Source organism: Mesorhizobium sp. GW821-FHT04C10 (assembly GCF_059420305.1).
Map to the genome: position 1 here is coordinate 3,890,444 of NZ_JBWKTL010000001.1, position 56,263 is coordinate 3,946,706.

Genomic DNA, 56,263 nt, shown 5'->3' on the forward strand with positions numbered 1-56,263 from the left:
CGGTAGATGTCGAGCGTCTCCTGGTAGGAAATGGTCAGCGCCGGTGCGTAGCTGCCGAAAAGCGGCGACAGGCAGCCGGCGATCGCCGCGTCGCCGGCTTCGTCGCAAGCTTGCCTGGCCAGTTCGATGCCGCGCTTCTGCAGCGGCTTGAACAGCTCCTCGGCGCCCTCGCGCGCCAGGCGTTCGGGTGTCGCCGAATAGGTGTTGATGGTGATCACGCGGGCGCCGGCGCGGATGAATTCGGCGTGCAGGTCGCGCACCAGATCGGGTTCGTCGATCAGCACCCTGGCCGACCACAGCGGCGTCGGCTCGGATTTGCTGCGCCGGACCAGTTCCTGGCCCATGCCGCCGTCTGTGAGGATGACCGCCTTCATGCGCGCAGTCTTTCGTTCCTGGGATCCCAGAGCGGTTCATCCTTCTGCACGACCGCCTTGAAACGGTCGCCGAAGATTTCGACCTCGACCGATGTGCCGGGCTCGGTCAAATCCACGCGCAACATGCCGAGCGCGATGGACTTGTCGATGCGATGGCCCCAGCCGCCCGACGTGGTCTCGCCGACGATCTGTCCGCCGTGCCACAGCGTCGACATGTAGGGCGCGTCGCAATCGCCGGGGTTCTCGACGACCAGGGTGACGAAACGCTTCTTCACGCCTTGCTGCTTCTCGTTCTGCAGTGCGGCCTTGCCACGGAAGTCGGGCTTTTCCCATTTAACGAAGCGCTCGAGCCCACCTTGCAGGATGGAATAGTCGGTCGAGAGATCGCCCTTCCAGGTGCGGTAGCCCTTTTCCAGCCTGAGCGAATCCAGCGCATACATGCCGAACGGTCTCAGGCCATGCTGTTGTCCTGCCGCACAGACAGCGTCGAAGATTGCTGATGTGTCGTCGACCCTGGTGTGGATTTCCCAGCCGAGTTCTCCAGCGAAGGAGACGCGCACCAGCTTCGCCCAGCGGCCGGCGATCTTCGTTTCCTGATGCGTCAGCCACGGCAACGTAAGGTCGGCGTCGCAGACTTCGGCGAGGATTTTCCGCGAATTGGGGCCGGCCAGGATCTGAGTGGAGAATTCCTCGGTCCGGTCGATCAGCTTGAATGGCGCGTCCTTGGGCATGCGCGATTTCAGCCATTCGAAATCATGCCATTGCGCGACCGCGGCGGTGATCAGCGTCATCACATTCTCGTCGTGGCGCACGACGGACATTTCTGTGACGATGCGGCCCTTGTCGTCGGCGAAATAGACGAGGCCGATGCGGCCGGGTTTCGGCACCAGTCCGGTGACCTGCAAGTTCAGCCAGTCGGCGGCGCCGGGACCTTCGAGGTTGAAGCGCGAGAAGCCGGGCAGGTCGAGAATGCCGGCTGCGTCACGCACCGCCAGGCACTCTTCGCGAACGCGATGCTGCCAGGGCCCGTCGCGGCGGAAGGTCAGCGTGGCTTCCTCGGAAATGTCGTCGCCGTCTTTCGCATACCAGGTGGCGCGTTCCCAGCCATTATAGGCATCGAAGCGGCCGCCGAGCGCCTTGGTGCGGTCGTGGATCGGCGACAGTTTTCTGTCGCGCCCTTCAGGCCAGGCATGGCGCGGGAACTGGATGGCGTATTCATTGCCGTAGATTTCGAGGCCCTTGGCGACACAGTAGTCCGGCGCCGAGGCAAAGGACGTGAAGCGGCGTGGGTCGCAGGACCACATGTCCCATTCGGTCTGGCCTTGCGTGACCCATTCGGCCAGCACCTTGCCGGCGCCGCCGCCTTGCGCAATGCCGAAGGTGAAGACGCAGGCCTCGAAGGCGTTGGGCACGCCGGGCATCGGGCCGATCAGCGGGTTGCCGTCCGGCGCATAGGGGATCGGCCCGTTGATGACCTTGGACAGGCCGGCGGTGCCCAGGATCGGCACGCGGGCGACGGCGTCGGCCAGATAATGTTCCAGCCGGTCGAGATCGTCGGGGAAGAGCTGGAAGGAGAAATCGTCCGGCATCGGATCGTTGGGGGTGGCCCAATGCGCGCGGCAATTGCGCTCATAGGGGCCGAGATTCATGCCGGCCTTCTCCTGGCGCAGATAGTAGGACGTATCGACGTCGCGCAGCAGCGGCAGCTTCTTGCCCTGTTCCTTCGACCATGCCGCCAGTTCGGGGATTTCCTCGAAGAGGATATACTGATGGCTCATCACCATCATCGGCACCTCGCGGCCGAACATTTTGCCCACTTCGGCGGCGCGGTAGCCGGCGGCGTTGACGACGATCTCGCAGCGGATCTCGCCTTGCGGCGTCGCGACCACCCATTCGTCCTTCTCACGGCGCACGCCGGTGACCGGGCAGAAGCGGATGATTTTCGCACCCATGTCGCGCGCGCCCTTGGCCAACGCCTGGGTCAATTGCGCCGGGTCGATGTCGCCGTCGCTCGGGTCGTAGAGCGCGCCTTCCAGATCGTGCGTCTCGATGAAGGGGTAACGGCGCTTGATCTCGTCGACACCGACCACGTCGATGTCCATGCCCTGGTAGCGGCCCATGCCCTTGGCGCGCTGGAACTCCTGCATGCGCTCCTTGGAGTGGGCGAGGCGCAGGGAACCGGTGACGTGATAGTTCATGGGATAGTCGACAGTGTCGGCCAGGCCCCGGTAAAGCTCGGTCGAATAGCGCTGCATGTTCATCAGTGACCATGACGAGGAGAAGGTCGGTACGTTGCCGGCGGCATGCCAGGTCGAGCCTGATGTCAGCTCGTTCTTCTCCAGCAGCACGCAATCGGTCCAACCCGCTTTGGCGAGATGATAGAGCGAGGAGGTGCCGACAACGCCACCTCCGATGATCACCACGCGCGCCGTACTCGGCAAACCCGCCATGTTCTTCTCCCAAGCTGAAGCGCGTTGCGCTTCCATTTTTGTTGTGATGCATGTCGTTATCCCAAAACCGCGGCACACTTTTGGGCGACATGCATTCAATAGACGGGTGGCGAAACCACCCAGATGATCACCGCGGGCTCGGTGCCTGGATTGCGCCAGCGATAGGGCTTGCCTTCGAAGCGGAAGGAATCGCCTTCGCCGAGCCGGTGCCAGACGCCCGCGATCTCGATTTCGAAAATACCCGAGGCGATATAGCCGGCTTCCTCGGTCGGCCGCAGCTGCTCGGTCTTCATCTCCGCGCCTGCCGCGAAGATCGAGCGCACCATCTCGAAGCTGCCCCCGAGATCGGGCGACAGGAGTTCTTCAACCAGGCCGGTCTCGCTTGTGCCAAGCGTGCGGCGTCTGCCGGCGCGCACCACCACGCCGCGTTCACTCTCGACAGGCACGTCGTGGCTGAAGAACAGGCTGATCGGCACGCCGAACAGTTCAGCGAAGGCCCTGAGATCGCTCAGCGACGGCGTCGACAGGCCGCGCTCGACCTGGCTGACCCAGCCGACCGAGCGGCCAAGCTTCAGCGCGATTTCGGCGAGCGTCAGCCCGCGTGCGCGACGCAGCGCCCTGATGTCGCCGGCCAGAACGCGTTCGTCAGGTCCCTGCAATGTTCGTGCGGTAGTGGAGGACAAAACGCTCTCTTCGTGAAAATTTCATTCCTAATTTCATGAGAAATCAAGCTCATGAAAAAATCAAGTGGATTTTCACCAATGCTCAAGATTTGCTTGCAGGATTTTGGTGGTTCATGCAAAGGCTCCGCCGCGAGCGGCGAGTGGGGACGTCCGATCGAAAAAAAGGCTAAGGGACGGCCCATGCTGGAAAAGAAGGCTCGAGTCGCGGGTGATGCCGAGATCGTCGACGAGGCGATCATGTCGCGCCGTTCTGTGCGCGCATTCCTGCCCGACATGATCGACGACGACACCATCCGGGACATTCTGGCGGTTGCGGCGCGCGCGCCGTCCGGCACAAACATGCAGCCGTGGAAGGTCTACGTCACCAAGGGCGAGACCAAGCAACAGATATCGGATGCCATCCTGAATTCCGGTATCCGCGCCGAAAAGGCCGACTGGGACGAGTATCGCTACTATCCCACCCAGTTCTTCGAGCCGTATCTTACCCGCCGCCGCGCGAACGGTTTCGGCCTCTATGGCGCGCTTGGCATCGGTCGGCGCGAGGTCGACAAGATGCGCGCCCAGCATGACCGCAACTTCGTCTTCTTCGACGCGCCGGTCGGCATGATCTTCACCATCGATCGCCGGCTCAACCAGGGCTCGTGGATCGACTACGGCATGTTCCTGCAGAACATCATGGTCGCGGCGCGGGGCCGGGGCCTGCACACGTGCCCGCAAGCCGCATTCGCGCCCTATCACCGGCAGATCCGGCCGGTGCTTAACATTCCCGACGAGGAGATCGTCGTTTGCGGCATGGCGCTTGGTTACGAAGACACCTCCAAGCCGGAAAACGCCTTCCGTACCGACCGCGTGCCGCTGGAAGAGTGGGTGACGTTCAGCGAATAGAAATCGGTTGCGTTTGTTTTCTATACGCCCGGTAATTTCGCCGCTTGTTGCGATAGAGTAACTCCGTTGCTTTTCCCAAAGCATGGCGCAAAATTGTTGCTGCCAAACCGTTGCCATCTCGACTGATCAGCAAGGCGAATCATATGAGTAATGTCGAATTTCAGACATTGCCATTTGGGCACTCTACGCACATATCAAGGCGTCCAGGTGGGCAAGGGTTTTCTATTTCTCAAAGGCCTACGTGCTGCAGAAGAAAGAGGAATCGTAGTGGCATCCAAGTTTGTACTGCTCGAAAGCGAACTCGAAAAGCAGGCAGGGCTTGTCGCTGGACGCATGGCTGGTCGAACTGCAGACGGGGCAATGGATATTGGCGGCAATATCGTCGGTGGGCTAATCGGTGACCGAATTAGAGAATGGAGGACGCGAAACCTAGTTAGCTCTCTTTCGCGAACTGCCGATTTTCTCCGCGCAAAAGGCATCCCGCTCGATAAAACGAAGACACTTCCAATGGGGGAAGCTTATGCGATGTTTGAAGAGGCATCGAAGCAGGATGATCCAACAGTACAAGAAATGTGGTCGGCTTTATTGGCCAACGCGATGGACGCTAACAGCGGAGTGAGGATCGAGCCGGCGTTCGTTGCCACTCTTGGTGTTATTGGAGGTGCCGAGGCACGCTTGTTGAAATTTGTGCGGGACTTCCAGAGAAGCCGAATGCAGTCTTTCAAGACATTGCCGAAATCGTCATCAAAGGTATTCAATCTGAGTAAAGAAGAGGTCGATGAAGATGCCCGTGCTCAGAAACTTTGGCGCGCGAAACAGGATGATTTCAACCAATATGCCACTCAGTTGTTCGATGGCTTAGCAATGGCATTTCATGACGGGGAATTGCAATCATCTCTCTCACTTCTTGTGAAAGAACGTTGCCTTTGTATCCCAGCGCCCAACTTTTCGTCGATAAGACTCACCAGTCATTCAGAAATATTCGAATTTGGTCGAATGCAAGTTCTAGACGAGTCAAAAATGGAAGATGCTCTAAACGAAATATCTTCTGCAATCGACGAACATAGTGGCTATCCTGATGCATTACCACCTCTTCTTGAGAGGAATTTTTTACGGATCAAAGATAGCACTCATATGATACAGAGTAATTACGATTTGACATCCTATGGCGAACGTCTTCTCAATGCCTGTGAACCTACAGCTTAACGCTAGGATGCCAGCGCGGTTGGCTATTCCGTGTTCATCTGCATGCCGTGCCCACTGACATGGGCGCCGTCCTGCGGCGTCAGCTTGAGGTAGGCGAGCAGCGCGCAGAGCGTGATGACGCCTTCGATCGCGAACAGGATCCGGAAATCATTGGTCACGGCAGGGCCGCCGCCGGCCAGGAACGACAGCATCGCCGCCGCAAGGCCGACGCTGATGGCCACCGCCAGCTGCCAGAGGATGTAATAGAGGGCGCTGAAGCGGGCGAGCTGTTCGGGGGCGATGTCGGAATAGGCGAGGTTTCCGGTCGAGGCCCACTGGATGGAGCGGAAGACGCCGAAAACAAAGATGTAGCCAAGCACGATCCAGACCGGCGTCGTCGCCTGCATCAAGGCGAAGCCCGCGACCATCACTGCCACAACAGGTGTGTTGAAGACCAGTACGCGGCGAAACCCGAACCGGTTGAGAACGCGTGGCATGAAGAAACGCATGACCACCGAGCCGAGCGCGGCAACGAAGGTCAGCGATCCCGCCTGCACCGCGCTCATGCCGAAGCCGAGCTGGAACATCAGCGGCAGCAGGAAGGCGACCGAACTGAGCCCGATCGTGTCAAGGCCGCCGCCGGTGAGGAACGAGATGCGGAAGGTGCGGATGCGCAGCAGCTTGAGGTCGAGCAGGGGATTGGCCACGCGCAGGCAGTAGAGCGAGGCAATCGACAGGATGACGATCGCCAGCGCCAGTTCACCGGCAATCATGCCGCCGGCGGCATCCTTGGCGGCAAGGGAGTCCATGCCGAAGACAAGCAGGATCATGCCGCTGCCGACCAGCAGGAAGCCTGGAAAATCGAAGCGCGTGCGCACCGGCTTGGTCACTGTCGGGAACAGTGAGGCGGCAAGGATTGCCGCCGCCAGCGCGAACGGCACATTGATGAAGAAGATCCAGCGCCAGGAAATGTAGGTGGTCAGCGCGCCGCCGACGAGCGGCCCGACCAGCGGACCGGTCTGGCTGGCCACCGAGATGTACATGTTGATCTTCAGCGTCCGGTTGCGCGGAAAGCTCGACAGGATGACGACCTGGCCGAGCGTGCCCATCAGCGCGCCGCCAAATCCCTGCAGCGCGCGGGCACCGACCAGTGTCCAGATGTCGTTCGACAGGCCGCAGAGTGCCGACGAGGTGGCGAACACCAGCAAGGCAAAGCAATAGACGTTGCGCAGGCCGAAGCGGTCGGCCGCCCAGCCGCCGAGCGGCATCGAGATGATCAGGCTGGCGACATAGACGGTGATCAAGAGGCCAAGCTGGCTGGGCGGGCGGGCGAGGCTTTCACCGATGCCGGGCAGCGCCGTCACCACGACATTCTGGTCGAGGCTGGTCATGAACACGCCGCAAGCGACCGTCAGCGGCAGCAGAAGCAAGGCTCTGGCCGACACCTCGGCGCGATCCGTGGCGCCGGCGGATATTTCTGCGGTCATGGGGATGTTCGAACCAAACGAATGCGCCGACTCTCAAGACGGGATTTTGTATCCCTTGGACCGTTTGGGCGGCCACGTGATTCCATCATGGGCGCCCGCGGCAGGATTCTCTAGCGGCAGAACCGGCCGGCATTGAGGCCAGAAGCAACGGGGAGGCCAGAAGCAACGGAGGCCAGAAGCAACGGGGGCCAGGAGCAACGGGCGAGCGGCCATACGTCGCCGCCACCTATTGTACTTCGTAGCCGACTTCCTCGCTGGCATGGCAAAGCGCCTTCCAGAACGAACGCGCGAAGGAGCGGAAGACATAGATGTCGAACTGGTCGGCGCCGGTGCGCTGGATCTGGGCGAAGACGTCGTGATGGGTGGTCGAGCGGCCCGTGCCGATGGGGAAGGCCGGCAGCGCGAAGTCGATGGCGAAGAATTTCGCCAGAACCCACTCTGCTTTCGGTCCGGCGATGCGGATGGCGGTGCGGCCATGCGACAGGTCCGTCACCGTGCCGATGGCCGGCGTCACCGCCTTGGCAAAGGAAGCGGCCAACCCTTCGGCTTCGTCGGCCACGGTGAATTTTCCCGGTGCGAAGCCGAACACCGATTTCGCGCCCTCGCTCAGGCCACCGCCGGCGCCGTCGGGCAACGCCAGCCCGGTGACGGTGCGGATGGCCGCGATCAACTTCTTCTCCTCTCCCGGCCAGGCGGCGAGCTGCACGATCGAGCCCGGCCGCGTTTCGGTCAGGAGGATCTCGACGCCATGTTCGAAATTACCGTGCGAGCCGACATGAAACTCCGGCTCGAGGGGGGATTGACGCTCAACCATGCATGCGGGTCCCTTCCGGATCGTAGAAATGGTTGGAGACGATCTCGACCGGCCCGAAGCGGTTGCGCAAGGGATCGGAGACGTGGGCACGCGTGCCGTGCCGCGCCTTGCCGCCCTCGACCAGCGCCAGCGCGATGTGCTTGCCGAGCGCAGGCGAATAGCAGCAGGCGGTGATGTGGCCGATCGAGCCGTGTGGATTGGCCTCGTCCAACGCCTCGACAATGTGCGCGCCGCCATTGAGCGGCCGGTTGTCCAGTGCGATCAGGCCGACCAGCTCCAGGCGATCGGACGCGATTAAGCCTTCGCGGTCCATCATGGCCGAGCCGATGAACGGCTTCTTCTTCGACAGCATCCAGTCGAGATGCAGGTCGCGCGCCGTGGTGCGGCCGTCGATCTCGGCGCCGGTGACATGGCCTTTCTCGATGCGCATCGTGCCCAGCGCCTCGAGCCCGTAGGTGACCAGCCCGAACGGCTTGCCGGCTTCGATCAGCGCTTCCCAGACATGCGTGCCATGGCCGGCACCACAATAGACCTCGAAGGCCATCTCACCGGAGAAGGAAAGTCGGCAAATCATCACCGGAACGCCTGCTATTTCGCCGCGCACGATGCCCATGAAGGGCAGGGTCGCATTGTCGACGGCGGTGCCGGTGACGCAAGCTGCCAGGATCTGCCTGGCCTTCGGTCCGCCGATCGCGGCACCCGCCCATTCGTCGGTCACCGAGGTGACATGGACTTTCAGCTCCGGCCAGATCACGTCGAGGAAATATTCCAGATGCTGCATCACCTTGCCGGCATTGGCCGTCGTGGTGGTCATCAGGAAATCCTGTTCGCCGAGCCGCCAGGTGGTGCCGTCGTCGAAGGCAAAGCCGTCCTCGCGCAGCATCAGCCCGTAGCGCGCCTTGCCGACGGCGAGCGTCGAAAACATGTTGGTGTAGACGCGGTCGAGGAAGGCGGCGGCGTCGGGGCCCTGCACGGCGATCTTGCCCAGCGTCGAGACATCGACGATGCCGGCGCTTTCGCGCGTCGCCCTGGCCTCGCGCACATAGGCCTGCTCGACCGTTTCGCCTGAAAGCCCGTAGATCATCGGCCGGTACCAGAGGCCGGCGGAGTACATGGTCGCGCCGTTGTCGAGGTGCCAGTCATGCATCGGCGTCAGCCGCTCAGGCTTCAGGTCGCCGAATCGCTCGGCCGCAAGCGAGCCGATCGAAACCGGCGCGAAGGGCGGCCGGAAACGTGTCGTGCCGACTTCCGGGATCGGCTTGCCCAGCGCCTCGGCCATGATGGCAAGGCCGGGAATGTTGGAGCTCTTGCCCTGGTCGGTCGCCATGCCAAGCGTGGTGTAGCGCTTCAGGTGCTCGACCGAGACGAAGCCTTCGCGGTGAGCCAGCCTTACATCCTCAGCCGTCACGTCATGCTGGAAGTCGACGAAGCTCTTGCCCTTGGCCCTGATCTCGAAGACGGGCGCCGGATCGGGGTCGCCGGCCACGGCTTCCACAGTGGGCAATGCCGCGGGCGTGCCTGTTCCACCCGCGGCGGCAAGACCGGCGGCGCGGCCTTCGGCGATCGCCTCGACCGTCGAAAAACTGCCGGTGAAGGCGCCGGCCCCGACCCATTTCTGTGTCGGCTTTGGCGGCAGGAAGGCTTGCCGCGCGGCATTCCATTCCGCTTTGGCGCCGGCCTGGCTGGCCAGATGGATGGTCGGCGACCAGCCCCCCGACATCAGCAGGCAGTCGGCATGGATGCTTCGCTCATCACCGGTGAGCGCCCCGGTGACCATGTCGAAACGCTGAACCTTGAAGCCGGAAAGCGCCTTGCCGCCCTCGGTGGCGACGACGGCGTGACCGGCAAAGATCTCGGCTTCGGCTTCGGTGGCCAGCTTGCGCATCTCGGGCGAAAGCTCGGACCGGACGTCGACGATGGCGACGATTGCCGCCCCCGCCTTCTTCAGGGAGATGGCCGCGCGATAGGCGCTGTCATTGTTGGTGAACAGCGCGATTCGCTCGCCCGGCAGCACGCCAAACTCGTTCGCGTAGCGCTCGGCGGCATGGGCCAGCATCACGCCCGGCCTGTCATTGCCCGGGAAGACCAGCGGCCTTTCGAAGGCGCCGGTTGCCAGCACCACGGATTTGGCACGGATTGCCCAATAACGATGGCGCGGCTCGCCCTTGGCGGGCTGTTCCTTGTGGTCGCTGACCCGCTCGAGCGCGGCAAGCGTGTTGCTGTCGTAGTAGCCCCAGACCGTGGTACGCGGCAAAAGGCGGACATTGTCGCGGCCTTCGAGCTGAGTGACGGTGCGGCGGGCCCAATCGGCGGCCGGCGCGCCATCGATGGTTTCCTCGGACCAGTTGGTCGAGCCGCCGAAACGCGGCTCGAGATCGGCCAGCATGACGCGTGCCCCCTGATCGGCGGCGGCCTTGGCGGCCATCAGGCCGGCGGGACCGGAGCCGACCACCAGCACGTCGCAAAAGGCGTTCATGCGCTCATAGCGGGCTGGATCCTTCGCCGAACCGGCGCTGCCGAGACCGGCGGCACGGCGGATGAAATGCTCGCAGAACATCCAGAAACGCGTGCCCTTGAGCGGACCAATCACCGGCCCCATGAAGGTCTTGTAGTAGAAGCCGGCGGACAGGATCTTGCCGCCGAGCTGGTTGACGGCATTGACGTCCCAGGCCAGCGACGGGAAGCGGTTCTGGCTGATCGCCACAAGCCCGTCGTGGATCTCGACCATGGTCGCCGGGATGTTGGGTTCGCGCACCTCGCCCTTCAGCACCGTCACCAGCGCGTTGGGTTCCTCCACACCAGCAGTCAGCAGGCCGCGCGGACGGTGGTACTTGAACGAGCGTCCGAAAAGCGTGACGCCCTTGGCCAGCAGCGCGGACGCCAGCGTGTCGCCGGCATGGCCGGTGTAGGCGACGCCGTCGAAGGTGAAACGGATCGTCTTCAGCCGGTCGACGCGGCCGCCAGTGTCGGTGCGGCGCGGGCTCATGCCTTGTCCTCCGCCTTGCGGCGCGCGGTCGAGACATGGTCGCCGCGCACGAAGGCGACGCTCGAAATCTCATGCGTCAGTGTGTTGCGCACGACCCGCAGATGCGCGCGGCAGCCTCCGGAATGCTGCCAGATCTCATTGTGGTCGCCGGCCGGGTTCAGCCGGTCGTAGACATAGGCATTCCATGCCTCGAAATTCTGCGAGGCTGGGTCGGGACGCTCACGGTTGCCGTCACCCTGATAGGTGAACTCGATGACGTCGCGCGGGCCGCAATAGGGGCAGGTGATGAGCACAGGATGTTTCCTAATGGAGCCGCGGGTTCGCACCCTGGCCCTTGTCGTCGATGACGAGGCCGCGGTGGAAGCGGTCGAGGGTGAACGGCGCGTTGAAATCGTGCGGCTCATCCTTGGCGATGGTCCAGGCGAAGGTCCAGCCGGAAGCCGGCGTCGCCTTGAAGCCGCCATAGCACCAGCCGCAGTTGAGATACATGCCGGGCAGGGGGCCGGTGGTGATGATCGGCGAGCCATCCATCGACATGTCGCATACGCCGCCCCAGGAGCGCAGCATGCGTACACGCGCAAGGCCCGGGAACAGCGCCAGCATCTCGCTCATCACCTCGTCGACGATGGGCAGGTTGCCGCGCTGGGCGTAGCTGTTGTAGCCGTCGATGTCGCCGCCATAAACAAGGCCGCCCTTGTCGGACTGCGACATGTAGAAATGGCCCATGCCGAAGGTCACCACGGTGTCGATGAAGGGTTTCAGCGATTCGGTCACGAAGGCCTGCAGCACATGGCTTTCGATCGGCATCGTCTCGATGCCGGCCAACTGCATGACGCGTCCGGTGCTGCCGGCCACCGCGACCGCCACTTTCCTGGCGCGGATATCGCCGCGTGACGTGGTGACGCCGGTGACGCGGTCGCCATCGCGCAGGAAGCCGGTGACTTCGCAATTCTCGATGATGTCGACGCCGCGCCGGTCGGCGCCGCGGGCATAGCCCCAGGCCACCGCGTCGTGGCGGGCGGTGCCGGCGCGCCGCTGCATCAGGCCGCCGACCACTGGAAATCGTGCATCGCTGGAAATGTCGAGCGCCGGGATCAGGCGCTTGATTTCGGCAGGCGTCATCAGTTCGGCGTCGACGCCGAGATGGCGCATGGCGTTGCCGCGCCTTGCATAGTCGTCGAACTGGCCAGGCGTGTGCGCCAGGTTCAGGCAGCCGCGCTGCGAGAACATGACGTTGTAGTTGAGCTCGTGCGACAGGCCCTCCCACAGCTTCATCGAATGTTCGTAGAAGCGGGTGTTGGCGGGCAGCAGGTAGTTCGAGCGCACGGCCGTGGTGTTGCGGCCGACATTGCCGGAGCCGAGCCAGCCCTTTTCGAGCACGGCGACATTGGTGATGCCATGTTCCTTGGCCAGATAGTAGGCGGTCGCGAGCCCGTGGCCGCCGCCACCGATGATGATGACATCATAGGAAGCCTTCGGGTCGGGCTTGCGCCAGGCCGGCTTCCAGTCCTTGTTTCCCTTGAGCGCGTTCGCGAGCAGCGAAAAGGCCGAGTACTCTGCCATCATTGTCATCCGGTTCGGGCGATGCGGCAGACTATAGAGCAGGCTGTATCCGCAAAGCCAATATTGCGCCATTGCCTTTCGACTGACCGACGCTCGGATCGCGATCCGAACGCGATCGGATGCGACGGCTTGCCCCAAGATATGGCCGTCTTTATCAAGGACAGGCTTTTGAATGCCTTTGCCGCCCGTGAGTCGCCAATACATCATGCTTTTGAGATTGCTCCGCCTCATTCTGATCCTCGCGCTGGTTATTTCGGCGCCGCCTTCGTTCGAGGCGATGGCGCAGGCGCTTGGTCAGGGCTCCGCCGGATTGATCACCGATCAACAGAAGGTCATCCAGGGCCTGACGGCCAAGACCGACGATCTCGAGAAGAAAATACAGCAGGACAGTGACGACGATTCCTCGCTCGTGGACATACGCCTGCAACTGGAGGATTTGTCGCGGGCGGCATTGACCAGTGCGCTGGCGTTCCGTCCGCGGCTGACCGATATCAACAATCGCATCGACGTGCTGGGCCCGCCGCCGGCCGCGGGCCAGCCGCAGGAGCCCGACATCGTGACCGGCGAGCGCCAGGCACTGGCGTCGGAAAAGGCCGAGATCAACGCGGTCGTCGCCAGCGCGCAGAACCTGTCGATCCGTATCAGCGGGCTGATCGACAAGATCGGCAATATGCGCAGCGAGCTGTTCCGCAACCTTTTGACCAAGCGCTACGTCCTGTCGGACGCACTGAGCCCGCAGGTGTTTTCCGACGCCCAGGACGAATACGCCAATTTCTACAAGGCGGTATCGTCCTGGCTGAGCTTCGCTTTCAAGTTCAAGTTCCAGGCCATTCTGGCGGCAACCTTCGTGGCGCTCGGGCTGGCGCTGGTGCTGCTGGTCGGCGGCAGGCGCCTGTTCGGGCGCGTGTTCGAGGCAGATCCTTCCAACGAAGACCCGTCCTATCTCAGCCGCTTGTCGGTGGCCTTCTGGTCTACCTTGCTGCCGACGCTGGCGGTCGGCGCGTTTCTCGGCTCGACCATCTTCTTTTTCAACTATTACAATGTGTTGCGTGGCGACATTGGTCTGTTCCTCAATGCACTGGCGACCGCCATCGGGGTGGTGTTCTGCGTCAACCGGCTGACCAATGCGGCACTGTCTCCGCGACTGCCGAACTGGCGTCTCATCCCTGTCGAAACCGGGCCGGCGCGCTGGCTGGTGCGCCTGGCGACGGCCATGGCCGTGGTCATCAGCGCCAACACGTTCCTGTCCATTATCAACGACAAGATGGGATCGCCGCTGTCGCTAACCATCGCGCGCAGTTTCGTCGCCACCATTGTCGTCGGCATCATCCTGATCCTCATGGCGATGCTGCGGCCGTTCAAGGCACGTGACGGAAGCTGGCGACCGTGGCCGGCATGGCTGCGTTACCTGGCACTGGCGCTCGGCCTGTTCACCATCACCGCCGCCTTGCTCGGCTTCATCGGCCTTGCGCTGTTCGTCTCGCTGCAGGTCGTGGTCACCGGCACGGCGCTGATCACCGCCTATATCGGCTTCCTCTCGGCGCAGGCGATCGGCGAGGAGGGGGCGTTCGCCAACACCACTGTCGGGCGCTGGCTGTCGACCAATTCCAGCTACGAAGACACGGCACTCGACCAGCTCGGCCTTGTCGTCAGTGTAGCCATCAATCTGTTGATCGTGCTGGTTTTCCTGCCGCTGATCCTGCTGATGTGGGGCTTCCAGCCCGGCGATATCCAGGCCTGGGCCTACAAGCTGGCAACCGGGATCAATATCGGGTCGGTGACGATTTCGGTCACCGGCATCCTTTCGGGCATCGTCGTCTTCGTCATCGGCTATTTCCTGACGCGCTGGTTCCAGGGCTGGCTCGACGGTTCCGTCATGGCGCGCGGCAAGGTCGATACCGGGGTGCGAAACTCGATCCGGCTGGCGGTCGGCTATGCCGGTGTCGCGCTGGCGGCGCTCGTTGGCATCTCGGCCGCCGGCATTGACCTCTCCAGCCTGGCACTGGTCGCCGGCGCGCTTTCCCTGGGTATCGGTTTTGGCTTGCAGAATGTGGTGTCGAATTTCGTCTCCGGCCTTATCCTTCTGGCCGAGCGGCCGTTCAAGGTCGGCGACTGGATCGTCGCCGGCGACGTCAGCGGCACGGTCAGGAAGATCAGCGTGCGCGCCACCGAGATCGAGACTTTCCAGCGGCAGTCGGTGATCCTGCCCAATTCGAACCTGATCAACAACGCTGTCGGCAACTGGACGCACCGCAACAAGCTCGGCCGTGTCGAGATCAAGGTCGGCGTCGCCTATGGCAGCGACGTCAAGCAGGTGCATGCCATCCTGCTGGAAATCGCGCGCAGCCATCCGCTGGTGCTGAAGAACCCCGAGCCCTTCGTGCTGTTTTCCAATTTCGGCGCCGCCGCGCTGGAATTCGAGATCCGCGTGTTCCTGGCCGATATTATGAACGGCAGCGCCGTGCAAAACGATATCCGCTTCACCGTTCTCGAAAAATTCGACGACCAGCATATCGAGATACCGTCGACGCCCCGCGCTGTCGTCGAGACCAAGCATGCCAAGGCCTGGCCTACCGACGACGACAAGATCGAGGCCGACTTTGCCGAACAGGAGCTGGCCAAGGCAGAAGCCGCGGCTGAAGCGAAAAAGCTGGCCAAATCAGGACGCAAGCCGCGCAAGCCCGATCCCGACTAGCGCATTTCACCGTTTCCGGAACGGCGAACCGCTCTAACTCTTTGTTTTAACGCAATTCCGGACGAAGAACCGTTCACACTCTTCCTGGAATTGCTTCAAGCTTGCTCACGGTTCGCGACCAGCGCCGACAGTGCCGTGCGCAAATCGGTCTTGCCGCGCCTGATCTCGCCAACGCCGTGTTCCACATCGATGCGGCCGGCATTGTGGGCGTCGAACATCGCGGCGACCAGTTCGGCGTAGCTCGTGCCGATGCCGCCGCCGACGAGGGCGGGAATCCAGTCCTGTCTCGGCAATTCGCGAGCGACGATCTCGCCGCCGGCAATCTCGCTAAGCGTCCGCGCCACATCGGTTGCGCTGTAGCGATCAGGCCCCTCGGCATGAACCACGCGCAACGCTTCTCCGCCGGGCGAAAGAAGCAGATCGGCCGCCATCAGGCCGACATCGCCGGCTGAGACGGTCGGGAAGGATTTGGACACGGGATGATGCAGGCTCGGCAGCACGCCGGTCTTGATGGCCCTGCCAACCAGGCGGCTCCAGTTCTGCATGTGCTCGGCCGAGCGCAGCACCGTCAGCGCCGCCGGGATGTTCTTCAACTGCGATTCCAGATGATGGAAGGTCAGCGTGATGCCGGTGCCGGCGGCAAGCTGGGCGCCATAATCCGAGATCGCCAGGATGCTTTCCGGCCTGGTCTGATCGAGTGCGCCCATGATGGATCGTATGGTGGATTCCATCTCGGCTGCCGCATTGTCGGCGCGGACGCCGGTTGGGCAGATCACTTGCACCGCTGTCGCGCCCCTTGTTGCCCGCGCCAAAGCCGGCGCATCGCGCAGATCGGCAATTTCCGCGTCGCAACCGAGCCCGCGGAATTCGTCGGCGTGCGACGGGTTTCGCACCACGGTCCTGACCGGAACGCCATGTCGACGGAGCGCACCAACCGTCGCCCGTCCGATCTTTCCGGCAGCACCCAAAACGACAAACATGCCCATATCCTTCGATCTGACCAATGGGATGCCCAGGAATGCCGGATTGGTGGGCTGGGGTCGCCCAGATATGGACGGCGGAAGACAAAAACGGATGATTGGATTCGAAGCCGAAGACGGCGAAAATGCCGGATCGCCTGCTATCGCCGCATGCGGATCAGTGCGCCAGGCGTGACGCCGAGGATGCGCTTCATGCTTTGAGCCATGTGGCTCTGATGCGCGAACCCTGCTTCCAGCGCGATCTGGCTGAGCGGCACTTTTCCCTGGTGCAGCAGGGCCTTGGCCCGCTCTACCCGTCGATGGATAACATATTGATGGGGCGGCATGCCGAATGTGCGGCGAAACAGCACTTTCAGATGCGAGACGCTGATGGCAGCCACCTGCGCCAGCTCGTCCAGTGAAAGGTCCTGAGCGAGATTGGCTTCGATGAAATCGGCCAGCCTGCGCTTCTGGCGGAAGGAAAGCGTTTGCCTTGCCGGAACGTCCGACTTTGACGAAGCACCCTGGATGATCTGTATCGCCAATGCCCTGGCCAGGCTTTCGAAATACAGCCGGTCGGATGGCACGTCCGGGCTGAGACCGGTCGCCAGCGCATGGGCGATATGTTCGATCCTCGGATCGCGACGTTGGAACTGGGGATGGACGACGACCCGGTCCGGATCGATCTCGAGATCCCCGGCCGCGCGCCGCACCAGCGTCGGGCTGACCCACAGCCGCAGGATGGTGCAATCCGCGTCGTCTTGCCAGTCGCCGTCGAGCCCGGCGGGGATGATATCGATGTCGCCGTCCGACTGGACCCGCCGGTGATGTTTTCCATCGCAGTGGCACGACGCGTTGACCGGCGCCCCGACGTGGATTCCAAGCCGGTGGTTGATGGATGCGGGCACATAATGGGTCAGTCCAGCGGCAATCCTCCGCGTCTCAACTCCAACGCCGATCGTTTCCAGCCAATTGCCGTGCGTTGTCTCGGTGCCGTGCATTGTCTTTCTTCGCGTTTGCCGCCTTCGGCATCATATTGTGCCGGTCGGTTAAATTAACAGGGCCGGGCGTGTGCCGGTAACCGGCATTGGAGAATGCCAAAACCAATTGCGGCATGAATACGGCATTCAGTTGCGGTTCAGCTTCCATCTCATATAAGCTCTCAAGCAAAGGGCGAAAATGCCTTGCGAAATGCAACAGAGGCGGTGGGAACACCGATATTGCACCATGTGGAAGTCTCTCGTCGCTGCCGTCGCCTTGCTCGCCGTGAGCGGCTCGGCTCATGCCGCCAGCGCGGTCAACAAGGACGCCGAGACCCGTACGCTGGTCGTGACGGAGGGCGGCAGCAAGACCGACCTTGCTCTGGCCGGCGGTGAAACCGTTGAATTCTGCCAGAACGGCTGTTTCGTCACCTTGCCGAACGGTGACCTCGAAGCCCTGACCGGTTCGGAAACCGTCGAAATCTCCGGCGGCGTCGCCCGCATCAAGTAATTCTGGCGGTATCATTGGAAAGGCCGGGTATTTGCCCGGCCTTTTATCGTTTCCAGTAGCCGTTGTTTAACAATGACGCCGGAAATACCGGTGCGGCAGCCGCCTGCAACCAGGCGTTTTAACGTTCGCTACGTCATCCCCCGCTATACCAGCATCAAGACGCCGAAACGCGGCGCGCAACGGGATTCCGGTTTTCCGGATCATACGCTGGCAGGGCAGGACGGGCATGGATGCGCGGTCGGACAGGAACGCAATACCGCTTGCGGTCGATCTCGACGGCACGCTGATCGCGACCGACCTGTTGTGGGAAGGCTTGTTCCTCCTCCTCAAGAAGAACCCGCTCTATATTTTCCTGGTGCCTTTCTGGGCGGCCGGCGGGCCGGCGCGGCTGAAGCAGTCGATCGCGCAGCGCATCGACATCGACCCCGCGTCGCTGCCCTATCGCGCGCCGCTGCTCGACCGGCTCCGGACCGAACATGCCGAAGGCCGCAAGATCGTGCTGGCGACCGGCACGCCGCGCAAATTCGCCGACGCCATTGCCTGCCATCTCGGCATTTTCGACCGGGTGCTGGCGACCGATGGTCTCGACAATCTCACCTCGGGCAAGAAGCGCGCCTCGCTGGTCGCGGCCTACGGCGATGGCGGCTTCGACTATGCCGGCAACAGCCGCCACGATCTCCAGGTCTTCGATGCCGCGCGCAATGCAATCGTCGTCGCGCCCGACCGCCACGCCGCACGCTGGCAGGCGGCGAACGGCGCCGAAACCATGCCGGCGCCCAAGCCGACCTTGCGGACCATCATCAAGATGCTGCGCGTGCATCAATGGCTGAAGAACTCGCTGATCGCCGTACCGATGGTGCTGTCGCACGAGTACTTCAACACCAACATGATCTGGCAATGCGTACTGGCGTTCATCTCGTTCAGCGCGGTGGCCTCGGCGATCTATATCCTCAACGATTTCTTCGACCTCGCGCTCGACCGCAAACACGCCACCAAGCGCAACAGGCCGTTCGCCAGCGGCGCGCTGTCGATCCCGTTCGGCCTTGGCGCGATCGCGGTGCTGCTGGCGATCGGCGTCGGCACGGGGCTGTTCCTGGCACCTGAATTCCTGGCCGTGCTTGGCGGCTACATGGCCGTCACCACGGCTTATTCGCTGTCGTTCAAGCGCATGCTGCTGGTCGATGTGCTGACGCTTGCCGGCCTCTACACGATCCGCGTGCTCGCCGGTGCTGCCGCGACCGGCGTCGATGTCTCGTTCTGGCTGCTCGCCTTCTCGATCTTCTTCTTCCTGTCGCTGGCGCTGGTGAAGCGCTTTGTCGAACTGCGCACCACCGCCATTCCGCCTGGTGAGCGCATCGCCGGCCGTGGCTATCGCACCGAAGACCAGGAGATCGTCGCCCAGGCCGGCATGGCGTCGGCCTTTTCCTCGGCGCTGGTGCTGGCGCTCTACATGGACAGTGTCGCGGTGCGTGAACTCTATCCGCATCCATGGCTGATCTGGCCGCTGCCGCCGATCGTGCTTTATCTCACCATGCGCGTCTGGATCCTGGCGCGCCGCGACGAGATGCATGACGACCCGGTCGTCTTCATCATCCGTGACTGGCGCAGCCAGATCGTGGTGCTGATCGGCGCGGTGCTGCTGGTCATCGGGGGCTGGTAGGCATGGTCGAACGCTTCCGGAGCTTTGGCCTTGCCACGCCGCCCGCGGCACTCGCGATCAACGCCGATGACGCCATCGCGCTGCTGAAAGGCGGCCAAGCGAAGGAAGCATCGCTGCTGGCCTATGGCAACGGGCGTTCCTACGGCGATTCCTGCCAGAACCACGCCGGCGCGGTCGTCGACATGCGGACGCTGAACCGCATCCGCGCCTTCAATGCCGAGACCGGTGTGCTCGAAGCGGATGCCGGCGTGCTGCTGGCGGATATCATCGCGCACGCAGCACCCTACGGCTTCTTTCCGGCTGTCGTTCCGGGTACGCAATTCGTGACGCTCGGCGGCGCCATCGCCAATGATGTGCACGGCAAGAACCATCATCGGCGCGGCACCTTCGGCTGCCATGTCGAAAGCTTCACGCTGCTGCGGTCCGATGGAAGGACCCATCGCTGCTCGGCATCAGACAATCCGCGCCTGTTCCGGGCGACAATCGGCGGCATGGGGTTGACCGGCCTCATCCTGTCGGCCTCGATCCGGCTGATGCGGGTGCCTTCGCTCGATATCGTCGAAAAGACGACACCGTTTCGCGACCTCGCCGAGTTCTTTGACCTCGCTGAAGCGGCGGACCAGGCCAATGAATATGCCGTCGCCTGGATCGATCAACTCGCCGGTGGCCGCAACAGCGGGCGTGGCCTGCTGTTTACCGGCAACCACGCCGAACACGGTTCGCATGCGGCCTCGCGCGCCGGCGGCAAGCTGGCGATACCGTTCCAGCCGCCCTTCAATGTGCTCAGCCGGCCGTTCCTGACCACTTTCAACGCTGCCTACCGATGGAAGAAGGGCCGGGCGACCGTGCCGCGCCAGACCGGCTACCACGGCTTTTTCTTCCCACTCGACGGTGTGCGTGACTGGAACCGGCTTTATGGCCCCAGAGGGTTGTTCCAGCACCAGGGCGTGGTGCCGGAAGAGGCTGCGCGCATCGTTGTGCCAGAGCTGCTGACGGCGGCCCGACGGGCCGGGCAGGGCTCCTTCCTCACCGTGCTGAAGCGTTTCGGCGGGGTCCGCTCGCCCGCTCTGCTGTCGTTCCCGCGACCGGGTTACACGCTGACGCTGGATTTCCCCAACAAGGGCGCGGCGACGCTTGCCCTGCTTGGCGAGCTCGACCGCATCACGATCGCGGCCGGCGGGGCGGTCAACCCTTACAAGGACGCGCGCATGAGTGCCGCGACCTTCGCTGCCTCCTTCGCCGACTGGCCGAGGCTGGAAGCGTTGCGAGACCCTGCCTTCATGTCCGATTTCTGGGCGCGCACCGCCGGCTGCATCGATCTGCGGCGGCGTGGAGTCGAGGCAGCCGAATAGATAAAATTGGAATGAATCGTGGTTAGTGAGCGATTAATTTCACGGTTTACTCAAAACATTCTTGTGAGTTCACGATATCTTTTCAGATTTGTATTAGTCGATGACACGGGTGGGTGAGCTGGCATGAAATATATCGTCTTCATTCTCTTTACGGTCATGACCAATGCCGCCGCGCAGCTCATGCTGAAGCAAGGCATGATGTCGCTTGGACCGATCTCGTTCGAAGGCGTCAATCCGCTCCTCAAATTGCTGCAGATCGTGTTCAGCCCCTGGGTGTTCCTGGGCCTTTGCACCTTCGTGATTTCCATGGCTTCGCATCTTTACGTGCTGTCCAAGGTCGAGCTTTCCTTTGCCTATCCGTTCCTCAGCCTCGCCTATGTCGCTGTCGCCATCTTCGCCTATTTCGTCTTTCGCGAAGACCTCAATGGCTGGCGTATAGCGGGCATCGCCTTCATCTGCGTCGGCACCGTGCTGATCGCGCAGAGTGGTCGAGACTTGGGTGGGCGAGGGCATGAAGACCAGACCGCTTCCATCGCGCCCGACAAGATTCCTGCAAACGAGACCGTTCGATGAGACATGTGATTTTCGGTGGTGACGGCTTCGTCGGCCGTCACCTTGCCCCGAAGCTTGTGGCCGATGGCGAAGAGGTTGTCGTCGCCGACATCGTCAAAAGCGATCTGGCGCACTACCGCAATGTCCGCTTTATCAAGTGCGACGTGACCGATCCGGCGTCGGTCGCCGCTGTCGGGCTCAAGGCCGACGACATGGTCTACAATCTGTCGGCCAAGATGCTGTCGCCGATCCAGGTGCGGGCCAAGCGGCACGACTTCTTCTTCCCGGTCAATTTCCACGGCACCGAGCACATCATGCAGGCCATGGACAAGGCTGGTACGCCAAAACTCGTCCACTACACGACCGACATGATCTACGGCCACACGGTCACACAGCCCATGACCGAGGAGCACCCCGTCGCGCCGCTCGGCGAATATGGCTGGTCGAAGCAGAAGACCGAGGAACTCGCCGCGCAATGGCGCAAGCGCGGCATGTCGATCTCATTGTTTCGCCCGCGCCTGATCATCGGCCCAGGCCGGCTCGGCATATTGGAGAAACTGTTCAAGCTGATCGACTGGAACCTTCCGGTGCCGATGATCGGCTCGGGCAAAAACCCTTATCAGTTCATCTCTGTGTTCGATTGCGCGGAAGCTGCGCGCGCCGCCTGGAAGGCCGGCGTGCCCAACGAGGCCTATAATCTCGGCTCGCTCAATCCGCCACCGGTGAAGAAACTGCTCGGCGACCTGATCCGGCATGCCGGTTCGAAATCGATCCTGATCCCGACACCGGGCTGGGCGGTCAAGCGCACGCTCGACCTGCTCGACCTCATGAACATGCCGATCATGGACCCGGAGCAATATCTGATCGCCGACGAGGAATGCGTGCTCGACGTGTCCAAGGCCGAGCGCCAGCTTGGCTGGGTGCCGCAATATCGCGACGAGGACATGCTGATCGCCGCTTACAGCGAATACCGCGCCAAGAAGGCCGGGCACGCCGTCGCCACCAAACATGTGCCCGCCGAATAGCGGGCTCGCCAAACAGTTTTATGGCGCACGACGCTGGTCGTAGCGCGGACAGGAGATTGAAATGACCGTCATGGCCAAGCCCGAACAGACCAATGCGCGCACCATGGTCAACGCGCCGGCGCTGTCGCCCGCCACCATCGCCAAGCCCGATCTGATCAGCGTCGAGCAGGCCAAGGCGATGGATGTCGCCCGCATGACCGACCTGTTCAAGGCGCATCTCAATCCCGGCCAGTTGCATTTCATGAAGCTGCTCGGCTTCCACAAGATCAAGATCGAGCGTGCCGAAGGCATGTTCTACATCGATCAGAACGGCCGCAAGATCCTCGATTTCTTTGGCGGCTTCGGCTCGCTGGCCTTCGGCCACAACCATCCGCGCCTGCTTGAGGCGCGCAAGAAGTTCCAGGAGGAAAAGCGCCAGGAGATCGCGATCGCCTTCATGTCGCAATATGCGGCCGCGCTGGCGCACAATATCGCCAAGTGCTCGCCCGGCGATCTCGACATGGTGTTTCTGGGCTCGTCCGGCTCGGAGGCGATGGAAGCGGCGGTGAAGCTCGCAGAGCGCGCCGCCGGCCCGAAGCGGCCGAAAATCGTCTACGCCGAGAATTCCTTCCACGGCAAGACCAAGGGCGTGCTCGGCATCACCGACGGCCAGCTCTACCGCGCCGACTTCAAGATGGCTGACAATACGGTGCGCATCCCCTTCGGCGACATCGAGGCGGTCGAGCGCCTGTTCCGCTCCGATCCCGAGGTCGGCGTCATCGTGCTTGAAACCATCCAGGGCGGTGGCGGCATCATCCAGGCAGAGGCGGAATACTGGCGGAGGCTGCGCGCGCTGTGCGACCAGCATGGCGTGCTGTGGGTGGCCGACGAAGTGCAGTGCGGTTATGGCCGTTCGGGCCGCTTCTATGCCTTCGAGCATTACGGCGTCGTGCCGGATGTGACCGCGCTCGCCAAGTCGCTTGGCGGCGGCAAGGCGGCGGTCGGCGCGATGATTGCCAGGCGCGAAATCTACATGAAGGCCTATGGCACGCCGAAGACGGCGATGATCCATGCCATGGCAACCTTCGGCGGCATGGGCGAGGCCTGCGTCACCTCGATCGAGGCGCTCAACGTGCTCTATGACGAGGGGCTAATCGACAACGCTGCTGTCACCGGCGATTATCTGCTGCAGCGGCTGCAGGCGCTCAAGGACAAATACCCCAAGATCATCAAGGATGTGCGCGGCAAGGGTCTCATGGTCGGCCTGGAGTTCCACGACTTCTCGCAGACCTTGCCGATGGTGCTCAGGCCCATCGTCAGCGTGCTCGACGACAAGCTGAAGGGGTCGCTGTCGGGTTTTGTCGGCGCGCTCTTGCTGCGCGACTACGACGTGCTCGTCGCCTTCACCGAGTACAACCGCAACGTCATCAGGCTCGAACCGCCGCTGATCTGCCAGCGCGAACATGTCGACCGCTTCGTCGATGCCTTCGACAGCCTGCTGTCGCGCGGCATCGTTTCGATCGTCAAGGACTTCGTCAAAAGCCAGGTTCGCTAAAAGAAAGCTCATTGGGCAGAACGATGCTGACCAAGTCTCCCGCCGCGAAAAACCCGCTCGACCGGCTCACCGAGACCGGTCTGGCCTGGGGTGAGGGGACCTATGCGCGGCTGGCCGCACCGATCGGCGCGGCGGCCTTCGCGCTCTACATCCTTCTGACCGCGTTCACGGCATGGGTGATGCCCGATGCCAACTGGGACATGCTGCCTTACCTCGCAATATCAGAGGAAGGCACCTATCCCGATGCGCAGGCGCTGCATGACTACGCCTACAGCACCGTCAAAGCGGGCGTGTCGGTGGCCGATTACAAGACACTGACCGATGATGGCGGCGGCTTCCGCAGCCACATGACGGAGAATGCAGCCGACTTCCATTCGCTGCTCGGCATGTATCGGATCAAGTTCCTCTATGCCGAGATGCTGTCGACGCTGAGCGCGGTGATGTCTCCGGTCGAGGCGATGCACCTTGTGCAGGTGTTTTCGGTGCTGCTGTTCGGTGCGATCGTGTTGCTGTGGCTGCGCTGGGAAAAGGCCCTGGCCTTGGCACCGGTGATCGGCGCGGTGCTGATCATGGCTGATTTCGGCGATGCGGCGCGTGCCTCGACGCCGGACCTGCTCACGTCGGCGCTGCTGCTCGGCGGGCTCTACGCCTATGTCAGGGGCCGCGAGGCGGCGACGGCAATCCTGCTCTTCCTCGCCTTTATGGTGCGGCCGGACAATATTGTGTTCCTTGCCATTTTTGCAGTGCTGCTGGTCGCCTTCCGGCAGCAGGCGTGGGGCGCTCTGGCCGGGTTCGCCGCGTCCTTCGTCGCCTATTTCGCCATTTCGCACTGGGCCCATCATCCCGGCTGGTGGCCGCATCTGTGGTTCTCCAGCATCGAACAGCACTACAATATGGACGGGTTCGAGCCGGCCTTCTCGGTCACCGCCTATCTCAGGGCGTTTGCGACGTCGCTGCTGCGCGCCGTCAACCTGAACAGCTGGGTCGGCGTTTCTGTCCTGGCACTGGCCGGCTGGTTCGCCGCCGGCCGTGCCGGATTCCGCCTCGAGCGCCGTGCCGGCATCCTGTTCGCGGCGCTGGTGCTCGGTGCGCTGGCCAAGTTCACGGTCTTTCCGATCCACGACACGCGCATCTATTTCCCGCATCTAATCCCGCCCTTCCTGTTGCTGGCGGCGCCGTTCATGGCGCTGTGGGCGGCATCGGTTCGTGGCCAACACCGCGCGGCCTTGCACGTCATTCCCGGAGACAAGCCATGAGTTCGCTATCCAGCCTGGCGCGCATCGCCTTGTCGCTCGGTCTTCCCTCCGGCCTGCTCGATCGTGGGCCGTCGCTGCGCGGCACGAAATTCCTCGCCAGGGCGGCGCTGAAAGCGCGCTTCGGTGGGGCGGGGCAGCCGTTCCAGATGGTCAATGTCGGCGCCTGCGACGGCGCGCTGTTTGACGATGTGACGCCGTGGCTGCACAGGATTGCCGGCGCCCGCGCCATGCTGGTCGAGCCGATCCCGTATAATCAGAAGCGGCTGCGCGCCAACTATCCCGACACGGACCGCTTCATCATCGAGCCGGTGGCCGTCACAAGAACCAGGGGCACGATCACCGTCCACACTTTCGACGCAGCCGCCCTCGAGGCCGGCACGCTGCCGATCGAGTTCATTGGCTGCTCGTCGGTCACCGACACCAATCTGATGTCGGGCAAGAACGCCTGGGGCGAGGCCGACGCCAATTTCAACAAATTCGCGCCGCACCTCAGGGACATCGAAGTACCGTCGGAAACGTTGCAGACGCTGCTCGACCGCAACGGCATCAGTCATATCGACGCCTTCCTCGTCGATTGCGAGGGCGCCGACTGGATCGTCTTCGAACAACTTGATCTGAAACGCCATCGCCCCGGCATGATCAAGGTCGAGGTCGGCGCGCTGCCGGCGGCCGAAATCGGCCAGGTCGTGGTCAAGCTGAAGACCGCCGGCTACCAGGTCGGCTTCCAGGCCGAGGACATCTGGGCCTTCGCGTAAGGTTTACCCGTCAACGGTGGCTGTGGCTCCGCGTCGTTCAGCCATATAGCGGCCCGGCGAGGTACCGAACGCTTTTCGGAACATCGTGACGAAACTGCCCGCGCTTTCATAGCCAAGGTCGAGCGCCACGCTCTGGATCGAGGCGCCCGCCGCCATCCACTGTAGCGCAAGCATGATCGTCAGTTGCTGGCGCCAGCGGCCAAAGCTCATTCCCGTCTCGCGCGCGAGAATGCGCGCAAACGTCCGCTCGCTGAGACCGGCGCGCCTCGCCCATGTCTCCATCGTGCCGCGATCGGCGGGGTCGGCCATCATCGCCTCGACAATCCGGCGCAGCCGATCGTCTCGCGGCATCGGCAGGTGCAGATGCTCGACCGGAGCCGCGGCGATCTCATCGAGCAGCAGCGTGCCCAGATGCGATTCTCGGCCGCCTTCGGGATAGTCCAGGGGAAAACTGGCGGCGCGGATCAGCAATTCGCGCAGCAGCGGTGAGACGGACAGCGTACAGCAGGTGGCCGGCAAGGCTGCCGCCGTCGCGGGGTCGATAAAGACATTATAGCCTTCAATCGGTCCGGACGCCTTGATGGCGTGCACGGCACCGCCGGGCATCCAGATCGCGCAATGTGGCGGCACCAGCCACAGACCGCTTTCGACTTCGCATGTGAAGACGCCGCGCAATGTGAGCAGCAGCTGGGCCTTGCGATGCGCGTGATGGCTGAGCTCGATGACGCCTGTCGCCAGCGTCAAGCCATAAACCATCACTGGCCGAGGCACATCGTCCGGATCGGGAAAATCAGCAGGTTTGGGATGCGATTCGATAATAGGCATCTGATCTGTTGGCTTCCACATTGGCAGGATCTCGAAACATTTTGTCATATTTGCCCGATGTCGCCAATCGCTTGAGAATGTAGTGATTGTCCTCGAACCCAAGGGAAATGCCACCAAGGAGCCCATTAGGAAGCCATGGAGAAAGGGTATTGAGGTCGTGTCCGTCGCGCTCCCTCAACGCTCCCACCCAAACGTGGAGTGCTGTCATGAACAAGCCAATCGATGCCGCCACCCTGTCGAAAGCAACCATGGGCGCGATCCCGCCGCCGATGAACTCTCGGCTTATCGGTCATCTCGATCGTGCCGCGCTGCGCTGGATCGCGGCTTCGCCGTTGATGTTCGCGGCGTTTGGAGACAGCTCCGCGCTCGGCGTCACCCTCGGCGGTGGCGTGACTGGTTTCGCCAGCGGCAACACATACGAACTGCGGTTGCCGATCGCGATGCTCGATGATCCGGCCTTGGCCGTGCCTGGCCAGGGTTTTGGCTCGCTGTTCCTGCTGCCATGCATCGGCGAGACGATGCGCGTCAACGGCACGGTGAGGGAGGTTCGGAATGGTGAAATCCGCATTGCCGTCGAGGAATGCTATGGCCATCGCGACGAGGCGTTGATCCGCTCCGAATATTGGGCGGCCCTGTTCGAGATGCTGGCGCCGCAAGGCGTCAGCGCGTTCGCTGCCGCCAACCGCTTCATGGCGCTGGCGACCGTCGATGGGTGGGGCCGTGTCGAGCTCAGTCCAAAGGACGATCCGGCCGGCATACTGGCGCGGAGCGGCGGGAACGGTTTCACGGAGCGTCCGGGCAGTCGCGTCTTCGGCCATCATCTTGCGCAGCCTCAGGCCGCTGCCATGGTGCTGGTCCTGGGTTCGGCGCAGGTCATTCGTGTGTCGGGCAACGTCCGCATATCAGCCGATCAGACCGCATGCGCACCATTCGTCTTTCAGGACGAGACGTCAGCGCTGGTCGCCATCATCGAGGACCCCGCCGCCGAGGTCGGCGAGAGCCCGACCCTTCTGCGCCTCGGCGACTGGCCCGGCAGGCCACCAGCCCGCGCGATGGAGGCGGCCAAGCCATTCGCCGCGTACATCAGGCTCGGCTGGCACACAGGCCTCGGCGCCGAACTTGCGAGTGCTGCCGTGTCGGTTCCCGGCGTTTCCGATCTTTTGCGGAAAGGCCTGGAAACGGACCGCCGGGGCTACCTCCGTTCGGTTCCATCGTGATCGGCGCGCAAGCGACATGGTGCCGATCCCGCCACGCCAGAGGTAATGGAGTGATGCTTTTGACCAATTCTGCCCCCCGCTTCCAGGAGACGACGTCTTCACCCCAGCCGGGCTACGTCACGCGGACCTTGCTGCGATGGCTGATGCGCCCAGCGCGCGTTGCCGCCGTGGAGGTCCTGTCGCAGCATTTCCGCATGGTCGATCTCGAAGGCGAGGCGCTTAAGGGGATCGCCTGGGCGGTCGGCCAGAAGCTGCAGATATCTATGGGCACGGGCCTGACTGCCCGAACCTATACGCCGATATCCTGGGACGCGGAACGCGGCAGGACACGGCTGCTCGCCTTCGCGCATGGCGACGGTCCCGGCAGCCGGTGGGCTGAGGCCTTGCGCGAAGGCGATGGTTGCCAGTTCTTCGGGCCACGCCGTTCACTCGACCTCTCCGGCCTTGAGGCACCGATGGCGCTGTTCGGGGACGAAACTTCCTTCGCCCTGGCGGCGGCACTCCGCGCCATTCCCAGATCGCGCGTGAGCTTGATTCTCGAAGCGACTGATATTGCGGAATCACGGCCGGTACTGGCGGCGATCGGCCTTGGCGATGCGACGCTGATTGCGCGTGCCACCGACGATGCGCATCTCACCGCTGCTTCTGTCGAGGTGGCCACGCATGCTGCCGGCGGTGCGTATTTCGTCCTGACAGGCAAGGCGCGGTCGATCCAGCATGTGAGCCGCGTGCTGAAAACGGAGGGCGTCGGATCGTCACGGGTGAAAGCCAAGGCCTATTGGGCGCCGGGCAAGGTCGGGCTGGACTGAGCTACGAACAGAACCATTCTGTCGTCTGGTCGCTCGGCTTTTTGCCAATGTCGCAAACAGGCTTCATCAGGCCCACCGCTCCGCCCTATAGTCCGCCCGCTTTATCACTTTGGAGTCGCGGGCAATGGCAGAGTTTCCGAAAAAGGCGAAGGTCGTCATCATTGGCCTCGGCGGTATTGTCGGCGCGTCGATCGCCCATCACCTGATCGAGCGTGGCTGGGACGACATTGTCGGCATCGACAAGTCGGGCATCCCGACCGACATCGGTTCGACCGCGCACGCTTCCGACTTCTGCTACACGACCAGCCACGATTTCCTGTCCTGCTGGACGACGCTCTATTCCATCGATTTCTACGAGAAGATGGGCCATTACGCCCGCATCGGCGGCCTTGAAGTGGCCCGTGTCGGCGATGATGGCCGCATGGACGAGATCAAGCGCAAGATCGCTTCGGCGAAAGCTTTCGGCACACGCGCCCGCCTGATCGAACCGGCCGAGATCAAGGAAAAGTTCCCGCTGATCGAACAGGACATGGTCCAGGGCGGCCTGTGGGATCCGGACGCCGGCCTCGTCATTCCGCGCTCGCAGACCGTTGCCGGCAAGCTGGTCGACCAGGCGGAGGCGTCGGGCAAGCTGAAATCCTTCGCCAACACGCCGGCCAGGTCGCTCGTGGTCAAGGACGGCCGCATCAGCGCCGTGGTGACCGACCGCGGCACCATCGAGGCCGATTATGTCATCGTCTGCGCCGGCATCTGGGGCAGGCTGATCGCGGAAATGGTCGGCGAGGACCTGCCGGTCATGCCGATCGACCATCCGCTGACCTTCTTCGGGCCGTACAATGAGTTCGCCGGGACCGGCAAGGAGATCGGCTGGCCATTGCTGCGCGACCAGGGCAACTCGGCCTATATGCGCGACACCGGCGATCCCAAGACCGCCGAAGGCGGGCAGATCGAATGGGGTTACTACGAAGAGACCAATCCGCGCCTTTGTCATCCGCGCGACCTGCTGGAGAAGGACCAGGCCCGTCTTTCTCCGTCGCAGCGCGATCTCGACATGGAGCAGATCCTGGCGCCGCTCGAGCGCGCCATGGAGTTGACGCCGATCCTGGGCGAGCTCGGCTACAATGAAAGCCATTCCTTCAACGGCCTGCTGCAGGTGACGGCCGATGGCGGCCCGTCGATGGGCGAGAGCCAGAAGGTGAGGGGCCTGTGGTATGCCGTCGCCATCTGGGTCAAGGACGGGCCCGGCATGGGCAAGCTGATCGCCGACTGGATGACCGACGGCCGCACCGCGATCGATCATCACGCCATCGACTATGCGCGCTTCTATCCGCACCAGACCAAGGAGCAGTTCATCTGGGATCGCTGCACCGAGACGGCGATGAAGGTCTACAATCCGGCCGTGCATCCGCGCGAACCCTTCTCCAAGGGCCGCAACATCAGGCGCTCGCCGTTCTGGGAGCGCGAGAAGGAACTCGGCGGCTACTTCATGGAACTGGGCGGCTGGGAGCGTGCCCATGGCTATGCCGCCAACGAGCATCTTCTGGAGAAGTACGGCAACCGGGTGCCGGTGCGCGAGAACGAGTGGGACAACCGCCATTTCTGGCGCGTCTCCAATGCCGAGCATCTGGCGATGAGCGAGGATTGCGGCATCGTCAATCTCTCGCATTTCTCCATGTATGACGTCGAAGGGCCCGATCATGTCGCGCTGCTGGAATGGCTGTGCGCGGCCAAGATCGGCGGCGACAACAACATCGGCAAGGGCATCTACACCCACTTCCTCGACGAGGAAGGCATGGTGCGCGCCGACTTCACCGTCATCCGCATGGCCGATCGCTGCCGTGTGATCGACGGCGCCGATGCCGGCCCGCGCGACTTCCGCTACATGCAGCGGACCGCGCAGGACAAGGGTTTTGACGTCACCATCACCGATGTGACGGAAAAATACGTCACCATCGGCATCTGGGGGCCGAATGCCCGCGCGACCCTGCAGAAGGTGGTCGAGAATCCGGACGGGCTCTCGGTTGAAAACTTCCCCTTCGCCGCGATCAAGCCGATCCGGATCGGTGGCAAGGATGTCACCGCTTTCCGCATCTCCTATGTCGGCGAGCAGGGTTGGGAATTGCACATGCGCTATGAGGACGGCCTGGCCGTCTGGGACGCGCTGCGCTCGACCGGCGTCATGCCGTTCGGCGTCGAGACCTATGCCAATACGCGCCGCATGGAAAAGAGCCTGCGGCTGCAGAACGCCGACCTTCTGACCGAGTACAATCTGCTCGAAGCCGATCTCGCGCGCCCGAAGGTCAAGGAGAACGATTTCTGCGGCAAGGCCAAGCATGTCGAGTACCGTGCCCGCGAGCATCAGCCGGCGACCTTGTGCACGCTGGTGATGACCGAAAACACCGATTCGAAAGGCGTGGCGCGTTATCCCGTGGGCATCATGCCGGTGCTGGATCCCGCCACCGGCGAGACGCTGGTCGACGAACTCGGCCGCCGCTCCTTCACCACATCGGTCGCCTATGGCCCGACCATCGGCAAGAACATCGCGCTCGCCTACCTGCCGCATTCGCATGCGCAGGAAGGCCGCAAGCTCAAGGTGGAATATTTCGGCGAGACCTACCCGGTCGAAGTCGCCGGTGTCGGCTACAAGCCGCTCTACGATCCGGAGAACCTCAAGCCGCGCAGCTGATCGGCTGATCGAGCGAAAGACCGACCGCAAAAGCCTGGCCTTTGGCCGGGCTTTTGTCTTTTTAACCGCGCCGTTTTGGCTTACCCTTGCGGCATGTCTGCTTTCCCGTATGCAAGACATCTCATTTCCGGCTGCGCCGCGCTGGCGCTGATGGTCTGGCAGGCCCCGGAATCCCGCGCGGACGAGCCGGTCGATGTCGAGCTGGTGCTGGCGGTGGATGTCTCGCTGTCGATGTCGGCGGATGAGCTCGAGATCCAGCGACACGGCTACGCGGCGGCCCTGACGCATGACAATGTGCTGCAGGCGATCGCCGATGGCGCCTATGGCAAGATCGCCGTCACCTATGTCGAATGGGCCGGTACCACATGGCAACGCGTCATCGTGCCGTGGACTGTCATCGCCAACCGCGCCGATGCCGAGCGAGTGGTGGCGCAGTTGTCCGCCCAGCCGCCCAACAGCGCGCGCCGCACCTCGATTTCAGGCGCGCTGGAGTTCGGCAGCGATCTTTTCGCCGAAAGCGGCTACCAGGGTACCAAGCGGGTCATCGATATTTCGGGCGACGGTCCCAACAATCAGGGCGCGCCGGTCAATCTCACCCGCGACGGGGTGGTCAGGCAAGGCATCGTCATCAACGGCCTGCCGCTGATGACCCGAGGCGGATTTTCGGGCGCCTATGACGTCAGTGATCTCGACCGCTACTACAGCGACTGCGTCATAGGCGGCCCCGGTGCCTTCATGATCCCGGTCAACGACTGGACGCAATTTCCCGAAGCCATCCGCCGCAAGCTGGTGCTGGAACTCGCCGGTCCGGCGTCACCGCAATGGGCGGCGGAGGAGGCGGACCATCCGCCAGTGGTGCTGGCGCAGGACAAGCCGGCCGCCGACTGCCAGATCGGCGAGAAAATGTGGCGCAACCGCAGCTGGATGCTGGACAGCCGCTAGGCCGGGCAACGGCGCGGCAAGCATTGGCAAAACGGTCGGGCCGCGCTATCCAGCAGGTGGGGGCCGCGGCCGAAACCGAGGAAACATCAGATGAAACGCCTTGCCATCCTGACAGCTGTCGCGTCCGTGCTTTTTGCCGACGGCGCCAGCGCCCAGTACAATGACCAGCCCGCCTGCGTCATGTTCGAGCACGTGAATTTTCGCGGGCGGTCGATCGAAATGGGCCCCGACGATTCCGTGAATTTTCGCGGTGGCCAGTTCTGGAACGACCGCGTGTCGTCGGTGTTCGTTCGCCGGGGCTGCACACTTGTGGCCTATGAGGATACGAATATGAGGGGGCAATCGATCGAGATCAGGCGCAGGGCCCGTGAATTGGGTGGCGACTGGAACGATCGCATCTCGTCGGCCGAGTGCTATTGCGACGGCTATTGAGGACGGCAGGGTTTTAGCCTTGCCCAGCGTCGGCCACGGGGCGTGCCTGCCGGCAGCGCCGCCAAACACGTTCCTGTTGATTGACAAGCCGATTGGCGTCAGTGAACAATTCCCCCAGAGAAACAAAAGGGGAACTCATATGAACAGGACCACCATTTTTGCCGCCACTTTGACGCTTGCTGCGGGTCTCTCCGCGCCGGTGATGGCCGCCACATCGGTCACCATCGGCATCAGCGGCTGGACCGGCTTCGCACCGCTGACGCTTGCCAAGCAGGCGGGCCTCTTCGAGAAGCACGGCCTCGACGTGACCTTGAAGAAGGTGCCTCAGGCCAGCCGGCCGCTCGCCATCGCCAGCGGCGACCTGCAATGCGCCGCCACCACGGTCGAAACCTGGCTGGTGTGGAACGCCAGCGGGGTGACCACCAAGCAGATCTTCCAGCTCGACAAATCCTATGGCGCGGACGGCATTGTCGTGCGCAACGACATCAAGACCGTCGCCGATCTCAAGGGCAAGAACGTCGCCTCCTCGGCGCCGGGCACATCGCCCTATTTCCTGCTTGCCTGGGTGCTGAACAAGAACGGCATGTCGACCAAGGACGTGACGGTCGTCAATCTGGAGCCGGATGCGGCGGCGCAGGCCTTCCTTGCCGGCCAGAACGATGCGGCGGTCACCTATGAGCCGTTCATCTCGGCCGTGCGCGACAAGGCCGACCAGGGCCACATACTGGCGACCACGCTCGACTATCCGATGGTGCTCGACACGGTTGGCTGCACGCCCGAATTCCTCAAGGCCAATCCCGATGCCGCCAAGGCGCTCGCCGACAGCTATTTCGACGCGCTCGCCCTGATCAAGAGCGACCCGCAGAAATCCTACGAGATCATGGGCGCCGACGTGAAACAGTCCGCCAAGGAATTCGAGGATTCGGCGAAATACCTGAAATGGGCCGACAAGGCCGAAAACAAGCAGTTCTTCACCAAGGAATTCCAGGATTTTTCCAAGACCGCCGGCGAGCTGCTGCTGCAGATGGGGCTGATCAAGGAAGCGCCTGACGTCGCCACGCTGGCCGATACCAGCGCGGTGGCGAACTGATCTTCCCGGCCTTTGCCCCATCACGGCGGCGCCTGGCGCCGCCGTTCTCTCCTCGACACGCGACAATTTGAAGATGGGGACGATGTAAAGATGCGCCCGTTGCATCCAGTTTCGCCGGGCCTGCGAACCGCGCTCGGCATTTCCTTCTTCGTGCTGTTCATCGCGTTCTGGGCCTGGATCACGCTTGGCGGTCACGTCAACCGCATCTTCCTCGCCGACCCGCTGTCGATGCTCAGGGACGGCTGGCGGCTGCTTGTCGAGGACCGTTTCTGGCTCGACATACTGATCACCATCTGGCGGGTCTTTGGCGGTTTTGTACTGGCGTCGGTCGTAGCCGTGCCGCTCGGCATCGCGATGGGGGCATGGAAGCCCGTGGAAGCTTTCCTGGAGCCCTTCGTCTCCTTCGCCCGCTATCTGCCGGCCTCGGCCTTCATTCCTCTGCTCATCCTGTGGGCCGGCATTGGTGAACTGGAAAAGCTGCTGGTCATCTTCGTCGGCTCGGTGTTCCAGATCATCCTGATCATCGCCGTCAAGGTGGGGTCGACGCGGCGCGACCTCGTCGAGGCCGCCTATACGCTTGGCTCGACGAACAACAGCATCGTCAAGCGGGTGATCATGCCGGCCAATGCGCCTGAAATCGCCGAGACGCTGCGGCTGGTGCTAGGCTGGGCGTGGACCTATGTCATCGTCGCCGAACTGATCGGCTCGTCCTCCGGTATCGGCTACATGATCATCAACAGCCAGTCGCGCCTGGCGACCGGACAGATCATTTTCGGCATCATCGTCATCGGGCTGATCGGACTGTTGTCCGATTTCGCCTTCAAGGCGTTCAACCGCTGGCTCTTTCCATGGAGCCTGGCGTGAGCAAGCTTCTCATCGAGGGCGTTTCGCGCACCTTTGCCGGCGTGCGCGGCGGACAGCCGGTCAAGGCTCTGATGCCGGTCGACCTGGCGGTCGCCGCCAATGACTTCATCACCATCCTTGGTCCGTCCGGCTGCGGAAAATCGACACTGCTCAGGATCGTCGCCGGTCTCGAGGCGCCAAGCGAGGGCCGTGTGCTGCTCGACGGCAAGGCGGTGACCCGACCGGGGCCGGATCGCGGCATGGTCTTCCAGTCCTACACATTGTTTCCGTGGCTGACGGTCGCCGAAAACATCGCCTTTGGCCTGCGCGAACGCGGCATGGCGCAAAAGGAGCGGGACGCAATCGTTGCGTCCTATGTCGATCTCGTCGGCCTGAAAGGGTTCGAGAACCATTGGCCGAAGCAGCTCTCCGGCGGCATGCAGCAGCGCACGGCGATCGCCCGCGCCCTCGCCAACGATCCCGAGATCCTGTTGCTGGACGAGCCGTTCGGGGCGCTGGACAACCAGACGCGCGGGCTGATGCAGGAGCTCTTGCTCGGCATATGGGAGCGGCGCAAGAAGACGGTGCTGTTCGTCACCCACGACATCGAGGAGGCGATCTTCATGGCCTCGCGCGTCATCGTGATGACGGCACGGCCAGGCCGCATCAAGTCGGATGTCGCCATCGACCTCCCGCATCCGCGCCATTACACGCTCAAGACCAGTCCGGAATTCTCGGCGCTGAAGGCGCGGCTGACCGAGGACATCCGCGTCGAGGCAATGCGCACGGCACAGGGCCAGCCGGCGGAGGCTTGATCCGTCAGGCCGCCAGCAATTGCTTGCGGTCGACACGCTCCTGCTGCGGCGAGCGGGCATAGAGCTCGCGGTAGCATTTGGAGAAATGCGAAGCCGAGACGAAGCCGCAGGCGACCGCCACCTCGACGACCGGTAGCGAGGACTGGATCAGCAGATGCCTGGCGCGGTCGAGCCGGATTTCCAGGTAGTAGCGGGCAGGGGAACGGCCCATCTCGGTGCGGAACAGGCGTTCGATCTGGCGGCGCGACAGGTCGACATGGTCGGCGATCTCGATCAGCGACAATGGCTCGGAGAGGTTCGCCTCCATCAATTCGATGATGGTCAGCACTTTCGAGTTCTGCACGCCAAGGCGAGCCCGCAGCGGCAGGCGCTGGCGGTCGGTCGGGCTGCGCACGCGGTCGGTCAGCACCTGCTCGCAGACGCGATTGACGAGGCTCTCGTCGAAATCGTCGCCGATCAGCTTCAGCATCATGTCAAGCGCGGCTGTGCCGCCGGCGCAAGTGTAGATGTTCTGATCGATCTCGAAGAGGTCGGCAAAGACATTGGCCTTCGGAAACGCCTCGGAGAAGCCCGGCAGGTTTTCCCAATGGATGGCGCAGCGCTTGTTGGACAGCAGGCCGGCGGCGGCGAGGATATGCGCCCCGGTGCACAGGCCGCCGACGGCGACGCCGCGATTGTACTCTTCGCGCAGCCAGGCAAAGGCCGACTTGTTCTGGTAACGCTCGACGTTGATGCCGCTGCAGACGATGGCCATGTTGGGCCGATCGGGGCCGGCCATCTTCTTGCGCTCGTCCTCCAGCGAGGTGTTGACCGCGCATTCGACGCCGTTCGAGGCGCGCACCGGCTTGCCATCGATGCTGGCGAGGCGCCAGCGATAGGCTTCGTAGCCGAGCATGCGGTTGGCGGAGCGCAGCGGGTCGAGCGCGGTCGCAAAAGCGATCATGGTGAAATCGGGGATAAGGAAGAACACAAACGATCGCTTGATCGGATGCTTGACGGCGTTCACGGGAACCTCATCTGGCCATGACGCGAACAGGATGTCGCGAATAGCATAGCGACATCAGGAAAAATCATGCTTGTCAATCGGCTACGCCGCCTGGGCAAGATTAAATTTGCGACATGGGTCGCAAATGGGCAATTGCTGTTCGCGATGCCCCGAGGCGCGGCATCAACTGTCCAAACGACGGGCAAAATGCGCAAAGGCGAACAAAAACGCCGCCGTGGCCGGAGCCAGGCGGCGCTACAGTCTTGAAGCAGCGGCAGGGAAGCGCTGCCTTGCAAAAATGGTCAGGCGACGAAGCCGAGGCGCGCCGCAGCCATCGCGCCGGTCTGGCCGGGCATGGTGTTGGCAAGGCGCTGACGCTCGAGAGCGGTGGTCAGGTTCATTTCGCGGCGGGCAAAGAGGCGGGAAAAAAGCTTCATGATCATCTCCAATCGGTTGCTCAGACGGGTCGCCTTCGCTTGATGGAGTGGGGCAGCTCGTTTGCTGGCGCTGATATAGGCTTGTGTGAGCAGAAACTAAATCGCAAAAGCGAAGCGCTTGATATGAAATGCGACACCGAATGCGACAATTTTGGGCAGAGTGCCCGAAATTTACAATTGTTTACAGAGCGTTAGTTCGAAACCCGTGTCGCTATGCGGCTTGCTCATATGCGCCATGCGTTGGCGACATGGCTTCTAGACTCATTTGAATGCAAATAAAATAGGGAAGGCCTGCCGGGCTGGGTGCGCGCGGCAGGCCTTCAGCATTTGCTACACACGGTTTACTTTGCTCCAGCCCAGGATCCGACGCCGTTGCGAATGCCGGTCTTGGTGTCGGATGCCTCAGGCCAGCCGATATCCTTCTGCAGTTCGATCGGCAGGGAACGGATGGCGCGTTCGGTCTGGTAGCGGGCGCGGGCCGCGCTGAATTCGGTCGCGATGCGGCCGAGGGACGACAGGATAGACATTTCATTTCTCCTTGCGCGCCTGGCAGGGATGCCAGGGCAGCGACTGTTAAGTCAGGTTTGTTTCAGCTTCATTTCGTGTCGATTGCAGGTCTGTGTCGTGGTCGTTTCATGGCTGCTTGTGGCAGCATCCTCAATCGATGGAGTTGACTATGCTCCCGATCTGATGTTCAATCAAACGAAATGGAATGATGCTTTGTATCAGAAAAATTGAAGGCTGATCGCCATGAACGCCCCGCTTAATCATCCGCTGCCACTGCTCGATCTCGACGTTTTGCGCACTTTCGTGGCCATTGCCGAGACCGGCAGCTTCACCACCGCCGCCAATGCCGTCTTTCGTACGCCGTCGGCGGTGTCGATGCAGATCAAGAAGCTGGAAGACATTCTTGGCCGCTCGGTGTTCGCGCGCGACGCCCGCTCGGTGTCTTTGACCACGGACGGCGAGATGCTGCTCGGCTATGCCCGCAGGCTGCTGTCGATCAACCGCGAGGTGGTGTCGAAATTCATCATTCCCGAGATTGTCGGTGTGGTGCGGCTCGGCTCGCCGGATGATTATGGCGAGCGCGTGCTGCCGCATGTGCTGAAGCGCTTCGCGCAGTCGCACCCCTCGATCGCCGTCGATGTCACCATAGACCAGAGCAGCAATCTGCGCCGGCGCATGGACGATCGCGCGCTCGACATCACGCTTCTGACCAACTCCTACAAGACCAGCGCGCTCGGCGCCGAGGTGCTTTTGACCGAACCGATCGTGTGGGCCGGCGCCAAGGGCGGCTGCGCGCATCTGCGCGAACCGTTGCCGGTGTCGCTGTGGGAGGAGGGCTGCGCCTGGCGAGCCGGCGCGCTCGATGCGCTGGGGCGCGAGGGCCGCAACTATCGCGTCGCCTACATGAGCGCGCATACGGCCGGCCAGCGTGCCGCGATCATGGCCGACCTCGCGGTCGCGCCGCTGCCGCGGTCATTCCTCGGTAACGACATGGTCGAGCTCTGCCCGAAGGACGGCATGCCCGATATCGGCACCTACAATCTTGCCATGGTGGTGGCCCCGGACGCCAGCGCGCCGGTCAAGGCCGTCGCTGACCACATCCGTGCGACGTTCGAAGTGTTCCGGGAAACAGGCAAGTTCTGATCCGCCGCCGGATCGAAGCGACAAGCGTTACTCCGCCGCCTCGGCGGAGGGTGCTTCAAACCTTGTCTTCCTGTCTTGCCTGACCGGTGAGCGATTCTCGCTGAGGAACGCAACGATGTGCTGGCGAGCGCGTCGTGATTCCGGCATGTCGATCAGCGGCCAGACGTGGAACATGCCTTCCTCGTGGACGACATCGACCTCGACGCCGGCTGCCCGCGCCTTTTCGGCGAAGATCAGATTGTCGGGGGTCAGAAGATCACGCGAGCCCGTCAGCATCAGCGTTTTCGGCAGCACCGAGAGATCGCCGTAGACCGGGCTGATATGCCAGTCGCTGCGGTCCATGCCGGCACTGTACATCCGGATCGCCTCGAGGCCGCCCGGGATGCCGAGCCAGGGGTCGTTGCGCTCTGCCTCGAACAGCTCGGGATTGGAAAGCGACATGTCGAGCCCGGGTGAGATCAGCACATGGCGCGACGGCAAGGGCAGGGCCTCTTCGGCAGCCATCATGGTCAGCACCACGGCCATGTTGCCGCCGGCGGAATCGCCCATGAAGATGATATCCTCCGGTTCCGTCTCGTCCAGCATCTGGCGATAGACATCGCCGACCATGCCGAACATGGCGTGGAAATCGTGTTCCGGGGCGATGGGATAGATCGGCACGGTGATGCCGTAACCCAGCCGGTCGGCCATCTCGGCGATCAGATGCCAGTGGTAGGGTGTGATTTCAAAGACGTAAGCACCGCCATGCAGGTAGAGAATCCGCCTGTGCTCTCCGGCTCTGGGAGCAATTTCGTAGACCGGAAAGCCGTCGACGGTGCGTGTCTCGATGTCGAAACGCTGGTGTAGCGAGGCCGGCGGATGGTGATCCTCGGTCTTGCGCGCGGCCGCGATCCAGCGCTGCAGGTTTTCAGGGCTGGAAAACGCCTTCTTGCGGCTGTGCCTGAGCACGAAGGAAACGACGTGGCTTTTCAAACTTGGCATGCGGATACACGAACTTCGGCTGCAGCCGACTAAGAGAATTCCCCATCTCTTGCGAAGATCGTGCGTTGGCCAAAAATGTCAAGATTCACGCCGTGTCCACACGTCGGTGTGATGCGCGCTCCGTGTCAGCGGCGCGGCAAAAGCGCCACGCGCAGCCGGTTGCTGGTTCGGGCCGGGGATGTGCGAGATCCCCGGCGCCTGCCGAGCAGTTTGCATTTGTCGGCAAAGGTCATCAGCGCGGCGTGCCCAGAAGCAGCGAGGTGAGCGCGGCCTGCGGATCGCTCGGCGGCGAAGCCGGCCAGCCAATGTCCTTCTGGACATGCGCCGGCAGGCTGTTCAGCGCGCGGATCGCCTTGTTCCTGGCATGGGTCTGCCTGATGGTCACACCGAACCGGCCAAGATTTTCGAACATCGACATTTTCATCTCCCTTGAAGGACGACGGCGGCCGAGGATCGTCCCTGGCCGCCGTTCGATGTCCGCTAAATGCGCTCGTTATGTATCGGATGGATTTCGTGAAAACAGCGTTTTGGTTTCCGGATCCGGCGATCCGGAAACATTTGCATGCAAATGAAATCAGTGCGCGTGCCCGGATAGGCAGGCATGCCGGCCCGGCCTCGACTCATGCATGCCCCCGAAATCGGAGAGTTGACACCGGTCGAGGAATGCCTGTTATTGTGCAGTGCAGCATGGGGATGCTAACAGGGGTATGGGGCGTGGGCGAGATTCACAGCATTCAGTATCTTCGCGCGTTCGCTGCCGTCGCGGTCGTCTGTTTCCACGTCAGCGAACAGTTCAACGGGCCTTTCGCCGTTGGAGCGGCAGGCGTCGACATCTTCTTCGTCATAAGCGGTTTCATCATGTGGGTGACGACGGCGCGCCGCCCCACCGACCCGCGGCAATTCATGTGGCGGCGCATAGTTCGCATCGTACCGCTTTACTGGATCGTCACATTGGTGACCGCGGCCGGTATATTCCTCAAGCCGCAGTTTTTTTACGGGCATGAGCTCAGCTGGGATAATCTTATCGGGTCTCTGTTTTTCCTGCCCGTCCTGCAGAATGGTTCGCTGCATCCGGTGGTCATCCAAGGCTGGACGCTCTGCTACGAGATGATGTTCTACATCATCTTCGCGCTGGCGCTGCTGCTTGATGAGAAGCGGCGTCTCGCTGCAACGGTCGGCGCATTGCTGGCCATTGTCGTTTTGCACCTGTTCTGGCTGAGGGGATACGCCAGCGCTTTCACGTCGCCCATCGTGCTTGAGTTCGGAGCCGGCGTCGTCATCGGAAGATTGTGGATGAAGGACATCAAGCTTCAGCTGATCCTGGCCCTGTCTTTGATTGGTGGCGGGGTAATCCTGCTTGGGCTCGCCCAGGCGCTTGATCCGGAAATGCCGCGCGTGCTGCGCTGGGGCGTCCCGGCGACGTTGATTCTGGGCGGAGCGGTTTTTGCGGAGCGTGCCCGGCCTTCAAAGCCCTGGGCCTGGCTCCAGTTCGTGGGCGAAGCCTCGTATTCGATCTATTTGTGGCATGTGCTGGTGGCGATCATCATGACAGGCGTTTTGCTGCGGCTGGGCGTTCCGTCCGGCTGGCGACCTGTGTTGCTGGTCATGCTCAGCCTGGCTGCCTCCGCCTTGCTCTACCTGGCAATCGAAAAACCCCTGATCCGGCTGTTCAATCGGGCACGCCGCAAAGAACCTGCGATCAGACATGCCGCGGTTCAGCTTGGCGCCGCGGTCGAGTAGCAATTTCGAATGACAGTCCCGCGCGAACGCTATTCGCGGCCGCGTCGTGCCGCGTGGCCTTCGCGCGAGCGCCGGCGCGGGGTGGCGTCGCCGGCGACACCATCCTCGCTGACCGTCTTGCGTGGCGGCAGTTTCACCGCCGCCGACAATTTCGGGAACGGATCGACCTTGTTGGGCAGCGCCATGGCGTAGACGAAATGCTCCTGGAATTTCGGCTCCAGGGCAGTCTCGATCTTCTCGATCTGGCTCACCGTCTCCTCGATCTCGCGGCGATAGCCGCGATTCAAGAGCGCCATGCGTGCGCCGGCGCCGGCGGCGTTGCCGACGGCCGAGACCTTGTCGAGGTCGCAATCGGGGATCAGGCCCAGCACCATGGCGTATTTCGGGTCGATAAAGGAGCCGAAAGCGCCGGCGAAGTGGATGCGATCGACATGTTCGGTGTTCTGCTTTTCCATCAGCAGCTTGGTGCCGGCGTAAAGGGCGGCCTTGGCGAGCTGGATGGCGCGCACGTCGGTCTGGGTGATGGTGATCTTTGGTTCGCCTTCCTTCAGCACGTAGGAGAAGGTTCGGCCGTTGGCGACGACCCGGGGCGAGCGCAAGCTGAGCGATCCGTCGACGACGCCATCCTCGGAAATAATGCCGGCGAGATACATCTCCGCCACGATCTCGATGATGCCGGAACCGCAGATGCCGGTAACGCCCGTTGCCTGCACGCTGTCGAGGAAGCCTGGCTCGTCGGACCACAGTTCGGAGCCGATGACGCGGTATTTGGGCTCCAGCGTCTCGGGGTCGATGCGCACGCGCTCGATGGCGCCGGGCGCGGCACGCTGGCCGCCGGAGATTTCGGCGCCTTCGAAAGCGGGGCCGGTGGGAGATGAAGCAGCCACGACCCGCGCACGATTGCCAAGCACGATCTCGGCGTTGGTGCCTACGTCGACGATCAGCATCATCTCGTCCTGGCGATGCGGGCCTTCCGACAGCGTGACCGCCGCGGCATCGGCGCCGACATGGCCGGCGATGCAAGGCAGCATGTAGAGGCGAGCGCCTTGGTTGAGCTTGAGGCCGATATCGGAGGCCTTGATGCGCACCGCGCCCGAGACGGCGAGCGCGAAGGGGGCGCCGCCGAGTTCGGTCGGATCGATGCCGAGGAACAGATGGTGCATGATCGGATTGCCGACGAAGACGGAATCCAGGATGTCGTTGCGCTGGACATTGCCTTCCGCGCAGACCTTGTCGACGAGGCTGGAGATCGCCTCGCGCACAGCCACCGTCATGCCTTCGCGGCCATCCGGGTTCATCATCACATAGGAGACCCGGCTCATCAGATCCTCGCCGAAGCGGATCTGCGGGTTCGACGTGCCGGACGAAGCGGCGACACGGCCCGAGAGCAGCGACACCAGATGCATGGCGATGGTGGTCGAGCCGATGTCGCAGGCCAGGCCATAGGCCTCGTTCTTGAGGCCCGGCCACAGCGCGATGACGCGTGCGATGTCGCTGTCGGCATCCTTGTGGATGGCGGCGGTGGCGGTCCAGTTGCCCTTGCGCAATATGCCCTGCACCTGCGGCAGCAGGTAGAAATCGAATTCGAGGTTTTTAAAGCCCCAATCCTTCATCAGCGCGATCTTCAACCGGTCGAGGTCGCCGAGCGGCTTGTGCATGTCGGGCTCTTCGATCTCGACATAGCACATGCGGATCGCCGTATCGCGGGCGATCACCCTGGTATCGGCATCCTTGCGGATGGTCTGCGCATTGATGACGGTATCCTGCGGCACGTCGATGACGAGGTCGCCGAGGATCTGCGCCGAGCAGGACAGGCGGCGCCGTTCGGGCAAGCCGCGCACGCGCTCATAGCGCTCTTCCTTGGGCCCCTTGGGCGAAATGTGATCGTTGGAGGAGACGATCTTGTGCTTGGCGAAATTGCCTTCCTGTACCTCGATCTGGCAGCGCCCGCACGTGGCGCGGCCGCCGCAGACGCTCTCCACATAGACGCCGAGCTGGCGCGCGGCATCCAGCACCGGCGTGCCGACGGGAAACCGGCCGCGCTTGCCCGACGGCATGAACAGCACGAGCGGATCGGTGATGTTGGCGGGAGAATTCATGCTTGCACGTGTCTCGGTAAGAATTGTCGATACCGTTTAACGGATCGTCTCAGGATTGGGCGGAATGTCTGATGGTCCAGAGACCGATCATGTCCGATCTCCTGCTTTCCGGCATATTCACCGCCTTCACCATGGTGCGGCTGCTCAAGGGCCCATGGCTGCGCAATTCGCAATGCCTGGCCACCGGAATCGCAGGCGGCGCGACCGGTATATTCGGATCGTGGACGGGAGTGGCGTTGTTCGACGCCGTACAAGGCGTCGCCTGAACGCAAAGCAGACGCGTCCGACCGCATCAATGATGCGATCGGTTCAGCGTGGTTTGCGGTTCGGTTCACGATTGCGCGCTTATCCCCTGGCCATCCGGGCTTCACGTCCGCCGCGCCGGCGTCCGCCATTGCCGCCGCCTTCGCCGGGAGCATTGACCTGCGTCGGCGCCGCAACCGCCTGGCCGCCTTCGGCAGGCTTGTAGTCCTTGTAGGTCCTGATCCAGTTGGTGCAGTTCTCGTCGGTGCCGTTCAGCACATTGGCGCCGCGCACGGCTTCCATTTCCTGCGGCCGCACCGGGTTCATGATCGCCGAGGTCATGCCGGCGCCGATCACCATCGGGATGAAGGCGGCGTTGATGCCATGGCGATGCGGCAGGCCGAAGGAGATGTTGGACAGGCCGCAGGTGGTGTTGACCTTGAGCTCCTCGCGCAGGCGGCGCAGCAGCGCGAACACCTGGCGGCCGGCGTCGCCCAGCGCGCCGATCGGCATGACCAGCGGGTCGACGACGACGTCGTGCGCCGGAATGCCGAAATCGGCGCAGCGCTGCACGATCTTCTTGGCGACGGCGAAGCGCACATCCGGATCCATCGAAATGCCGGTCTCGTCATTGGAGATGGCGACGACCGGGACGTTGTATTTCTTGATCAGCGGCAGGATGGCCTCGAGCTTTTCCTCCTCGCCGGTGACGGAGTTGACCAGCGGGCGGCCCTTGGCGACCTTGAGTGCCGCCTCGATCGCGGCGGTGACCGAGCTGTCGATCGACAGCGGCAGGTCGACGAGACCCTGCACGATCTCCAGCGTCTGCACCAGCAGCGCCGGCTCGGTCGCATTGGGGTCGACCGCGGTGACGCCGGCATTGACGTCGAGCATGGTGGCGCCGCAGGCGGCCTGTTCCAGCGCGTCCTTGATGACGGTCTCGAAATTGCCGGCCACCATCTCGGCGGCGAGCTTCTTGCGGCCGGTCGGGTTGATGCGCTCGCCAATCACGCAGAAGGGCTGGTCGAAGCCGATGATGATTTCTCGTGTCGCCGAGGCAACGATGGTCCGGGTCATGAAATCTCTCCGTCGTGATATAAAGAGTTCTTTATATCGTTATCTCTTTTCGATCAAGCAAATGCTGATGCTCCGTGCGGGATCAGTGCGCGGTCTTCACCATATCCACCTGGGTTTCGGTAATCTCGTCATGCAGGATGTGGTCCAGCCGATCGGCAACCATCTGGTCGTCGCGACGGATCTCGCGCTTCCACGGCTGGCGGCCCTTGAGCACGCCCGATTCATCGACGATCTCGGCGACATATTCCTCCTGGCGGTAGGCCATCACATGGATGCCCGAAATGCCGGGGATTTCCTTCACCTCGTTGATGATGTCGATGCAGAGCTGCTTGCCTTCCTTCTTCTGGTCCTGGGCACCCTCCAGCCGCTTGATGACGGCGTCCGGGATATGGATACCCGGCACGTTGGAGCGGATCCACTTGGCGGTCTTGGCCGAGGCGAGGGGGCCGACGCCGCACAGGACGAACACTTTCTCGGTATGGCCGAGGTCGCGGGCCTTCTGCATGAAGGTCTTGAACATCGGCACGTCGAAACAATACTGCGTCTGCACGAACTGCGCGCCGGCGGCTATCTTCTTGCCAAGATGGATCGGGCGGAAATCGAAGGGCGGCGCGAACGGGTTGACGGCAGCACCCAGGAAGACCTGCGGCGGCGTCGTCAGCTTGCGGCCGGACAGGAACTTGCCGTTGTCGCGCATGATGCGGACGGTTTCGAGCAGCGACATGGAATCGAGGTCGAACACCGGCTTGGCGCCGGGCTGGTCGCCGGCCTGCACGCCGTCGCCGGTCAGGCACAGCATGTTGGCGACACCCATGGCGGCGCCGCCCAGCACGTCGCCCTGGATGGCGATGCGGTTCTTGTCGCGGCAGGCGATCTGCATGATCGGGGCATAGCCCATGCGGGTCAGAAGCGCGCAGATGCCGACCGAGGACATGTGGCAGTTGGCGCCCGAGGCATCGACGGCATTGATGGCGTCGACCCAGCCATCGAAGATCTTCGCCCTGTTGTAGACGTCCTCGGGGTCGGCGCTGTCTGGGGGATTGAGCTCGGTCGTCACCGCGAATTCACCGCGCCGCAGCACGCGCTCCAGCCGGCCGCGGGAAGAGTGGCCGGGCAGGGGATCGAGCGGCAGGTGAATGCCGGCCGGGTTTTCGTCGCGCTGGCGAGCGGTCATGCGGCGGCTCCGGTCTTTGGCGCGGCAGCGGCTTCACGGGTCGCCGCCGCCTGCGCGGTGACCCGCAGCCAGGCTGACGTTTCGCGCAACGACTGGTCGACCGGCTTCTGCACGGCCAGGATCTTGTCGCTATTGACCATGTTCTGCGAACCTTCCCAGGCCTTGACCCAGACGCAGGGCATGTCGGGCTCCACCTCGCAATTGCCGTTGGCGCGCACACCGCCGCAGGGACCGTTGCGCAACTGCTTGGGGCAATTCATCGGGCATGACATGCCGGTCGAGGACAGGATGCACTGGCCGCACATGCGGCAGTCGAACATGAAGCCCTTGACGCGCTTCTCGACGAATTTCACCGGAGCCTCGACGCGACCGTAGCCGATGCCTTTCCACAAGGGGTGCAGCAGCAGAAACATGTCGGCGAAGCGGGCGTAAAACCATTCGAGCAGGCGCGAATGCCGGATCGACCACAATCTTACCGCGAAAGAACGCTGCACGCGGCGCTGCGGCGACACGTCGGCCGGCTTGTAGTCGGATTTCGGCGCTGCCTTCTTGACCAGGGTGGCCTGGGTAACCGCCGGGTTGGTCTCAGACATTTTCTTTCCCGCCCGCCTTGACCAGAGCGACAAGCCGCTCGCGGTCGTATTTCGCATCGAGCTCCTGAAAAGCCTTTTCGACCTCGGCTTCGAGGTCGTCGCCAACCGGGACCGGATCGGCCTTGCGCCATTCGGCCAGATAGTCGTCGGTGCCGCCGGCGCCGGTGCGCATGGCGCACATGTCGATGGCCTCGGTGAAGCGCAGCGGCAGCTCACGCTTGGCGTTCTGCCGGCCCTTCTTGACGATGACCTGGGCAGGGATGTCGCGCCAGTAGACGACGATAAGATCGGCCATGAATTCTCGCTCCTCGAACTATCGAGCATTGCCGCATGCGCAATGGGGCCGCTTGTTATGGGACGACGCGCGCGCATTCAAAAGCGACGCATTTCAATGTCGTAAAATGAAAGGTGTCTTTATTCGTTTGCGACGTGCATCTGCGGCAGGTTCGGCATGCCGAAAAAGCCATCCTGCCTTATGCGGTGCCGGGCTGAAAAGAGCCTACCAGATTCCGGTTCTGAGGCCGGTCCAGACGTAGAACCAGATCGTCGGGTGATACCATTGTTTCGAAGCCAGTCCCGGGTCGATCGTCGTGAGTTTTCCGGCCAGTGCATCGCGCACGGCCTCGACGCAGATGTCGCGTGAGAACGCCGCCTGGCGCAGCGCGTGAGTTGAGATGGTGTCGCCTTTTTTCGGTCTGCCGCGGGCCTGCTTCAGCACGCCGCCAGTGTCGACGCCAGCGTCGACGAGATGGACAGTCGTGCCGAAATTCTGCGCGTCGCCTGATACCAGAGCCCAGTAGCCACCATTCATGCCGCGATATTTCGGCGTGATGCCCGCATGGTAGTTGAGCACCGGGCAAGGCATCTTGCTCAGCATCCCGGCCGAAATCAGCCGGCAACCGTTGAGCAGCACGACGCCTGGCTGGATCTTCTGGATCGCCTGCAGGCACTCAGGCCCATTGGCCGAGGCCACCTGGATGATCTCCTGGCCCGGTCGCGGCTCGACCTCAAGTTTCTCCTCCGCGATCAATCGCGCGCCATGGCTGGCCAGAAGCCGCTTGCCTAACCTGCTCAGCACCATCGTGCCAAGCTGGCCCATGGCCGAGACCCAGCCCTGGCGGCGAGCCCGGCCACGCAGCAATTGCTTTTTGGATTCAGGGATTTCGAGGATGACGCTGACAGGGCCAACGCGATCGGCGATTGCGTTGATCATGGCCCAGACATGCTGGCCGCCGCCGGTCACGACGACGATCGGCGCGCTGGTTGCTCCCGGTGAGGACATTGCCACTTCCCTGCCTTGCATGCGGCCGGCTGCCGCGTGCTGGCCGGATTTTGTGCCGGAAGGGGGTTAAATCTTGATGACCACGCTCAGCGCTTGAACTCGATGATGTCGAGCTTCGATTCGTAATAGGGCGCGGGAAGTTCGATGCGCCATTCGCTGGCGCTGGTGCGGAAGGCATAGCCGACCTGGTCGGTCTGCGGGCCGCTGCCGTAAGGTTTGGCCCGATCGTTGTTGACGGAGCCGGAGCCGAGATAGATTGCGCGCTTCTCGTTGTCGTCGAAGAAGCGGCCTTGGGTTCGCTGCGACCCGCTGATCTTTTCCAGCCGCCACCCGGAGCCGTCGTCGGTCACCTTGCACTTGAACCAGCCATAGATGACGAGTGGGCTCAACCCGCCCGCCTTGATGGTGCGACACTTCCAATAGCCAGTCAGGTCCTTGTCGGAGAACGACACCAGCGGCTTCGCCAGCAAGGCATCGAGCTGTTTGACATCGGCCGGATTGCCCGCCTTCGCCTCGGCAAGCGCTGCCTTGCGCGTCTCGCCATACTTGTCGAGACGGGTCTTGTCGGCAGGCGTGATCAGCTTCTGCACCTGGCCGTCGGCGAGCGTGGGCAAGGTGCAGCAGAGCAGGCCGATGGCCGCGAGCAGTGGGCGAAGGATCATCTGGAACTCCCCGAGTCTCTAAAATGGCAGTTGAAAATGGCAGTTAATGTCCGGAGCGGCGCTTCTGCCGGCTGGTGGCTGACTTTACCGGGTCGCTCGCGCCTGTCATCCGTGCTTAACAGCGTCACCGTCAAAAATCATGGTGGGGCGCATGCGAATCTTGCTCACGGGATCGTCGGGTTGGCTGGGCGGCACCCTGGCGCCGCGCCTGCGCGCACTTGGCCATGAGGTGATTGGCCTCGACCCTGTTCCATCTGTTGAAACGCAGATGATCGGCTCGATCGCCGAGCGTGACCTGGTTATGCGGGCGGTCGGGGATAATGGCATCGAAGCCATCATCCACAGCGGCGCGCTGCACAAGCCCAATATAGAGAGCCGCGCCAACAGCGATTTCGTCGCCACCAATGTGCAGGGCACGCTGAACCTGCTCGACGCGGCGGTGGCGACCGGCGTCGAACGCTTCGTCTTCACCTCGACAACCTCGCTGATGATCTCGCAAGCGATACGCCACGGGTTCAAGGGCGGTGCCCGCAAGGCCGCCTGGCTGACGGAGGCGATGTCGCCCGAGCCGCGCAACATCTATGGCGTGACCAAGCTCTCGGCCGAACATCTCTGCCGCCTCTATCATCTTCAGCACGGCCTGCCGGTGGTCGTCCTGCGCACGGCCCGCTTCTTTCCCGAAGCCGATGACATGGCGCATGCGATCGAACAATCGGATGCCAACACCAAGGCGAACGAATTGCTGTTCCGGCGGCTGACGGTGGAAGATGCGGCCGAGGCCCATGTCGCCGCGCTGGAGAAGGCGCCGCAGCTTGGCTTCGATACGTTTATCATCTGTGCGCCGACGCCGTTCCAGCCCGACGACTGCGATGCACTGATCAGGGATGCGCCGTCGGTTGTCGGGCGCTATTTCCCGGACTTCGCGGCGCTCTACGCGCGCAAGGGCTGGACGATGTTTTCCTCCATCGACCGGGTCTATGACGCGTCGCGGGCGAGGGACAGGCTGGGTTTTGTCTGCAGGACGAGCTTTGCCGATGTGCTGGCGGCGCTAAGCGCGGAGAACGGGCCGGGCTAGATCAATTCACCCGTTTTTGCTGCTTGCGCCATCCCCGCGGTCAGGTCGCCATAGCCGGTCGCGCGCCGCTCATAGGCGAGGCCGAGCAGGACGGCGGCCTTTTCCGCGACCTTGTCGAGCTCGGGATCATCGGTCTGGGCGAGATAGATCAGCTTCTCGTAGTTGCCGAAATAGTCCTTGATCAGCTCCGGGTGCTTGTCGAGGCCGAGCGGCTTCATGAAGAAGGCATCGAACTGGCGGCACAGGAAATCCGTCATGTAGAAGGACATCATGTCGTCGTCGGCAACCTTCGCGTAGGCTTCCATGCCTTGATAGAAGGCGAAGCAATGCGGGCCAGCCATGCGCTCGACGCCATGTTTCTCGATGACGCGGTCGAGCAGGCCACCGGTGCCGCAATCGGCATAGCCGACGAAGATGTGCTCGTAGCCCTCCGCCTTGGCCTTCCCGATCGCCTTGTCCATGGCGGGCGCGATGCGGTCGGGATAGAAGTGAAACTCGGCAGGCAGGCAGGTCAGGTCAAGGTGATCCAGCCCGAGCTGTTCCTTGACGGCCAATACCTCGCGCGCAATCATCCCGCAGGCGATGACGAGCAGCCTGTCTGTCTGATTCGGTTTCGTTTTTTGCGTCTTGACCAAGTCGAGCCGGCTTTCGCTGCGGGGCTAATCTATCTGTCGAGGGAGACACCGTCCATGAAACTGCTGCGCATCGCGCCGATTGCCATTCTTGCCTGTGCCTTGGCCCTTACAGCCTGCGCCAACACCATTCGGGGCGTCGGCAAGGATGTCAAATCGACGGCAAGGGCTGTCAAAGACACTGTCGCCAACTGATCGGCGGCCTCATCCATCATCTGGGAACAAAAAAGCCGCGCTGCAAGGCGCGGCTTTTTCTGTCTGTCCATCCTGATGCCTTGGATCAGGCGGAAGCGCGCACGTTATGCTTGCGCTTCATGAAGTCCTTGGCGGTCTCGACCGCCACCGCGGCATCGCGGCAATAAGCGTCGGCGCCGACGGCCTTGCCGAATTCCTCGTTGAGCGGGGCGCCGCCAACCAGCACGACATAGTCGTCGCGGATGCCCTTTTCCTTCATCGTGTCGATGACGACCTTCATGTAGGGCATGGTCGTGGTCAAAAGCGCCGACATGCCGATGATGTCGGGCTGATGCTGCTCGATCGCATCGAGATATTTCTCGACCGCGTTGTTGATGCCGAGATCGATGACGTCGAAGCCGGCGCCCTCCATCATCATGCCGACCAGGTTCTTGCCGATGTCGTGGATGTCGCCCTTGACGGTGCCGATCACCATCTTGCCCTGCTTCGGCGCGCCGGTGGCGGCAAGCAGCGGGCGCAGGATGAACATGCCGGCCTTCATGGCGTTGGCGGACAGCAGCACTTCGGGAACGAACAGGATGCCGTCGCGGAAATCCTCGCCGACGATGCGCATGCCTTCGACAAGCGCCTCGGTCAGCACCTTGTAGGGCACCCAGCCGCGCTCCAGCAGGATGCGCGTGCCTTCCTCGATCTCTTCCTTCAACCCGTCATAGAGGTCGTCGTGCATCTGCTGCACCAACTCGTCGTCGGAAAGTTCAGAAAGGATGATCTCGTCGTCGGACATTTTAATCCAGCTCCTCACGGCATCGCGACTGTGTCGCAAGGCACAAAATATTGGCGTTCATACCTAACCCGCAACGGGCGGGTATCCATAGCTGATTTGCGACTTCCCGCAAAAGGAAAGCGACTGGAAAATCTATTGGTTTTCTTGTCGATTTTGCGACAGGCGTTGGCGCGGACGGGCCGTTTCGAATAGGGTGCATGGCTACGATCCGGCGAAAGCCGCGCCATGCGGCCGCAACGGTTACGGACCGGCCCATATTAGGGCCCAGCCAGGGAAGAGCGATCATGAGCGAACACGCGGCAGTCGACCAGGAAGCGTCAAACGCGCGGCGTGGGCGCGGCGCGAGCGGCGGAGCCGCGGCCAGGCGCGCGGCGCGCTCCGGCGGCGGGCCCGGCACCCAGCTCACCTATATCAAGCGCAAGATCAACGTCTATGAGGTGCTCGACGAGGAAGGGCTGGCGCTGATCGAGAAGAACACCGACACGGTGCTCGAGGAAATCGGCATCATCTTCCGCGACGACGCCGAAGCGCTGCAGCTGTGGAAAGAGGCCGGCGCCGACGTCAAGGGCGAGCGCGTGCATTTCCCGAAGGGGCTTTGCCGTTCGCTCCTGAAGACCGCGCCGTCCGTCTATACACAGCATGCCCGCAATTCAGAACGCTCGGTGCAGATCGGCGGCAATGCCACGGTGTTCGCACCGGTCTACGGTCCGCCCTTCGTGCGCGACCTCGATGGTGTCAGGCGCTATGCGACGATCGAGGATTTCCGGAATTTCGTGAAGCTGGCCTATATGGCGCCGTCGATTCACCATTCCGGCGGCACTGTGTGCGAACCGGTCGACGTGCCGGTCAACAAGCGCCACCTCGACATGATCTATTCGCACATAAAGTACTCGGACAAGCCGTTCATGGGTTCGGTGACCGCGCCGGAGCGCGCCGAGGACACCGTCGCCATGGCCAAGCTCGTCTTCGGCGACGATTTCGTCGAGAACAACACGGTGCTGACCAGCCTGATCAACGCCAACTCGCCGATGGTGTTCGACGAAACCATGCTTGGCGCGCTGAAGGTCTATTCGCGGCACAACCAGGCCTGCATCGTCACGCCGTTCATCCTTGCCGGCGCGATGAGCCCGGTGACGGTCGCCGGCACGCTGACGCAGGTCCTGGCCGAAGTGCTGGCCGGCGCATCGTTCACCCAGCTGATCCGGCCGGGCGCGCCGGTGCTGTTCGGCACCTTCGCCTCGTCGATCTCGATGCAGTCGGGCGCGCCGACCTTCGGCACGCCGGAACCGTCGCTGGTCTCCTACGGCGCGGCACAACTCGCCCGCCGTCTCGGCCTGCCGTTCCGCACCGGCGGTTCGCTCTGCGCGTCCAAGGTTCCGGATGCGCAGGCCGCCTATGAAAGCGCCAACACGCTGAACTCGACCATCCTTGCCGGCACCAACTTTGTCCTTCACTCGGCCGGCTGGCTCGAGGGCGGGCTGGCGTCCTGCTACGAAAAATTCATGATGGACGTCGACCAGCTCGGCATGCAGCAGAAATTCGCCGAGGGCGTTGATCTGTCGGAGAACGGCCAGGCGATGGATGCCATCCGCCAGGTCGGGCCGGGCAGCCATTATCTCGGCTGCGACCATACCCAGGCCAATTTCCAGACCGCCTTCTACCGCTCCAACATCGCCGACAACAATTCCTATGAGCAGTGGCTGGCCGAAGGCGAAAAGACCGCGCCGCAACGCGCCAACGATCTAGCCCGCCGCTGGCTGGAGAGCTACGAGGCGCCGCATCTCGACCCGAGCATCGACGAAGCCCTGAAGGACTTCATCGCCAGGAAGAAGGGGTCGATGCCCGACGCCTTCACCTGAAAGGAGCCCGAGTCAGGCGGGGCTAAAGTCGCCAACATCATCCACAAGGAAGTCTGGCGGAGTGCCTTCTCCGATCCGGACAAGAAGGGATGACTTCGTGCGCGGCATGATCGAAGGGATCACGGCCGCGCTTGACGCCAACGGCCTCGTCCTGCGTGGCGGCTTTGCTTTTTCCGATAGCGATGCCCCTCATGGCGCTTCGGGTGCATCGGCAAGGTCCATTCTGCTGGTGGGGCAGGCGGGTGCCGCACCCTGGCGGCATTTCCTGCGCTGGCGAGAGCAACAACCCCAGGCAATCGCCAATCCGCTCGACACATGGTCACGCGAAATAATCGGCGCGATCGCGGAAAAATTTGGCGCCCGCGCCGTTTCGCCCTCGGACAAGCCCTATCTGCCGTTCCAGCAATGGGCGATGCGTGCTGAGGGGCTAAAACCGTCGCCGCTCGGTATTCTCATGCATCCGCAATACGGGCTCTGGCATGCCTATCGCGGCGCGTTGCTATTCGAGGACGAGATCGCGCTCCCGGAGCGGGCTGATGCAGTCCACCTTTGCGACACCTGTATCGAGAAACCTTGCCTGAAATCCTGTCCGGTCGATGCCTATTCCAGGGAAGGCTTCGTCTACCAGGCCTGCCTGGCGCATGTGCGTGGCGGGAATGGCGAACCGTGCCGGAGCGGCGGCTGCCTCGACCGCAATGCCTGTCCCTATGGCACCGCCTATCGTTATCCGCCGGAAGTTCAGGCCTTCCATATGGCGAGCTTCGCACGGGCCGGGAGCTGATCGTCGCCATTGCGTGGCGCTTGGACTTGCTGATGTGAACCTTGACGGCAGGCAAAAGCAAGCCTATTCATCAAGTCATCTGATGACTTGATGAATAGGCCGATGCAACCTGCCATCCGAACGAATCTTACCGACAGCGCAACCGGGAGCCTGCGCGCCGAAATCGTCGGCGGCCGCTGGGGCGTGGGCGAGCGCATTCCCAATGAGGCGGCTCTCAGCGACCTTCTCTCGGTTAGCCGCGGCACGGTGCGCGAGGCGGTGAGGGTGCTGGTCTCGCAAGGATTGCTGGATACGCGCCAGGGCTCTGGCACCTATGTGCGCTCGACCGTCGATTCATCGGCCGCGCTCGACCGCGTCAAGCGAACCGGCTTGCGCGACCAATGGGAGGCGCGGGCGGCGCTGGACCTGGAGGCCGCGCGGCTTGCCGCCTTGCGCCGCACACCCGCCGATCTCGACCGGATGCGCCTGCTTCTTGCCGAGCGCGGCTCCGCCGCCAATGGCGGGAGCGACGCCTTCATCCAGCGCGATCTCGCCTTCCACAAGTCGGTCGTCGCGGCGTCCGGCAACAGAGCGATGATGGAGCTCTACGACTTCTTCACCGCGGCCATCACCGAAACCATCCATGCCACCATCGACGGCGAACTGCCTGAGCCGGACCAGCAGGCGCACGCGGCGATCGTCGACGCCATAGCCGCGGGTGACCCTGATCGCGCGGTTTCCGCCGTCCGTGCTTTCATGGCGCCGGTGCTTGCTCAACTTGAAAGACTGCTTTCCCAATGAACCAGACGTTTCGTCAGCCCGCTCCGATGGCGCAATCCAAGGCCGTCGAGGGGCTGGATCTCATCGATGCCGAAGCCGATAGCTTGCCGAAGCCACAGCCACCCGAACTGCGCAGCCGTGCCGCGCGCATCGTGCTTGGCGCAAGCCTTGTGCTGATCGCCTTCAACCTGCGGCCGCTATTTTCCAGCCTGTCGGTGCTGCTGCCCGAGGTGATGCAGGCGACCGGTCTTTCGACGACCGGCGCCAGCTTGCTGACCACGCTGCCGGTCTTGTGCCTCGGTCTGTTCGCCCCCTTTGCTCCCAGGCTTGCCCAGCGCTACGGGGCTGAACGCACCTTGCTTGGCGCGCTTGCGCTGCTGGCGCTGGGAACCGGGCTGCGCTGGTTCGGCTCGGTGCCGCTGCTGTTTGTCGCCACCTTCCTTGCCGGCGGCGCCATCGCCATCGGCAACGTGCTTTTGCCGGGGCTGGTCAAGCGCGATTTTGCCGGCAGTGCCGCCCTCATGACCGGGCTCTACACGATGGCCCTATGCGCTGGTTCAGCCGCTGCCGCCGGCCTCACCCTGCCGATCGAGCATTTTGTCACGGGCTCATGGTCGGGCGCGCTCGCCGCATGGGCGGTGCCGACATTGGTCGTGCTGCTGATCTGGATCCCGCAGGCGCTGGGCGGCCGGCGACAGGTCAGCCATCGCGGCTTTCGCGTCGTCGGTCTGTGGCGCGATCGCCTGGCCTGGCAGGTGACACTGTTCATGGGACTGCAGTCGGCGCTTGCCTATTGCATCTTCGGATGGCTGGCGCCGATCCTGCGCGAGCGCGGCTTCGACGCGGCCACCGCCGGCGCCATCGCTTCGGTGTCTGTCATGGCGCAGGTCATCACCTGCCTTGCCGTGCCTTCCATCGCGGTACGGCTCAAGGACCAGCGCGGCATCAACGTGGTGCTTGTTGGCATAGCGGTGGTCGCGCTGCTCGGCATTCTCTTCGCGCCGACTTCGACCGTGCTTTTCTGGGCAATCCTGCAAGGCATCGGGCAAGGTGGCCTGATCGCTGCCGCCATGACCCTGATCGTTCTGCGTTCGCCGGATTCGCATGTCGCCGCGCATCTTTCGGGCATGGCGCAAGGCGTGGGCTATGTGCTTGCGGCAACCGGACCGCTGTTGGTCGGCCTGATCCGCGGCTGGACCGGCAGTTTCTCGGAATCCGCCTTCCTGTTCGTCGCGCTTGGACTGGGTGCCGCCATCATGGGGGTCGGCGCCGGACGTGCGCTGCATGTCGGCGCCACGACCATGCGCATCGAGGGGGAAGGCTGATACAAGCCTTCCTCGACGCGGCCTCGGGAACCCGCCAACGCGTCACGCGATCCTGCACGAAATGTTGACCAAGGGGCTCAGGGAACGCCTTGCCGTGGCGGTTTGCGCGGATATGTATCGCTGATCTGATCAACGGAGCAGGCAATGACGAAGCAGGACCTTCAGATCAAGACCCGTGACGGTGTGGCGAAGGCGGGCCTGTTCCGCTCGGCCAGGAACTCTCCAGCCAAGGCCGGCGTCATTGTCTACCAGGATGCGTTCGGTCCACGACCGGCGCTCGACGGCATGGCCGAGCGACTGGCGGGTGAGGGCTATGCGGTGCTGGTGCCAGATCTCTTCCACCGCAACGCGCCTTACGGGCCGTTCGATGCCAAGACAGCCTTCGTCGAGGAAAAGACCAAGGCGGCGCTGATGGCGCTGGTCACCGGCACGACACAGGAGATGACGATCAGCGACAGCGCGGCCTTTCTCGATGCGCTCGCCGGCGAAGGCGTCACCGGGCCTATCGGCACGGTCGGCTATTGCATGGGTGGTGCGCGGGCGCTGAACGCTGCCGCGTCCTATC

Annotated in this window: 54 protein-coding genes (2 of these 54 cut by a window edge); 29 read left to right on the forward strand and 25 right to left on the reverse strand. The window is 62.8% G+C overall.

Translation table 11 applies throughout. From position 1 onward, the window contains the following. From AC07UC_RS18810 to AC07UC_RS18820, 3 genes are all read right to left on the reverse strand, one after another. Nucleotides 1-374, reverse strand: partial view of a homocysteine S-methyltransferase family protein gene (locus tag AC07UC_RS18810; protein WP_494907018.1) — the beginning only. It extends 526 nt beyond the left edge of the window; only the first 374 of its 900 coding nucleotides appear in the window; its start codon is at nt 372-374; its stop codon lies beyond the left edge, outside the window. Further along, on the reverse strand, nt 371-2,824 hold the full coding sequence (locus AC07UC_RS18815; RefSeq protein ID WP_494907019.1) for a GcvT family protein: 2,454 nt from the start codon (nt 2,822-2,824) through the stop codon (nt 371-373). The genes AC07UC_RS18810 and AC07UC_RS18815 overlap by 4 nt, the downstream gene beginning before the upstream one ends. A gap of 95 nt (nt 2,825-2,919) precedes the next feature. Continuing rightward, on the reverse strand, nt 2,920-3,507 hold the full coding sequence (locus AC07UC_RS18820; RefSeq protein WP_494907020.1) for a helix-turn-helix domain-containing protein: 588 nt from the start codon (nt 3,505-3,507) through the stop codon (nt 2,920-2,922). A gap of 180 nt (nt 3,508-3,687) precedes the next feature. On the opposite strand from AC07UC_RS18820, the gene AC07UC_RS18825 reads away from it, so the two are divergent. Together AC07UC_RS18825 and AC07UC_RS18830 are read left to right on the forward strand one after the other, a co-directional pair. Beyond that, a complete protein-coding gene (locus AC07UC_RS18825) occupies nt 3,688-4,392 on the forward strand; it encodes a nitroreductase (protein WP_181179880.1) in 705 nt (234 codons plus the stop codon). Between the two features lie 207 nt (nt 4,393-4,599). Continuing rightward, complete coding sequence (locus AC07UC_RS18830; RefSeq protein ID WP_494907021.1) at nt 4,600-5,598, forward strand: Abi-alpha family protein; 999 nt, start codon at nt 4,600-4,602, stop codon at nt 5,596-5,598. Nucleotides 5,599-5,621: 23 nt separating this feature from the next. Here the strand turns inward: AC07UC_RS18830 and AC07UC_RS18835 are convergent, their stop codons facing one another. The 5 genes from AC07UC_RS18835 to AC07UC_RS18855 all read right to left on the reverse strand — a co-directional run bounded on the left by AC07UC_RS18835 (nt 5,622) and on the right by AC07UC_RS18855 (nt 12,427). Then, a complete protein-coding gene (locus AC07UC_RS18835) occupies nt 5,622-7,064 on the reverse strand; it encodes an MFS transporter (protein ID WP_494907022.1) in 1,443 nt (480 codons plus the stop codon). Nucleotides 7,065-7,290: 226 nt separating this feature from the next. Further along, complete coding sequence (locus tag AC07UC_RS18840) at nt 7,291-7,878, reverse strand: sarcosine oxidase subunit gamma (protein WP_140772915.1); 588 nt, start codon at nt 7,876-7,878, stop codon at nt 7,291-7,293. Continuing rightward, complete coding sequence (locus AC07UC_RS18845) at nt 7,871-10,864, reverse strand: sarcosine oxidase subunit alpha (protein ID WP_494907023.1); 2,994 nt, start codon at nt 10,862-10,864, stop codon at nt 7,871-7,873. The genes AC07UC_RS18840 and AC07UC_RS18845 overlap by 8 nt, the downstream gene beginning before the upstream one ends. Beyond that, nucleotides 10,861-11,157 carry a sarcosine oxidase subunit delta gene (locus tag AC07UC_RS18850; RefSeq protein ID WP_056572614.1) on the reverse strand — a complete coding sequence of 99 codons (297 nt, stop codon included), beginning with the start codon at nt 11,155-11,157 and terminating at the stop codon, nt 10,861-10,863. The genes AC07UC_RS18845 and AC07UC_RS18850 overlap by 4 nt, the downstream gene beginning before the upstream one ends. Nucleotides 11,158-11,167: 10 nt before the next feature. After that, complete coding sequence (locus tag AC07UC_RS18855; RefSeq protein ID WP_140772921.1) at nt 11,168-12,427, reverse strand: sarcosine oxidase subunit beta; 1,260 nt, start codon at nt 12,425-12,427, stop codon at nt 11,168-11,170. Between the two features lie 205 nt (nt 12,428-12,632). Between AC07UC_RS18855 and AC07UC_RS18860 the strand changes: the two genes are divergently transcribed. Then, on the forward strand, nt 12,633-15,122 hold the full coding sequence (locus tag AC07UC_RS18860; protein WP_140773921.1) for a mechanosensitive ion channel family protein: 2,490 nt from the start codon (nt 12,633-12,635) through the stop codon (nt 15,120-15,122). Between the two features lie 95 nt (nt 15,123-15,217). Here the strand turns inward: AC07UC_RS18860 and AC07UC_RS18865 are convergent, their stop codons facing one another. Both AC07UC_RS18865 and AC07UC_RS18870 read right to left on the reverse strand, forming a co-directional pair. Then, nucleotides 15,218-16,102 (reverse strand): NAD(P)H-binding protein, encoded by an 885-nt coding sequence (locus AC07UC_RS18865; RefSeq protein WP_494907024.1) that lies wholly within the window; start codon nt 16,100-16,102, stop codon nt 15,218-15,220. A gap of 140 nt (nt 16,103-16,242) precedes the next feature. Beyond that, nucleotides 16,243-17,082: a helix-turn-helix domain-containing protein gene (locus AC07UC_RS18870; RefSeq protein ID WP_494907025.1), complete on the reverse strand. Its 840-nt coding sequence runs from the start codon at nt 17,080-17,082 to the stop codon at nt 16,243-16,245. 226 nt (nt 17,083-17,308) lie between these two features. On the opposite strand from AC07UC_RS18870, the gene AC07UC_RS18875 reads away from it, so the two are divergent. The 8 genes from AC07UC_RS18875 (at nt 17,309) to AC07UC_RS18910 (ending at nt 25,706) form a co-directional block, all read left to right on the forward strand. Continuing rightward, nucleotides 17,309-17,572, forward strand: coding sequence for a hypothetical protein (locus tag AC07UC_RS18875; RefSeq protein WP_032930670.1), 264 nt, complete (start codon nt 17,309-17,311; stop codon nt 17,570-17,572). A gap of 226 nt (nt 17,573-17,798) precedes the next feature. After that, nucleotides 17,799-19,232, forward strand: a complete 1,434-nt coding sequence (locus AC07UC_RS18880) for a UbiA family prenyltransferase (protein WP_140772927.1) — start codon at nt 17,799-17,801, stop codon at nt 19,230-19,232. A gap of 2 nt (nt 19,233-19,234) precedes the next feature. After that, the gene (locus AC07UC_RS18885) at nt 19,235-20,584 is read left to right on the forward strand and encodes an FAD-binding oxidoreductase (RefSeq protein ID WP_494907026.1); all 1,350 of its coding nucleotides are present in this window, start codon (nt 19,235-19,237) and stop codon (nt 20,582-20,584) included. 123 nt (nt 20,585-20,707) lie between these two features. Next, a complete protein-coding gene (locus AC07UC_RS18890) occupies nt 20,708-21,157 on the forward strand; it encodes an EamA family transporter (RefSeq protein WP_140772931.1) in 450 nt (149 codons plus the stop codon). Continuing rightward, nucleotides 21,154-22,161 (forward strand): NAD-dependent epimerase/dehydratase family protein, encoded by a 1,008-nt coding sequence (locus AC07UC_RS18895; RefSeq protein ID WP_202321806.1) that lies wholly within the window; start codon nt 21,154-21,156, stop codon nt 22,159-22,161. Before AC07UC_RS18890 ends, AC07UC_RS18895 begins: the two co-directional genes overlap by 4 nt. Before the next feature lie 103 nt (nt 22,162-22,264). After that, nucleotides 22,265-23,695: an aspartate aminotransferase family protein gene (locus tag AC07UC_RS18900; protein ID WP_494908963.1), complete on the forward strand. Its 1,431-nt coding sequence runs from the start codon at nt 22,265-22,267 to the stop codon at nt 23,693-23,695. A gap of 23 nt (nt 23,696-23,718) precedes the next feature. Then, entirely contained in the window at nt 23,719-24,951 is a 1,233-nt protein-coding gene (locus tag AC07UC_RS18905; RefSeq protein ID WP_494907027.1) for a hypothetical protein, read from the forward strand. After that, nucleotides 24,948-25,706 carry an FkbM family methyltransferase gene (locus AC07UC_RS18910; RefSeq protein ID WP_494907028.1) on the forward strand — a complete coding sequence of 253 codons (759 nt, stop codon included), beginning with the start codon at nt 24,948-24,950 and terminating at the stop codon, nt 25,704-25,706. The genes AC07UC_RS18905 and AC07UC_RS18910 overlap by 4 nt, the downstream gene beginning before the upstream one ends. Before the next feature lie 3 nt (nt 25,707-25,709). Here the strand turns inward: AC07UC_RS18910 and AC07UC_RS18915 are convergent, their stop codons facing one another. Further along, nucleotides 25,710-26,531: an AraC family transcriptional regulator gene (locus AC07UC_RS18915; protein WP_494907029.1), complete on the reverse strand. Its 822-nt coding sequence runs from the start codon at nt 26,529-26,531 to the stop codon at nt 25,710-25,712. A gap of 206 nt (nt 26,532-26,737) precedes the next feature. Between AC07UC_RS18915 and AC07UC_RS18920 the strand changes: the two genes are divergently transcribed. The 8 genes from AC07UC_RS18920 (at nt 26,738) to AC07UC_RS18955 (ending at nt 35,365) form a co-directional block, all read left to right on the forward strand. Next, entirely contained in the window at nt 26,738-27,748 is a 1,011-nt protein-coding gene (locus AC07UC_RS18920) for a hypothetical protein (protein ID WP_494907030.1), read from the forward strand. Between the two features lie 59 nt (nt 27,749-27,807). Continuing rightward, nucleotides 27,808-28,557, forward strand: coding sequence for a siderophore-interacting protein (locus tag AC07UC_RS18925; protein ID WP_494907031.1), 750 nt, complete (start codon nt 27,808-27,810; stop codon nt 28,555-28,557). A 124-nt stretch (nt 28,558-28,681) separates the two neighbouring features. Next, the gene (locus tag AC07UC_RS18930) at nt 28,682-31,243 is read left to right on the forward strand and encodes a GcvT family protein (protein WP_494907032.1); all 2,562 of its coding nucleotides are present in this window, start codon (nt 28,682-28,684) and stop codon (nt 31,241-31,243) included. 93 nt (nt 31,244-31,336) lie between these two features. Further along, nucleotides 31,337-32,185, forward strand: a complete 849-nt coding sequence (locus AC07UC_RS18935) for a DUF1194 domain-containing protein (protein ID WP_494907033.1) — start codon at nt 31,337-31,339, stop codon at nt 32,183-32,185. A gap of 90 nt (nt 32,186-32,275) precedes the next feature. Continuing rightward, nucleotides 32,276-32,617, forward strand: coding sequence for a peptidase inhibitor family I36 protein (locus tag AC07UC_RS18940; protein ID WP_494907034.1), 342 nt, complete (start codon nt 32,276-32,278; stop codon nt 32,615-32,617). 139 nt (nt 32,618-32,756) lie between these two features. Next, nucleotides 32,757-33,707: an ABC transporter substrate-binding protein gene (locus AC07UC_RS18945; protein WP_140772953.1), complete on the forward strand. Its 951-nt coding sequence runs from the start codon at nt 32,757-32,759 to the stop codon at nt 33,705-33,707. A 90-nt stretch (nt 33,708-33,797) separates the two neighbouring features. Next, nucleotides 33,798-34,571 (forward strand): ABC transporter permease, encoded by a 774-nt coding sequence (locus tag AC07UC_RS18950; RefSeq protein WP_140772955.1) that lies wholly within the window; start codon nt 33,798-33,800, stop codon nt 34,569-34,571. Next, nucleotides 34,568-35,365 carry an ABC transporter ATP-binding protein gene (locus AC07UC_RS18955; protein ID WP_140772957.1) on the forward strand — a complete coding sequence of 266 codons (798 nt, stop codon included), beginning with the start codon at nt 34,568-34,570 and terminating at the stop codon, nt 35,363-35,365. The genes AC07UC_RS18950 and AC07UC_RS18955 overlap by 4 nt, the downstream gene beginning before the upstream one ends. Before the next feature lie 4 nt (nt 35,366-35,369). On the opposite strand, the gene AC07UC_RS18960 is transcribed toward AC07UC_RS18955, so the two are convergent. The 3 genes from AC07UC_RS18960 to AC07UC_RS18970 form a co-directional block, all read right to left on the reverse strand. Next, the gene (locus AC07UC_RS18960) at nt 35,370-36,308 is read right to left on the reverse strand and encodes a GlxA family transcriptional regulator (RefSeq protein WP_413814136.1); all 939 of its coding nucleotides are present in this window, start codon (nt 36,306-36,308) and stop codon (nt 35,370-35,372) included. A 344-nt stretch (nt 36,309-36,652) separates the two neighbouring features. Beyond that, nucleotides 36,653-36,787 carry a hypothetical protein gene (locus AC07UC_RS18965; protein WP_081295128.1) on the reverse strand — a complete coding sequence of 45 codons (135 nt, stop codon included), beginning with the start codon at nt 36,785-36,787 and terminating at the stop codon, nt 36,653-36,655. A gap of 341 nt (nt 36,788-37,128) precedes the next feature. Further along, nucleotides 37,129-37,314 (reverse strand): hypothetical protein, encoded by a 186-nt coding sequence (locus tag AC07UC_RS18970; protein WP_095199791.1) that lies wholly within the window; start codon nt 37,312-37,314, stop codon nt 37,129-37,131. A gap of 223 nt (nt 37,315-37,537) precedes the next feature. Here AC07UC_RS18970 and AC07UC_RS18975 point away from each other — a divergent pair, with 223 nt between their 5' ends. Next, nucleotides 37,538-38,437, forward strand: coding sequence for a LysR substrate-binding domain-containing protein (locus tag AC07UC_RS18975; RefSeq protein WP_027043894.1), 900 nt, complete (start codon nt 37,538-37,540; stop codon nt 38,435-38,437). Between the two features lie 27 nt (nt 38,438-38,464). Here AC07UC_RS18975 and AC07UC_RS18980 read toward each other — a convergent pair whose 3' ends face one another. Both AC07UC_RS18980 and AC07UC_RS18985 read right to left on the reverse strand, forming a co-directional pair. Continuing rightward, a complete protein-coding gene (locus AC07UC_RS18980) occupies nt 38,465-39,418 on the reverse strand; it encodes an alpha/beta hydrolase (protein WP_140772961.1) in 954 nt (317 codons plus the stop codon). 232 nt (nt 39,419-39,650) lie between these two features. Beyond that, entirely contained in the window at nt 39,651-39,836 is a 186-nt protein-coding gene (locus tag AC07UC_RS18985) for a hypothetical protein (RefSeq protein WP_056573465.1), read from the reverse strand. Nucleotides 39,837-40,132: 296 nt separating this feature from the next. Here AC07UC_RS18985 and AC07UC_RS18990 point away from each other — a divergent pair, with 296 nt between their 5' ends. Beyond that, on the forward strand, nt 40,133-41,158 hold the full coding sequence (locus tag AC07UC_RS18990; protein ID WP_494907035.1) for an acyltransferase family protein: 1,026 nt from the start codon (nt 40,133-40,135) through the stop codon (nt 41,156-41,158). 29 nt (nt 41,159-41,187) lie between these two features. On the opposite strand, the gene AC07UC_RS18995 is transcribed toward AC07UC_RS18990, so the two are convergent. Next, nucleotides 41,188-43,257, reverse strand: coding sequence for an ASKHA domain-containing protein (locus AC07UC_RS18995; protein WP_494907036.1), 2,070 nt, complete (start codon nt 43,255-43,257; stop codon nt 41,188-41,190). 71 nt (nt 43,258-43,328) lie between these two features. Here AC07UC_RS18995 and AC07UC_RS19000 point away from each other — a divergent pair, with 71 nt between their 5' ends. Beyond that, a complete protein-coding gene (locus AC07UC_RS19000; RefSeq protein ID WP_494907037.1) occupies nt 43,329-43,523 on the forward strand; it encodes a hypothetical protein in 195 nt (64 codons plus the stop codon). Between the two features lie 79 nt (nt 43,524-43,602). On the opposite strand, the gene AC07UC_RS19005 is transcribed toward AC07UC_RS19000, so the two are convergent. The 6 genes from AC07UC_RS19005 to AC07UC_RS19030 form a co-directional block, all read right to left on the reverse strand. Next, nucleotides 43,603-44,577, reverse strand: a complete 975-nt coding sequence (locus AC07UC_RS19005; protein ID WP_056572581.1) for a methyltetrahydrofolate cobalamin methyltransferase — start codon at nt 44,575-44,577, stop codon at nt 43,603-43,605. Nucleotides 44,578-44,659: 82 nt separating this feature from the next. Then, a complete protein-coding gene (locus AC07UC_RS19010) occupies nt 44,660-45,751 on the reverse strand; it encodes a methylenetetrahydrofolate reductase (RefSeq protein WP_140772967.1) in 1,092 nt (363 codons plus the stop codon). Then, nucleotides 45,748-46,344 carry a methylenetetrahydrofolate reductase C-terminal domain-containing protein gene (locus AC07UC_RS19015; RefSeq protein WP_140772969.1) on the reverse strand — a complete coding sequence of 199 codons (597 nt, stop codon included), beginning with the start codon at nt 46,342-46,344 and terminating at the stop codon, nt 45,748-45,750. Before AC07UC_RS19015 ends, AC07UC_RS19010 begins: the two co-directional genes overlap by 4 nt. Next, nucleotides 46,337-46,639, reverse strand: a complete 303-nt coding sequence (locus tag AC07UC_RS19020) for a virulence factor (protein ID WP_056572575.1) — start codon at nt 46,637-46,639, stop codon at nt 46,337-46,339. Before AC07UC_RS19020 ends, AC07UC_RS19015 begins: the two co-directional genes overlap by 8 nt. Before the next feature lie 204 nt (nt 46,640-46,843). Further along, complete coding sequence (locus tag AC07UC_RS19025; protein WP_140772971.1) at nt 46,844-47,626, reverse strand: formyl transferase; 783 nt, start codon at nt 47,624-47,626, stop codon at nt 46,844-46,846. Nucleotides 47,627-47,712: 86 nt separating this feature from the next. Beyond that, a complete protein-coding gene (locus AC07UC_RS19030; RefSeq protein ID WP_494907038.1) occupies nt 47,713-48,288 on the reverse strand; it encodes a DUF4893 domain-containing protein in 576 nt (191 codons plus the stop codon). A gap of 151 nt (nt 48,289-48,439) precedes the next feature. Here AC07UC_RS19030 and AC07UC_RS19035 point away from each other — a divergent pair, with 151 nt between their 5' ends. Beyond that, on the forward strand, nt 48,440-49,363 hold the full coding sequence (locus AC07UC_RS19035; protein ID WP_494907039.1) for an NAD-dependent epimerase/dehydratase family protein: 924 nt from the start codon (nt 48,440-48,442) through the stop codon (nt 49,361-49,363). Here the strand turns inward: AC07UC_RS19035 and AC07UC_RS19040 are convergent. Beyond that, the gene (locus AC07UC_RS19040; protein ID WP_202321830.1) at nt 49,360-49,998 is read right to left on the reverse strand and encodes a DUF1638 domain-containing protein; all 639 of its coding nucleotides are present in this window, start codon (nt 49,996-49,998) and stop codon (nt 49,360-49,362) included. The two genes, AC07UC_RS19035 and AC07UC_RS19040, sit on opposite strands and share 4 nt — an antisense overlap. Nucleotides 49,999-50,052: 54 nt before the next feature. Here AC07UC_RS19040 and AC07UC_RS19045 point away from each other — a divergent pair, with 54 nt between their 5' ends. Continuing rightward, nucleotides 50,053-50,190 (forward strand): entericidin A/B family lipoprotein, encoded by a 138-nt coding sequence (locus AC07UC_RS19045; protein WP_019858698.1) that lies wholly within the window; start codon nt 50,053-50,055, stop codon nt 50,188-50,190. Between the two features lie 85 nt (nt 50,191-50,275). On the opposite strand, the gene AC07UC_RS19050 is transcribed toward AC07UC_RS19045, so the two are convergent. Continuing rightward, nucleotides 50,276-50,974, reverse strand: coding sequence for a corrinoid protein (locus AC07UC_RS19050; protein WP_027046950.1), 699 nt, complete (start codon nt 50,972-50,974; stop codon nt 50,276-50,278). A gap of 284 nt (nt 50,975-51,258) precedes the next feature. Here AC07UC_RS19050 and AC07UC_RS19055 point away from each other — a divergent pair, with 284 nt between their 5' ends. The 5 genes from AC07UC_RS19055 to AC07UC_RS19075 form a co-directional block, all read left to right on the forward strand. Next, on the forward strand, nt 51,259-52,833 hold the full coding sequence (locus AC07UC_RS19055; protein WP_140772979.1) for a trimethylamine methyltransferase family protein: 1,575 nt from the start codon (nt 51,259-51,261) through the stop codon (nt 52,831-52,833). Nucleotides 52,834-52,930: 97 nt separating this feature from the next. After that, complete coding sequence (locus AC07UC_RS19060; protein WP_494907040.1) at nt 52,931-53,614, forward strand: hypothetical protein; 684 nt, start codon at nt 52,931-52,933, stop codon at nt 53,612-53,614. A 102-nt stretch (nt 53,615-53,716) separates the two neighbouring features. Next, complete coding sequence (locus tag AC07UC_RS19065) at nt 53,717-54,394, forward strand: FadR/GntR family transcriptional regulator (RefSeq protein ID WP_494907041.1); 678 nt, start codon at nt 53,717-53,719, stop codon at nt 54,392-54,394. Continuing rightward, nucleotides 54,391-55,698 carry a CynX/NimT family MFS transporter gene (locus AC07UC_RS19070; RefSeq protein ID WP_494907042.1) on the forward strand — a complete coding sequence of 436 codons (1,308 nt, stop codon included), beginning with the start codon at nt 54,391-54,393 and terminating at the stop codon, nt 55,696-55,698. The genes AC07UC_RS19065 and AC07UC_RS19070 overlap by 4 nt, the downstream gene beginning before the upstream one ends. Nucleotides 55,699-55,842: 144 nt before the next feature. Further along, nucleotides 55,843-56,263: the 5' portion of a dienelactone hydrolase family protein gene (locus tag AC07UC_RS19075; protein WP_494907043.1), read on the forward strand. Its footprint extends 317 nt past the window's final position; the window shows 421 of its 738 coding nt (coding positions 1-421); the start codon lies at nt 55,843-55,845; its stop codon lies beyond the right edge, outside the window.

Bases quoted from the DNA above. Each gene is read 5' to 3' on its own strand.
- AC07UC_RS18860 (WP_140773921.1), top strand. From the start codon at position 12,633: ATGCTTTTGAGATTGCTCCGCCTCATTCTGATCCTCGCGCTGGTTATT.
- AC07UC_RS19025 (WP_140772971.1), bottom strand. From the start codon at position 47,626: ATGTCCTCACCGGGAGCAACCAGCGCGCCGATCGTCGTCGTGACCGGC.
- AC07UC_RS19070 (WP_494907042.1), top strand. From the start codon at position 54,391: ATGAACCAGACGTTTCGTCAGCCCGCTCCGATGGCGCAATCCAAGGCC.
- AC07UC_RS19050 (WP_027046950.1), bottom strand. From the start codon at position 50,974: ATGTCCGACGACGAGATCATCCTTTCTGAACTTTCCGACGACGAGTTG.
- AC07UC_RS18985 (WP_056573465.1), bottom strand. From the start codon at position 39,836: ATGTCGATGTTCGAAAATCTTGGCCGGTTCGGTGTGACCATCAGGCAG.
- AC07UC_RS18935 (WP_494907033.1), top strand. From the start codon at position 31,337: ATGTCTGCTTTCCCGTATGCAAGACATCTCATTTCCGGCTGCGCCGCG.
- AC07UC_RS18890 (WP_140772931.1), top strand. From the start codon at position 20,708: ATGAAATATATCGTCTTCATTCTCTTTACGGTCATGACCAATGCCGCC.
- AC07UC_RS18895 (WP_202321806.1), top strand. From the start codon at position 21,154: ATGAGACATGTGATTTTCGGTGGTGACGGCTTCGTCGGCCGTCACCTT.
- AC07UC_RS18965 (WP_081295128.1), bottom strand. From the start codon at position 36,787: ATGAAGCTTTTTTCCCGCCTCTTTGCCCGCCGCGAAATGAACCTGACC.
- AC07UC_RS18920 (WP_494907030.1), top strand. From the start codon at position 26,738: ATGAACAAGCCAATCGATGCCGCCACCCTGTCGAAAGCAACCATGGGC.
- AC07UC_RS18870 (WP_494907025.1), bottom strand. From the start codon at position 17,082: ATGCACGGCACCGAGACAACGCACGGCAATTGGCTGGAAACGATCGGC.
- AC07UC_RS19020 (WP_056572575.1), bottom strand. From the start codon at position 46,639: ATGGCCGATCTTATCGTCGTCTACTGGCGCGACATCCCTGCCCAGGTC.
- AC07UC_RS19015 (WP_140772969.1), bottom strand. From the start codon at position 46,344: ATGTCTGAGACCAACCCGGCGGTTACCCAGGCCACCCTGGTCAAGAAG.
- AC07UC_RS18885 (WP_494907026.1), top strand. From the start codon at position 19,235: ATGGTCGAACGCTTCCGGAGCTTTGGCCTTGCCACGCCGCCCGCGGCA.
- AC07UC_RS18960 (WP_413814136.1), bottom strand. From the start codon at position 36,308: ATGATCGCTTTTGCGACCGCGCTCGACCCGCTGCGCTCCGCCAACCGC.
- AC07UC_RS18915 (WP_494907029.1), bottom strand. From the start codon at position 26,531: ATGCCTATTATCGAATCGCATCCCAAACCTGCTGATTTTCCCGATCCG.
- AC07UC_RS18995 (WP_494907036.1), bottom strand. From the start codon at position 43,257: ATGAATTCTCCCGCCAACATCACCGATCCGCTCGTGCTGTTCATGCCG.
- AC07UC_RS18845 (WP_494907023.1), bottom strand. From the start codon at position 10,864: ATGAGCCCGCGCCGCACCGACACTGGCGGCCGCGTCGACCGGCTGAAG.
- AC07UC_RS18825 (WP_181179880.1), top strand. From the start codon at position 3,688: ATGCTGGAAAAGAAGGCTCGAGTCGCGGGTGATGCCGAGATCGTCGAC.
- AC07UC_RS19030 (WP_494907038.1), bottom strand. From the start codon at position 48,288: ATGATCCTTCGCCCACTGCTCGCGGCCATCGGCCTGCTCTGCTGCACC.
- AC07UC_RS18910 (WP_494907028.1), top strand. From the start codon at position 24,948: ATGAGTTCGCTATCCAGCCTGGCGCGCATCGCCTTGTCGCTCGGTCTT.
- AC07UC_RS19035 (WP_494907039.1), top strand. From the start codon at position 48,440: ATGCGAATCTTGCTCACGGGATCGTCGGGTTGGCTGGGCGGCACCCTG.
- AC07UC_RS19055 (WP_140772979.1), top strand. From the start codon at position 51,259: ATGAGCGAACACGCGGCAGTCGACCAGGAAGCGTCAAACGCGCGGCGT.
- AC07UC_RS18970 (WP_095199791.1), bottom strand. From the start codon at position 37,314: ATGTCTATCCTGTCGTCCCTCGGCCGCATCGCGACCGAATTCAGCGCG.
- AC07UC_RS18940 (WP_494907034.1), top strand. From the start codon at position 32,276: ATGAAACGCCTTGCCATCCTGACAGCTGTCGCGTCCGTGCTTTTTGCC.
- AC07UC_RS19065 (WP_494907041.1), top strand. From the start codon at position 53,717: ATGCAACCTGCCATCCGAACGAATCTTACCGACAGCGCAACCGGGAGC.
- AC07UC_RS18980 (WP_140772961.1), bottom strand. From the start codon at position 39,418: ATGCCAAGTTTGAAAAGCCACGTCGTTTCCTTCGTGCTCAGGCACAGC.
- AC07UC_RS18815 (WP_494907019.1), bottom strand. From the start codon at position 2,824: ATGGCGGGTTTGCCGAGTACGGCGCGCGTGGTGATCATCGGAGGTGGC.
- AC07UC_RS18865 (WP_494907024.1), bottom strand. From the start codon at position 16,102: ATGTTTGTCGTTTTGGGTGCTGCCGGAAAGATCGGACGGGCGACGGTT.
- AC07UC_RS18945 (WP_140772953.1), top strand. From the start codon at position 32,757: ATGAACAGGACCACCATTTTTGCCGCCACTTTGACGCTTGCTGCGGGT.
- AC07UC_RS18950 (WP_140772955.1), top strand. From the start codon at position 33,798: ATGCGCCCGTTGCATCCAGTTTCGCCGGGCCTGCGAACCGCGCTCGGC.
- AC07UC_RS18880 (WP_140772927.1), top strand. From the start codon at position 17,799: ATGGATGCGCGGTCGGACAGGAACGCAATACCGCTTGCGGTCGATCTC.
- AC07UC_RS18855 (WP_140772921.1), bottom strand. From the start codon at position 12,427: ATGGCAGAGTACTCGGCCTTTTCGCTGCTCGCGAACGCGCTCAAGGGA.
- AC07UC_RS18875 (WP_032930670.1), top strand. From the start codon at position 17,309: ATGTGGAAGTCTCTCGTCGCTGCCGTCGCCTTGCTCGCCGTGAGCGGC.
- AC07UC_RS18930 (WP_494907032.1), top strand. From the start codon at position 28,682: ATGGCAGAGTTTCCGAAAAAGGCGAAGGTCGTCATCATTGGCCTCGGC.
- AC07UC_RS19045 (WP_019858698.1), top strand. From the start codon at position 50,053: ATGAAACTGCTGCGCATCGCGCCGATTGCCATTCTTGCCTGTGCCTTG.
- AC07UC_RS18840 (WP_140772915.1), bottom strand. From the start codon at position 7,878: ATGGTTGAGCGTCAATCCCCCCTCGAGCCGGAGTTTCATGTCGGCTCG.
- AC07UC_RS18900 (WP_494908963.1), top strand. From the start codon at position 22,265: ATGGTCAACGCGCCGGCGCTGTCGCCCGCCACCATCGCCAAGCCCGAT.
- AC07UC_RS18835 (WP_494907022.1), bottom strand. From the start codon at position 7,064: ATGACCGCAGAAATATCCGCCGGCGCCACGGATCGCGCCGAGGTGTCG.
- AC07UC_RS19000 (WP_494907037.1), top strand. From the start codon at position 43,329: ATGGTCCAGAGACCGATCATGTCCGATCTCCTGCTTTCCGGCATATTC.
- AC07UC_RS19010 (WP_140772967.1), bottom strand. From the start codon at position 45,751: ATGACCGCTCGCCAGCGCGACGAAAACCCGGCCGGCATTCACCTGCCG.
- AC07UC_RS19005 (WP_056572581.1), bottom strand. From the start codon at position 44,577: ATGACCCGGACCATCGTTGCCTCGGCGACACGAGAAATCATCATCGGC.
- AC07UC_RS18975 (WP_027043894.1), top strand. From the start codon at position 37,538: ATGAACGCCCCGCTTAATCATCCGCTGCCACTGCTCGATCTCGACGTT.
- AC07UC_RS18905 (WP_494907027.1), top strand. From the start codon at position 23,719: ATGCTGACCAAGTCTCCCGCCGCGAAAAACCCGCTCGACCGGCTCACC.